Here is a 57,671-nt window from a genome sequence, read left to right on the forward strand (position 1 = left end):
TTAGAGAAGCGATGATTCATGAGCCAGGAGACCTGCCTTTGCGTGAGTGTTTACCAATTCTTCGGGAGGTGAGAATTGGAAGCGGAAGCTTGGCACATTGCTGTCAGCTTTATTTTGTTTGCGCTGCGTTCGATTAGCGCTTCTTCGCCGCCTGCATGTAAAGCCGCCCACTAGGGCGGCTTTTTTTGTCTTCTCCGATCGTCTCTGACGATTCGGGATCCGCGCTATATCAATTCGACTATTATGTTCAGGGAGAGTGAAGGTATGCAGGCATCAATATCCGAGCAGGCAATTCGCAGGAAAGGGATCAGGAAGCAGTTGCTCGTGCAACTGCGAGCACTGCTGCTGGCACTAGCAATGCTCGCAGCTTGTTTCGTGCAGCCGTTGGCAGCTTTTGCAGAGGATGCACCGTCGCAATCGCAGTTGGATTCGGATTCGGAATCTCAGTCTCAGACTCAGTCGCAGTCGCAGTCACAGGCAACTACAACAGATTCACTACTGCAGGACGTTGAAGCAGCAATCCAATCAGCGGCGCTGACGGTTCAGAGTCGCACAACAATTGACGATTGGCAAGCGGTTGGATTGTCGAAATTAAACAAACCACTTCCGAGCAGCTACATCCCAGCGCTCTACAAGAAGCTGATTGCGGCCAATGGGACGTTCACCCTCGTAACCGATTATGAGCGGACGGTCATTGGACTTACAGCTGCTCATCAGGATGCTACGAAGTTCGCGGGCTACAATCTGATCGAGGGCATCTACAACAGCCCAAGCATGTTGAATCAAGGGCTGAACGGGCCGCTCTACGCGCTCATTGCGCTGGACAGCGGAAGCTACCAAGTGCCAACGGATGCACTGTGGACGCGCGATATGCTCATCGCAGCAATCATCGCGAAACAGAAGGCTGACGGCGGCTTCGCGCTTGGCAATGGCGCCAGCGATCCGGATATAACAGGGATGACGCTCATTGCACTGGCGCCTTATGCCGAGCAGGATGCGGTAACAGTGGCTGTTGACGGAGCGGTCAATTGGCTGAATGAGCATCAGCAGGCGAATGGCGGCTACTTGTCCTATGGACAGGATGCGAGCGAAAGCGTCTCGCAAGCGATCATCGGACTTACGTCAAACGGGATTGATCCGACGGAGAGCCGGTTTACGAAGAACGGAGTCAATCTGATTCAGAAGCTGCTCTCTTTCCGACAAACAGACGGCAGTTTCTCGCATACGCCAACAGGCTCGGCGAACGGTATGGCGACAGAACAAGCGCTGCAGGCACTCATTGCCTATGATTCTTTTGCCAAAGCTGCGGACCGTCTCTATGACTTCGGCGCTCGGCAGGCGTATGGCTGGCCGACCGACTGGATTCTTGGCGTGGGCAACTGGTGGGACAGGGAATGGCAAGCGATTGCCGTTATTCGTGCCGGGCATGAAGTACCGTCCACCTACTTGACCGCAGTTGATAGTTTCCTAGATTTTATGAAGCAGTATCCTCAGTATTCACTTGTTACCGACTACGAGCGGATCGTTATGGCATTGTCTGCCTTGCATGTGGATGCAGCGGATTATGCGGGCATGAATGTGGTCGAACAGATCTATAACAGCAGTGTCATGGAGGCGCAAGGTCTGAACGGACCTATATTCGCGCTGCTTGCGCTCGATAGCGGCGAGTATAGCACGCCGTCTGATGCGGTGTGGAATCGGGATAGGCTGCTTACTGCCATACTCGCTAAGCAAAATGCCGACGGTGGCTTCGCTTTAACTGGAGATGTCAGCGATCCGGACATTACTGCAATGGCGCTGACGGCGCTAGCTCCATATCGAGGACAGGCGGTTGTCGAGACCGCGGGGCAGAAGGCCGTTAACTGGCTGTCGGCGAACCAGCAATCGAATGGCGGCTATTTGTCCTCCGGCGTAGATTCTAGCGAAGGTGTCGCGCAAGCGATCATTGCACTTGCTTCGAACGGAATCGACCCGACGAGTACAGCTTTTACGAAGAATGGCATTACACTGCTGGACAAGCTGTTCACCTATCTGCAGGCTGACGGTGGTTTCTTGCATGTTATTGATCCGCAAGCAGCTACAGATTTTATGGCAACCGAGCAAGCATCGCAAGCACTTAGCGCTTATGAAATGTTTGTCCACGACACAGGGAAGCTGTATCAGTTCGGCAAGCCGCAGCCGTTCGTTCAAGTTCAGGTAGAAGGGCCGGAAGGACCGATTGCTTCAGGCAGGCTAAGCGGAACGAAGGCTCTTGCTTCGCTAGAGGAGCTTTTGCAGCAAAATCAAATTCCGATCACTGTAACGGACTCTCAGTATGGGAAGTATGTCTCTTCAATTAACTTCGTTGCTGCCGGCAAGTATGGCGGCTACGACGGATGGCTGTTTGACGTGCTCCGTGATGGGAAGTGGAGCTTCCCGGCTGTTGGCATGGATGCTTCTGATCTGCAAAAGTCCGACAAGCTCGTCGTCTATTATGGCGGCGATGACACACAGCTCGTCGATTCCGTGCAAGTCACGCCTGCTGTGCCAAAAGCGGGCGGAGCTTTCCGAGTAACCGTGAAGAAAACCAAGCTCAATTGGAGTGATAGCGGCAGCGAGGTCGTTACTTCAGCAGCCGCTGGTATTCAAGTGAAGATCGGCAGCGTACAAGCGGAAACGGACGTGAATGGCGTAGCCGTGTTCAGCAGCGGCATTCAATCCGCAGGCACTTATTCGATGGAAATTACAGGCTATCAAGCGAATAAAGCGCCAAGCGTCGTTCGTACGGTACAATCGCTCACCATTGCCGAGCAGCCGGTCGTACAACCTCCGACGACCAAGTATGTCACCTTGTCGGTAACAGGCGATGATCAGAAAGGGACTATACTCGCGTCTAAGCAAGTTGCGCTGCAAACAGGCGATACGGCATATTCGGTGCTCACTCGCGAGCTGCCGGGCAAGGTGCGTTCGATTGGCACGGGGGCGACGCTCTATGTGCAAGGCATCGACGGGTTGAGCGAATTCGACCGCGGCTCGGGCAGCGGATGGATGTACTCGGTTAACGGAAGCTTTCCGAATTACAGCGCCGGGCTGTACAAGCTGAAGCAGAATGACGTTGTGGCTTGGCGTTATACGCTTGACCTTGGTGTTGATTTAGGTCAAGACCCGGGCGACTGGGATCCGCCGAGCGAAGGAACAGGCGGTTCCGGCGGTACTGGCGGAACTGGAGGAAATGGCGATAACGGAGCTGTCAAAGACAATGTCATCGACGTGCCAAGCGGCGAGCAGCAGAGCTATGTCGTTACATTAACCCATGCGCAGCAAGATACGGATCAGTTCACGCTCAACATTCCGGCGAATCAGCAGAAAGTTGTTCTCGATATCGCAGCGGCGCAGGACGGTCTTCCGCAAGTCACTGCTAACAAGGGCAAGCTGTCGCTAGCGATTGAGAAAGGAACGAAGCTGCTCGAAGGTGGCAGCTCGATGGAGCTGTTTACAAGCCTCGATGTGCAGGATGCGAAGCTGAACAGTCAAATTCAGCAGCAGCTCCAAGCAGGCGAGTCGCTTGGTTCAATTGAGCAAGCTTTTGTGATGGGGGCTGCAGATCAGTCGTATCGGTTCAGTTCGCCACTGAAGCTTACGATAAAAGGCGGCAAAGGGCAGCTCGCCGGTTACATCGAAGGAGATGTGTTCACGCCGATTCATATCTATGAATCCGAGGAGCAGGGAGCACAAGCGACGAATGGCGATGCCAAGGTCACTTATGCCTTTATTGCTGGGGATGATTTGATCATTAAGACGAACCATTTTACGTCTTATGTGACTTACACAACTCGAGACGATGAAGGGACAGCTGCCCCAGAGCCGGGCCTGTCCACGCTATTCAAAGACACGGATCAAATCGCAGCATGGGCTTATGAGGCGATTCAAACCGCTGTAACTAAAGGCTTCGTTCAGGGTAGCGGAGATAAGCTCGCACCGAAGTCTTCCGTCACGAGAGCGGAGTTTACGAAGCTGATGGTGAATGCTCTGGACTTGAAACCTACAGAGGCGAAATCGAGCAGCTTCAAGGATGTTCCGAAGCAAGCTTGGTTCGCGCCTTATGTGCATGCTGCCTATGAGGCGAACATCATTACCGGGTTTAACGATCAATTCAAGCCAAATGAGACGATTACTCGCGAACAAATGGCAGTTATGATTGCTCGTGCGCTCGGCATTGCGCCTGCCACGCAGACAACTGCGCTAAAGGACATCGCTAAGGTGTCGATATGGGCGCAAGCGGATGTGAAGACGATCGCGACACTGCAACTAATGACGGGAAACGAGGGCTTCTTTAACCCGAGCCAGCCGGTTACGCGCGAAATGTCGTTCGTCGTTGCGATGCGTGCATTTGATTACAAGAATAAGCACCCGGAAGAAGCGGAAGCCGGCAACAAGATCAACCGCCAGCTTGCTTTAACAGCGGCATATGTCCAGCAGACGGTAACAGATCCGATTGTTTCGACGCTCGGCGGTGAATGGTCGGTCATTGGGCTTGCACGTTCAGGCATTCAAGTGCCGGGGGCTTACTATGCGAAGTACTACAGCAATCTGGAGAAGAGGCTGAAAGAAAAATCAGGTGTTCTGCACAATGTGAAGTATACGGAGTATGATCGTGCCATTCTGGCATTGACAGCAATCGGACGAAGCGTCGATAACGTTGCTGGATATAACTTGCTCGAGCGGCTTGCCGACTTCGATACGGTTGTGAAGCAGGGAATCAACGGACCTATTTTTGCCCTTATCGCCCTGGATAGTAAGGCGTATAGCATTCCCGCAGCAGCAAGCGGGAAGACGCAGACGACGAGAGAGCTGCTCATCGAATATATTCTGAAGCGTCAACTCGCAGATGGCGGTTGGGCACTTGGGGAAAGCGCTGCAGAAGCGGATACCGATGTGACCGCAATGGCGCTGCAAAGCTTGGCGCCGTATGTGCAGTCGAATCCGGCTGTGCGGACGGCTGTCGATCGAGCGATTGTTTGGCTGTCCAGCTACCAACAGGCAGATGGTGGCTTCATTAGCAATAAAGCGGTGAATTTGGAGAGCAGTGCACAGGTGATCGTAGCGCTGACAAGTCTAGCAATCGATCCGGACAAAGATACAAGGTTCATTAAGAATGGGCATTCCGCGCTGGATGCACTGCTCAGCTATGCTGCTCCAAGCGGCGGATTCTATCATGTCAAATCCGGCGGCATAGGCAAAGGTGGCGCTACTCCGGGCGAGGTCGACCCGATGGCGACCGATCAGGCGCTGTACGCGCTCGTTGCATATGACCGATACGCGCAGGGCCAATCAAGGTTATACGATATGACGGACGCGAGAAACAATTTATGAGTATGAGGCAACGCAAATGGCTCGTAGCGCTCGGCATAATCGCGATCCTTGCCGCTGAGTTCTATTGGGGCGGAAGCGATCAGCCGCCGAAGGGCAGCGATGCGACTTCGGTGGCGCCTGCCGGGGCGGTTGAACAAACACCGGCTGCGGATGTGGCGGAAGCGTCATCGAATGCCGGTGCCGATGCCGGAGCGGCTGCGGATGCAGCCACGCCTGAGCAGCAGCCGGCAGTGCAGGCTCCCGCTGTCAGTCAATCGGCAGCTGGAGATGTGCAGCAGCACGATTCGCCAGATAAAACAGCGGACTCGAAGCAGCCGTTGCAATCTACGCAGCCATCGGAGCAGAAGCAGCCGACAAAGCCGGCCGCTGTCGCCGATTCGCAGACGAAGGGGGCGGGGAATGAAGGCTCTCCTTCGACGAGCTCGCCATCGGCGAACAAACCCGTGTCGAGCAAGCCAGCATCGAGCAAGTCATCGTCGAACCAACCTGCGTCAGACGCGCCTTCTACGTCTTCGCCAGCAGTTGTCTCCAAACCGCCAGCCAAATCCGTCGAAAAGGGCACGACCACTGGCAAGAAAGAGCCCTATCTCACAGATAAAGTGCCTGCTGGTAAGCCGGCTCCCGTTGAGTGGCAGGATGCCAAGGTGGATAAGAAGCAGCCGCTCACAGTGACATTGTCCGTCAGCTGCAAGACGATACTTGACCAGTTAGACAAGTTCAATTCGGATAAGCTGGAGGTGCTGCCTGAGGACGGCGTTATTTTTGCAGAGCAGAAGGTGTCCTTCTATGAGGGGGAATCGGTGTTCGACGTGTTACTGCGGGAAATGAAGAAGCATAAAATCCATATGGAGTTCGAGATGACTCCGCTCTACAACAGCAACTATGTTGAGGGCATCCATAATATTTATGAATTTGATTGCGGTGAGCTCAGCGGCTGGATGTATCGTGTGAACGGATGGTTCCCGAATTATGGCGCGAGCCGGTACAAGCTGGGGGATGGCGATGTTATCGAGTGGCTGTACACCTGTGACCTCGGAAGAGACTTAGGCGGCGCACAAACCACGGCAGGAGGGGACCGATGAGCAGGGATGCTTTTGCCTCATGCCATCCGGTTGTAAATGTAGTGTATTTTACAGCTGTTCTTGGCTTCAGCATGTTCTTCCTGCATCCCTTGCTCCAGCTGTTCGCGCTTGCCGCTGCAGTGACATACTCGCTGCTGTTAAGAGGCGCGAGAGCTGCGAAGTTCAATCTGCTTTATCTGCTGCCGCTGCTATTGGTAATGGCTGCTGCCAATCCTATCTTTAATCACGCTGGTGTTACGATACTGTTCTACTTGAAGAACGGCAATCCGATTACGCTCGAATCGGTGTTATACGGCATCGCGTCCGCATTCATGTACATCACTGTTATTATCTGGTTCTCTTGCTTTAATGCGGTAATGAGCTCGGATAAGCTTGTGTTTCTGCTAGGAAGGGCAGCTCCGGCGCTGTCGCTAGTGCTAGCCATGACGCTTCGCTTCGTGCCACGGTACGCGCACCAGATTAAAGTGATTTCGCAGGCGCAGCGATGCATCGGCAGAGACGTAACGCAGGGTAGTATGATCCAACGCGCGCGTAACGGGCTTCGCATCTTATCCATAATTACGTCGTGGGCGATGGAGTCTGCGATCGACACAAGCGACTCGATGAAGTCGCGCGGCTACGGGCTGCCGAACCGGACAAGCTTCACACTCGTTCGGTTTGACCGCAGAGATCAGCTACTGCTTGCGGTTATGCTGCTGTTAATCGGGCTTGTACTCGCAGGGGCAGCGACGGGAGCAAATTCGGTTCGCTACTTCCCCTCTATTCATGCATGCGCAGTATCGGCGCTTGGCATCGCGGGTTACATCGCATGCTTCCTGTTGTATATGCTGCCTATTATTCTAGCGATTGTGGAGGAAGTCAGATGGAACTCTATCGTATCCAGGATGTAAGCTTCGCTTTCCCGGAGCAGAGCCAAGAAGCACTGTCGCAACTCAACCTGTCGGTAAACAGCGGAGAGTTCGTCATTATCGCTGGGAAGTCAGGCTGTGGGAAGAGCACACTGCTTCGCCATCTGAAGACGGCGCTCACGCCGCACGGCACAAGAAGCGGGCATATTCGTTATAAAGGTCGGACAATCGCAGAAGTTAGCGATCGAGAGCAAGCTTCGGAGATCGGCTTCGTGCAGCAAAATCCAGACCATCAAATCGTAACTGACAAAGTGTGGCATGAGCTAGCGTTCGGCTTGGAGAGTCTTGGCTTTAATCAGCAGACGATCCGGCTTCGCGTCGCCGAGATGGCAAGCTTCTTCGGCATCCAGACCTGGTTTCACCATCCGGTAACAGAGCTATCAGGCGGGCAGAAGCAGCTGCTTAATCTCGCCTCTGTTATGGCGATGCACCCGTCAGTCCTCATACTCGATGAGCCAACTTCGCAGCTCGACCCGATTGCGGCAATTGAATTGTTGGACACGATTAGGCGCATCAATCAAGAGCTGGGCACAACGATCATCATGACGGAGCATCGGTTGGAGGAAGCGCTTCCTGCTGCAGATCGCCTCATTGTTCTGGATGCAGGGCGAATCATCGCGGACGATACTCCGCGTGCGGTCGGCAAGCTGCTGCATGCAGTGGCGCATCCGATGTTTGCCGCGATGCCTGCTGCAACACAGATCTATGCAGCTGCGCCTAGTTATTCCCATGCAGAAGCGATACCGCCGCTTACTGTTAAAGAAGGACGGCAATGGCTGGATAACTATATCAGCCATGCCAGCAATGCCAGCAATGCCAGCCATGTCTGCCTTGGAGCAGCCGCAGCTGTGGAATCTGCTTCTGGCGAGACTACCCCGCTATTCAAGCGACCGTCCGCATCACCGATTGCCGTACAATTCAAGGATGTCTGGTTCAAATACGAGAAGAACGGACCAGATATCATCAAGGATTTGTCCTTCTCTGTGAGAAAAGGGCAGTTCTATTGCTTGGTTGGCGGTAACGGTACAGGCAAGTCAACGACGATGTCTATGATCAGCGGGATCCATAAGCCTTATCGGGGCAAAGTGCTGATAGAAGGACGCTCCCTATCTTCGATGAACGCGCGCGAGCTGTTCACGAAACGACTAGGCGTACTCCCCCAGAGCCCGCAGGCATTGTTCGTGAAGAAGACGGTCGAGCTTGATCTCTACGAGATGCTGTCTGACTCGAAGCTTTCGAAGGAAGAGAGGAAGGAAGCGGTTGATGCAGTTGTAGCGTGGGCGGAGCTTACGGAGCTTGTGTCCAAGCATCCTTATGATTTAAGCGGGGGGGAGCAGCAGCGTGCGGCGCTTGCGAAGGTCATGCTGCTTGAGCCGACGATTCTTATACTGGATGAGCCGACGAAGGGCTTGGATGGATTTTTTAAAGTCAAGCTTGGCAAGTTCTTGAAGGACCTGCAGGCGAGAGGCATTACTATTATTATGGTCTCGCATGATATCGAGTTCTGTGCCCAGTATGGGGAAGTGTGCGCGATGTTCTTCGATGGCGGCGTCATCGCGTCAAGCGAGACGAGCGCTTTCTTCTCAGGCAACAGCTTCTATACGACGGCGGCAAACCGAATCTCGAGGCAGCACTGGCGGGATGCCATTACGATTGAAAGTGTGGTGCAGCGATGTCTGAGCATCAAGTAATGGAAAGGAGCCGGCGTAGTGAACGTCGTCTTAGTCTGCGGACGTGGTTGGCGGCATTCCTCATTCTACTCGTGATTCCGGCGACGTTTCTCCTTGGCATCCTCGTCTTTGATGACCGCAAATATTATTTCATAAGCCTGTTAATCATTCTGTACACGCTAATTCCGTTTGCGATGGTATTCGAGCGCCGCAAGCCGCAGGCAAGAGAACTGATTGTGATCGCGGTTCTGGCAGCTATTGCAGTTGCCGGCCGCTCGGCATTCTTCATGCTGCCGCAGTTCAAGCCGGTCGTTGCAATCGTCATCATCGCGGGGGTCACCTTCGGTGCGGAGGCGGGCTTCCTCGTAGGGGCTACAGCAGGTTTCGTCTCGAACTTCATGTTCGGGCAAGGACCGTGGACGCCTTGGCAAATGTTCAGCTTCGGCATTATCGGTTTCCTGGCGGGCATCTTGTTCCAGAAAGGCTGGCTGCGACGAAGCAGGCTGTCGCTCTGTGTGTTCGGCGGGCTAGTTACGCTCGTTATCTACGGCGGCATTATGAATATCGCCTCCGTCATGATGTTTATGCCGCTACTTACGAAGGAAGCGATTCTTGCTTCGTATGCTTCCGGGTTCTGGTTCGATCTCGTTCACGCAGCTGCATCGGTGTTCTTCCTCTTCGTCCTGTCGGGTCCGATGATCGAGAAGCTGGAGCGGGTGAAGCGCAAGTATGGCTTAATTGAGCCTTAGGTTGCATGGCGGAAGTGGACACGTATTTAAGTTTCGGTAAAGGTTCACATACTAAGATTCGGTTGTGGAATAGCTTAAGCATTATGGCTGACCATTTACCTTGTTGCAGTGAACTTTTGGGAGGAGCTTACTTACGGATGAAGACAACGACAAGTATCGCAGCTGAACGGAGTAGAAAGGAAAGGGTGCCGGAGCTGGGAATGCTGCGAGGAATGGCTATATTAGGCGTGCTTATGGTTCATGCGACTTCGACGGCTGTTGTTGAGGTACCCAATTCCATCCTGAGAGGGCTGTATATTTGTCTGAATACGTTCTCGCTGTTCTGCGTGCCAGCTTTCATATTTCTATCGGGCTTTGTATTGTTTTATCATTATTTTAATCAGACGTTTACATTCAGTATGCTCCAAACATTCTATAAGAAACGGTTCAAGCAGATGGTTATCCCATATCTATTCGTATCGCTCGGCTATGAGCTGGTGGAGCAGATATTGAATCATCGGTCGTGGCAGGCTGCCCCAATGCTGAAGCTGTTTGGCGAGCATTTGCTTACTGGCAAAGCATATCCGCATCTCTACTACATTTTGATTACACTGCAATTGTACGTGCTGTTTCCGTTACTCTTACTTCTGTTCCGAAAGCTGCGCTTGCCGGTGAAGCTAGCCGTTCCGCTTGGATTTGCGGTGCAATGGGCATTCTATCTGTTGAATCGGAATTACTGGCATATCGCGGCTAAAGGCAGCTGGTCTTTCACTTATTTCGCAGCTTTCCTAATCGGCGCCTATCTGGGTGTGCATTCGAGTACGTTTAAGCGTTGGTATCATGCTAACAAGTCTGATTCAAATGCAAAAGACGTGGCTCTTCTGTGGCTGCTGCCGATTCTTTGGGTGGCTGTTACGATTGGATTCCTGTGGATGTATGAGGCTTATTGGACCGGCGCCTCAACTCCGAAAGGGTATTGGTTTGAAATCGGATATAACCTGTTTACTGTGATGACGACACTTGTTTTGTTGCAGGCATGCGTATTGCTCGGAAGATGCAAGCTTACGCGTTGGCTGGCATTCGTTCTGTCTAAGCTAGGGATGCTGTCCTTCGGTATTTATCTCGTTCATCCTTTCTTTCTACTTGTGTATCATCGGTATCCACTTGGATCCGCACAGCCAGTTACCTATTTCTTATGGACAGCGGGCAGCTTCCTGTTTGCGCTCGGCGCGTCGACTGTCGTAACGCTGCTTGCCTATCGATTCATCCCATGGTCTTGGATCTTCTTAGGGACTTCCCCAATTGACCGAAGACGTGAAATGGCGCCACAAGTATAGTACTTGTGACGCCATTTCTTTCATTAGTTAGATTCATGCCTGCGGTAACCGCGAAACTAGATAACGCCTTGTGCAATCATCGCATCGGCAACCTTCGTAAAGCCGGCGATATTAGCGCCGATTACGAGGTTCCCCGGATGACCATACTCCTCAGCCGCCTGCATGCTGCGCACGAAAATATTCGTCATAATCGCATGCAGCTTCGCATCGACTTCCTCAAAGCTCCATGAGCCTCTCATGGAATTCTGCGACATTTCGAGTGCGGATACGGCGACGCCGCCAGCATTGGCTGCTTTGGCAGGTCCGAACAGGACGTTGCCCTTCAAGAACACTTCGATGGCTTCGAGCGTAGATGGCATGTTCGCGCCTTCTCCGATTGCCATGACGCCATTCTCGACTAGCAGCGCAGCTGCTTTCTCATCGATTTCATTCTGCGTCGCACAAGGTAGAGCGATGTCGCAAGGTAGCGTCCAGATGCCTCTGCAGTCTTCCACGTAAATCGCATTGCGATGCTCTTTCACATACTCGCTGATACGTTTGCGTTCTACTTCTTTCAACCGCTTGACCGTTCTCAGATCAATGCCGTCTTCGTCATAGATATAGCCGTTGGAATCGCTGCATGCGATGACCTTAGCCCCTAGCTGCTGCGCTTTCTCAATCGCATAGATCGAGACGTTGCCGCTTCCTGATACGACGACGGTTCGGCCTTCGAAGCTTTGACCCTTCCACTTTAGCATCTCATTCACGAAGTAAACACAGCCGTAGCCAGTCGCTTCCGTACGTGTGAGGCTACCGCCATAGAGCAGGCCTTTTCCCGTTAAGACGCCAGCTTCATTGCCGCCTCTGATCCGTTTGTACTGGCCGAACATATAGCCGATTTCTCTTCCGCCAACGCCGATATCTCCAGCGGGAACATCGATGTCAGGGCCGATATGCCGGTACAATTCTGTCATGAAGCTCTGCGTGAAGCGCATAATTTCCATATCGGATTTGCCTTTTGGATCAAAATCAGATCCGCCCTTACCTCCGCCGATCGGCTGGCCGGTCAAGGAGTTCTTGAAGATCTGCTCGAAGCCGAGAAACTTTATAATGCTCGCATCTACGGACGGATGGAAGCGTAGGCCGCCTTTGTATGGTCCGATTGCGCTGTTGAATTGGATGCGGAAGCCGCGGTTCACTTTGACATTACCGCTGTCATCGACCCATGGCACCCGGAAAATAACGGCACGTTCAGGCTCAACCATCCGTTCCAGGATATTATGCTTGATGTACTTCGGATGCTTCGCGATAACAGGGACAAGAGAGTCCAAAATTTCTTTTACAGCTTGATGGAAGATGTGTTCATTCGGGTTGCGACGTAGCACAGTTTCGTAGACGGAATCAACGTAAGCCTTCGCTTCTTTGTTGTTTACTTCAAGTGTTGTGGTCAGCATGATTTGGATCTCCCTTCAAGGTTTGTACTTTTTGGTTGATTGTTTGCACTTTGTAACCTATCTTAATGGAAATACTGCCATTTTTGTTAACAATATAATTTGTCAGCGTGATAAAAAACCTTTATTGTGTTAAAGCGGCAATTTAGTATAGAATTGGAACTGATGTCCGATATCTAACATGACGTGTTATACTATGAAGAAGCTTTTTCAATCATTCAAATACGAGTACTAAGGAGATCAGACACAATTATGGCAATTAAAGTTGGCATTGTAGGATACGGAAATCTAGGTAAAGGCGTTCAGCAAGCAATCGCGCAAAATCCGGATTTTGAACTCGTTGCAATCTTTACACGCAGAGAGCCGGAGCAAATGACTTCTCTTCTTGGCGAAGTGAAGTTTGAGCATATTTCCGCAGCAGACGCTTATATCGGCGTTATTGACGTCATGATTATGTGCGGCGGATCGGCTACTGATCTTCCGGAACAAACGCCTGTTATGGCGCGTATGTTTAGCACCGTGGACAGCTTCGATACCCATGCGAATATTCCGGCATTCTTCGATGTCGTAGATGCTGCTGCAAGAGAGAATGGCAAGGTGAGCGTCATCTCAACTGGCTGGGACCCGGGCTTGTTCTCCTTGAACCGTCTGCTTGCGCAGTCGATCCTTCCTGAAGGAACGGACTACACGTTCTGGGGCAAAGGCGTCAGCCAAGGGCATTCCGACGCGATTCGCCGCGTGCCTGGCGTGAAGGGCGGCGTGCAATATACAATTCCGGTAGCGGACGTTATTGAGCGTATTCGTTCAGGCGAGACGCCGGAGCTGTCTACTCGTGAGAAGCATCTGCGTGAGTGCTACATCGTTGCAGCAGAGAACGCGAATCAAGAAGAGATTCGCAACGCAATCGTATCGATGCCGAACTACTTCTCCGACTACGACACAACGGTAAACTTCATTACTGAAGAGCAATTGCGCGAGGAGCATGGAGAAATGCCACATGGCGGCTTCGTCATCCGCAGCGGAATTACAGGTCAGGGCAAACGCCAAATCATCGAATTCGGTTTGAAGCTGGATAGCAATCCGGAATTTACAGCGAGCGTGCTTGTCGCTTATGCAAGAGCGGTCGTTCGTATGAGCCGCGAAGGGCAAAAGGGTGCGAAGACGGTATTCGATGTACCATTCTCGTACTTGTCGCCGAAATCAGCTGAAGAACTGAGACGCGATCTCCTCTAAAATCAAACTCGAAGACCCGTTAGGAGAGCACTTTTAGCAGAGTGTTCTACTCGCGGGTCTTATTTGATTTTGTCATTCACGGAGCTGCATCGTATGTTATGATGGGTTGAAAAGTAAGCAAGAACGGAATTTTGGACAGGAAGCAAGGGAGATACGATGAATTCGATCACGATTGGCTTGTTCGCACATGTGGACGCCGGCAAAACGACGTTCGCCGAACAGCTGCTTTACCATACGAACAGCATCCGTGAGCGCGGCAGAGTCGATCACAAGGACACCTACCTCGACAGCCATGAGATCGAGCGGGCGCGAGGGATTACGGTGTTCGCAGATCAAGCAGTGATGACCTATAAAGGGATGACTTATTATCTGATCGATACGCCAGGTCACGTCGATTTCTCGCCGGAGATGGAGCGGGCGCTGCAGATTATGGATTACGCCATTCTTGTTGTAAGCGCAGTCGAAGGCGTCCAGGGTCATACGGAGACTGTGTGGCAGCTGCTGCACAAGCACCGCATACCAACGTTCTTCTTCGTGAACAAAATCGACCGGACCGGCGCAGATGTGAACCGGGTGCTCGAGGAAATTCATATGCATTTGACCCCGGACGCGTGCCTCATTACGGATCGCTTGGCGGATGGTTGCCTTGACGAGTCGTTAATCGAGATGATCGCGGAGCGGGATGATCAGCTCCTGGAGACGTTTCTGGCGACTGGAACGGATGCGCCTGATCATGCCTTCTGGCTGCTGGAGCTGCAAGCGATGATTCGCGGACATCGGCTGTTTCCGTGCGCGAGCGGGTCTGCCCTTCAGGACGTTGGCGTTATGCCTTTTCTCGAGCAGCTGCACGAATTGACTAGCTCGGCTTATAACGACACGGAAGCCCCTTTCGGCGGACGCGTCTATAAAATTCGCCACGATCAGAGCGGTATGCGGCTGACTTATATCAAAGCATTAAGCGGCACGCTGAAGGTGCGCGATGAGCTATGTTATGAGAGCGGGGACGAGCAGGTTTGTGAGAAAATCACGCGTCTGTTTCTTGTGAATGGCACGAAGACGCAGGCAGTGGATCAGGTCCGCGCAGGCGATCTGTTTGCGGCTGTCGGGCTGTCGGCCGCTCATGCGGGCCTTGGCTTAGGCAGCTTAACCGATCGGTTAGCGTACGATATGGTGCCGACGCTGACGTCGAAGGTTAATTTTGCAGCTGATAAGCTTAATGTGAAGGATGTGCTGAGGGCATTCCAGATGCTTGGTGCGGAGGATCCGTCCCTGAACGTTATCTGGGAGGAGAGTCTGCAGGAAATCCATATTCACGTCATGGGCCTCATTCAGCTTGAAGTGCTGCAGCAGCTCGTGAAAGAGCGGTTCCTGTTCGACATTACATTCGGCAATCCGGAAATTCTGTACAAAGAGACGATTGCTGAAGCTGTTCGCGGGTACGGACATTTCGAGCCGTTGCGGCATTATGCGGAGGTTCATCTGTTGCTGGAGCCGGCAGAGCGGGGGAGCGGCATTACATTCGATACCGTGTGCCATCCGAATGTGCTGAGCGTGGGCAACCAGAACCTAGTTAAGACGCATCTCTTTGAGCGTGAACATCACGGACTGCTGACTGGAATGCCGCTGACCGATGTACAGGTGACGCTGCTAATAGGAGCCGCGCACAATGAACATACGCATGGCGGCGATTTCCGCGAGGCGACCTTCCGCGCGCTGAGGCAGGGGCTGGAGAAAGCGGAGAACGTACTGCTGGAACCCTTTTACGAGTACAAAATAAAAGTGGAAATGGATTACCTCGGCAAAGTGCTCTCGGATATCCAGCGAGCCTCGGGGTATTTCGAAGCGCCGCACACGACTACGACGCACGCTGTCATTACGGGCAAAGTTCCGGTAGCAACATTCATGGACTACAGCACGGAGCTCGCTTCATATACGCATGGCAGAGGCATTCTTCATCTCGCCTTCGCTGGCTACGACCGATGCCACAACGAGCAGGAAGTCATTGAACGCAAGGCATATCGGAAGGACGCAGATCCGCTGTATACATCGTCTTCGATCTTCTGCGCGAAGGGAGCCGGTTATTCGGTTTCGTGGGAGGAAGCGGAAGCAAAGATGCATTTATTATAGAAATTATAGAGGGGAAATTAACGTGGCAAAAGCATTAGCGAAAGCATCAGTTCCAATTGGAGCAGCGACTGTATTTCCAATTTTATTCGCAATTAGTATCGTCCATTTGCTCAATGACACGATGCAGTCGACGGTATCGGCGCTCTTCCCGATTTTAAGAGATTCGATGCATCTCAGCTATAAACAGATCGGGTTCATTGCTTTCGCGATGAACGTTACAGCAGCCGTTATTCAGCCGCTTATTGGCTCGCTTGCGGATCGTCGTCCGCGGCCGTATATATTGCCGGTTGGGGTTGCTTTTACACTCGTCGGTGTCATAGCGCTCGCGCTTGCTCCTGCGTATGTGTACCTCGTTATGGCGGTCATGTTAATTGGGATCGGCTCGGCGATTTTCCATCCGGAATCGTCTCGTGTCGCTTATATGGCTGCTGGTGGAAAAAGAGGGCTGGCGCAGTCGATCTTCCAAGTCGGCGGTAATATTGGCGGTGCGCTCGGACCTATTATGAGTGCTGCGATCTTCGTACCGCTCGGGCAGATCAGCGTGTTATGGTTCACGATCGCTGCCGTCGCTGCGATGACTATTCAGTTCTATGTCGCCCGCTGGTATAGTGAGAATAAGCTGCAGCCTCGCCCTGCTTCGGCGAAGTCCAAAGCTGCTGCAGGCGTGAAGAAATCGGCGTTGTTATCGCGGAATCAAGTCATTGCAGCGATCTCGGTACTCGTGTTTCTCGTGTTCACGAAGCATATTTATATGTCGAGCATCTCGAGCTATTATAGCTTCTACTTAATTGATTATTTCGGAGTCAGTGTTCAGCATGCACAGCTGTTCCTGTTCGCCTTCCTCGCAGCATCGGCGGCAGGCACATTCTTCGGTGGACCGCTGGCAGACCGTTACGGACGCCGCAACATTATTTGGTTCTCGATACTCGGTACGGCGCCGTTCTCCATTTTGCTTCCTTACTGTAACTTGACTTGGTCCGCCGTGATGTGCGTCTGCGCAGGGTTCGTCCTGTCGTCGGCGTTCTCGATTATCGTTGTCTTCGCGCAAGAGCTGCTGCCAGGCAAAGTCGGCCTCGTATCCGGCTTGTTCTTCGGCCTTGCGTTCGGCATCGGCGGACTCGGTTCAGCCGTTCTCGGCTGGATTGCGGATTCGACGAGCATTGAGCATATGATGAAACTGACCGCATACTTGCCGCTGTTAGGGATATTTGCGATATTGCTGCCGAAGGATGAGCGAGTCCGGGCGGCGTAATGAGTGACTTTACAAGTCGAGTTCGTCCTTGAGACGTTCTCGGCTTTTTTTTTGGCGAGTATCGAGTTCCTATCCGCTGGATGATGGACGCTAACGGAGCTCAGAGAGTACGTTCCGTTAGAATTAAAACAGGCGCACAACAAAAACATCCATGACTCGACCGAGTCGCAGAATATGATGAAAACTTTATCCGCCAGTAGTTTGCTATGGCTGATTTTGAATAACTGGATAAGTCCAGTTGTTCATGTGTGTTTTCGGCTGATCGTTCGAAATAACTGGATTTATCCAGTTATTTTTGACCGATCCGCCATTATTGCAACGTTTCCTCCTTAAATAAATGGATTTATCCATTTATTCTCGTGCAATCCGGCAGAATCGACTCAAATAAATGGATTTATCCATTTATTTGTACATAGGCCAGCCGCGTCACAGCCTGCAAAGTTTGTTATATGCTAAATTCCAGTACGAGCTAATAGATTTTCATCAAAAAAAGCACCCCGATGGGGTGCCTAGTCTGTCGAGAAATAGCCTTCGCGGCAACCGTTAGCATACACGATGAGGCTTGCCAGTGCTAGCCGAACATCTGGACTAACGAATGGTCCTTATCACTTTTTAGGGCAGTCTGTGCACCCCAAGGCGAGGTGCCTTCTTTGTTATTCGCCTAGCGATACTTAACGACAGGCCATTTCTCTTTCCGTAGCGCATTCATAAGCTCTGGCCCTACATGCAGGTTCTCCTGCACGAGCTGTTTCGGTGTGAGCGCCATCCACTGATTGAGCGACACATCCTCGAAGCGGCTGCTCTTGAACATTTCCAGAAACCAGAGGCTTGTATTGCCGGTGTTCTGAATATAGTGCCCGAATGCAATAGGAACATAGCCAACATCACCTGCGCGGTAGTCGAATGTGCGAGCTGTACCTTCACCGCCAAATACGGTCATCCGGCCCGTGCCCGAGATGTAATATTGCCACTCGTCGTTGTTCGGATGCCAGTGCATCTCCCGCATGCCTCCAGGCTTGATCTCGACGAGCGCAGCGGCAATATTGGTCGCTGCCGGGAAGTTCGTGGAATCAACGATGCGCACAGTGCCTCCCGGCGTAACGATCGGCTTCTGGGCCAGCAGCCGGTAGGTGAGCGCATTCGGTACCGAGCCATTCGGATCCGGCACCTGTTGACTCTCGATGGAACCGGGCATACTGCCTTGGAAGATGTACACCTGTTCCTTCGGAATGTGGGAGAAGGCGGTCATAGGCACGCCGAAATTACATGACAAAACATCCTTCGGCGTATGTGCGAACCAGTCAGAGATGGATAGCGTGTTCAGGTCCGAGAAGCTCCCGTCGTCGAACACGAGCAGAAACTCGCAGCCGCTCTCAAGCCCTTGAATGGAATGTGGAATGCCTGGCGGGAAGAACCACAAGTCGCCAACGCCGATATCGGCTATGTAGTTTCGCCCGTTCTGGTCCACCACGGTTACGCGGGCACTGCCGACAAGTATAATCGCCCACTCCGTTTGCTGATGCCAGTGCAATTCGCGGACGCCGCCTGGTGTGAGAGCCATGTTGACCCCGGCCAATGTGGTCGCAATGGGCAGCTCCCTTACCGTTATCTCACGGGACCATCCACCGCGATTGAGCTGCATATGCGTATCGGAGAACGAGAATTTCAAATTTGGCATCATACCGGAATCGGTAGGAGGCGGCACGAGCATGTCGGGATTCTCCAAGTCCCGCATGACATCGCGCGGACCAAGATCCCACCAGCCGGTGCCGTCGTTGCGTATTGGCTGTGGAATATGCGTATGCCCCGATTGATTGCGCAAGTGTTGCAGGTATCGCGGATCGTATGCCATCAGATGGTTCTCTTCCTCTCATGAAAGAATCATCTTAAATGTATTCGCGAGGTTTAAATGTATGTCTCAATGAACAAGCCATCCCGCCGATTTGGCAGTAGCGCTTGTAAGGGGTGCGGCTTTGATAAACTGGTGCATGTATATTCATAAAAACCCGGGGAACCATTAAAGGGACAACTGACAGGTTGTTGTAAAGCAAGAAAGGGGAGGGTTCAGATGACATCTAGCCGTGGACATCAAGGTGCACATGGAATCGGTCAAGTGGAGAAGCAGCTAAATCGACAGGCTGAGGCTGCTACAGCCATACAAGGCGAGAATCATACCGATCAAGAGGTGCTCGCCGCAAGTCAGGAGCATTCATCCGAATTAGCGGCTATTATCGACGTTCACAATGAATAAGAGCGAATCCGCGGATTTTCCGCGGATTTTTGCTTCTTATAGAAGCTGCTGCCCTGTTTACCAATTGAACGCTAGGATGGAGCAGCTGTTTATCGGAGAAACCATAGGGGTACTTCCGCAATCATCACATCCATATGGAGGCTGACGATTTGAAAAAAACAATCGCAAGTGCAGTTGTGGGGTTATCCTTGTCGACACTGCTCGTTATTCCAGCAATGGCTGATACCGCAATGAACGGTACCGGCAGCGGCGTTAATGGCCAGCCAACAGTGACAAATAACAGTACGTACGGCAGCACGACCACGTATAACAGAGCGAACACATTCGGTACGCCAGGAGCAACCGGCACACCGGATGTTTATGGCATACCGGGAGTTCCTAAAACGTACAGCGATATGAACGGCAGTACCGGTAATTATGGAACAAACGCGTATTATCGATATGGAAACGGGAATTTGAACTCTAATTCCTACGGCGCAACAAGTTACGGAAGCATGAACCCTTACAGTACAACAGGGAACCGGTATTTGAACGGGGGTACGGGTTCGACTCGGGCTAACAGCCTTCGGGCAACAGCTGTGGATACGAATGACAACGGAACGAATTGGGGCTGGCTTGGCTTGCTTGGTCTAATCGGTTTGGCAGGCATGCGAAGCCGGAGTCGCGATAACGACCGCGAACGAACCTAATCGTTAGTGAGATAATGTTCCTTTGGGTGCAAGGGCAACGTGATTTAGATGCGATGACCTTACTCTTGCCCCAAAGGTTTTTTTTATGCGGCTCAAGCTTCATTCTCCGACAGCTCATCTAGCGTCTTGCTGAAGCTGTCCGCCATATGGGTCAGAAACCAGTCGACCTCCGGCATTTGGAGGCTCGCTAGCTTCTGCTCGATCTGCCCTTTGGCGACGGCGAATTCGCGATTGCCCGAGGACAGCTCGGACAAGCATTTCATATACGCATCGAGCAGGTCCGCCGCTTTGACCATCGCGAGCAGGTCCGCCTGTTCACTGCCTGCAGCTGGCGATCCCATTACAAGCGGTTCGTATGCAGCTTGCAGCGGCTCCGGCACCATGCTAAGCAGCCTCTCGGCTGCCAGCGCCTCGATCTCGCGGAAATTCGCGAGCATCTTCGGGTTGTGATGCTTGACCGGCGTCGGAATATCGCCGGTGAACACTTCGGTGGCGTCGTGGAACAACGACATCGTTACAGCGCGGTCGGCGTTCAGCGACCGGCCGAACACAGCGTTACCGATCTCGCATAGCATATGGGCGAGCAGGCCGACATGATAAGAGTGCTCAGCTACATTTTCGCGTGTCGTATTGCGCATGAGGCTCCAACGTTCAATATAGCGAAGCCGGTACATATAAGCGATGAAAGGACTGTCCATAATGTGCGTGTGCTCCTTTACACTTCTAGCAATAGTAGGATGCGATGCCTTCTGAAAGCGGGATGCCCGCCGGGAAAGGATATGGTATGATAGAAACTATAATTGTAATCATTATAAATCGAAAGTCGAAAAGCGACTAGAGAGAGGAGCCAATAAGGCGTTATGCAACATTTTGAACAAAGCGTTTATAAACTCATCGTTGAGACATCTACGAATCTACCAGGTGACGTCCGCAAAATCATTCAAGCGGCGCAGGAAGCAGAGGACCGCGCAACACGCGCTGGCCTATCGCTATCGACGATTGCTACCAATATTGAGATGGCGGAATGTAATGTATCGCCAATCTGCCAAGATACAGGGATGCCCACATTCGTCGTTCACACGCCGGTTGGCGCTAACCAAATTATTATGAAGCAGCAGATTCGCAGTGCTATTGCACGTGCGACAAAGGACGGCAAGCTGCGGACGAATTCCGTAGACTCGCTGACAGGCGCCAATACAGGCGATAACCTGGGTCCAGGGACGCCGGTTATTCACTTCGAGCAATGGGAGAAGGACGACATTGATGTTCGTCTGATTCTGAAGGGCGGCGGCTGTGAGAACAAGAACATTCAGTACAGTCTGCCGATGGAAGTTCCAGGGCTTGGTAAAGCAGGCCGTGATCTTGACGGCATCCGCAAATGTATTATGCATGCGATTTACCAAGCGCAAGGCCAAGGCTGCAGCGCAGGCTTTATTGGCGTTGGCATCGGTGGCGACCGCACGACAGGCTATGAGCTTGCGAAGCAGCAGCTGTTCCGTCATACGGACGACACAAATGACATTGCTGAGCTTGCGAAGCTCGAAGAGTATGTGATGGAGAATGCGAATAAGCTCGGAATCGGAACGATGGGCTTCGGCGGACAAGTTACGCTCCTAGGCTGCAAAGTCGGCGTTATGAACCGTTTGCCTGCAAGCTTCTTCGTATCCGTAGCTTATAACTGTTGGGCGTATCGCCGCCAAGGTGTCCTGCTCTCCGCAGATACAGGCGAGATCCAATCGTGGATCTACCCAAGCGGCTCAGACACTCCAATGAAGTCGCATGCGGCAGACGAAGCGGCTCAAGCCGTTACTGATAACGCTGAACGCCGTGAAGTTGTGCTGAATACGCCGCTCACTGAAGAGCAAGTACGCAGCTTGAAGGTTGGCGATATTGTCATCATTAACGGCGAAATTCATACAGGCCGCGATGCGATTCACCATCACCTGATGGACCATGACGCTCCTGTCGACTTGAACGGCGCTGTTATTTATCATTGCGGTCCGGTTATGCTGAAGGACGAGAACGGCTGGAAGGTCAAAGCAGCCGGCCCGACGACAAGCGCACGCGAGGAGCCTTACCAAGGCGACATCATGAAGAAATTCGGTATCCGCGCGGTCATCGGCAAAGGCGGTATGGGGCCGAAGACGCTTGCTGCATTGCAGGAGCATGGCGGCGTTTATCTGAATGCAATCGGCGGCGCAGCGCAGTACTACGCGGAATGCTTCAAGAACGTCAATAGCGTTGACTTCATGGAATTCGGTATTCCGGAAGCTATGTGGCACTTGCAGACAGAAGGCTTCGCAGCTGTCGTAACAATGGATTCCCATGGTAACAGCTTGCATGCGGACGTCGATAAAGACTCCTTCGCTAAGCTTACCCAGTTTAAGGAGCCTGTATTTAAATAAACAAAATGAGGGATGCGTTATACGCAGCTTCGGACTCGCCTTCAATCGAAGGTTTGAACAATGGATGTTTCTTATTATCCCTGGATTCCTTATCCTGGGATTCTTTTTTTCTGAGCAGCTGGGGCGGTTCGTTCCGGCTGTGCCTTATTGCTTCGCATTCGTGACGCTCACGATGGCGATCGGCTGCGGCCTGCAACAGCTGAAGTCGGTACTGAGGCGTCCTGGTGTCATGCTGTGGACGTTCGCGCTCGCGCATATCGTATCGCCGCTGCTTGCTTATGGGCTTGGAGGGCTGCTCTTTGGCTTCGACTCCCCTTATGTCGTCGGACTCGTGCTGTTTACAATCATACCGCTTGGCGTTTCTACAGTGCTGTGGGTCGGCATGTCCGAGGGCAGTGTGCCGCTTATGCTGGCGATGGTCGTCGTTGATTCGGCACTTAGTCCGATCGTCGTGCCGTCAGGTATTCAGCTGTTGTTCCATACTTCTGTGGAAGCCAATACAACAGCAATGATCGGCGATTTGCTCCTTATCATCGTTGCGCCAACAATTGTAGGCGTCCTTCTCCATGAATTGTCGAAGGGTCGCATTCAGAAAGCGGTGCAGCCGTATGCCGCGCCGATGTCGAAGCTCTGCTTCACTGCTGTGGTCATGTTGAACGCAGCAGCGATTGCACCGTCGACTGAAGCGCTGCGAGGCGATCTGTTCCGAGTAGTACCGTCGGCACTCGTGCTCGTGGGCATCTGTTATGCGGTTGGCTATTTTGGCACATCGCACTATCGCAATCGCGAAGTACAGGTGACAGTCTCCTATGCTACAGGCATGCGCAATATCTCGCTTGGCGTCGTGCTGGCGATGAGCTATTTCAGCCCGCTTGCCGCCGTTCCAGTCGTCCTGTCAATCTTAATTCAACAGCCTCTCGCTACGTTACATCACTATTTTTTACGAAATCGTAGAAAAGTTACGGAAAACCCTTCATAGTTGAGGGTTTTTTTTTATCTGTTCTTATATATCCAACAACTTCTTGAGGATATCGTTTGGTAGAGGTGGTACATTACTACTCGGAACAACCTTGTAACTGCTTTATAGCAGGCAACTTCTTATTACAACATTGTCTTTGACAAAGGAGAAACGACAAGATGAAAAAGATGATGATGGCTGTAGTTGTACTAGGTCTATTATTTAGCGTTGCAGGACAAGCATCCGCAAGCACGAGTGACTATGGTTATGGCGATTGTGCGTTTCTGACAAAGATGTCGGTTACTAGCGGTAAGGCATATATTAGCTATGATTTGTTTACGATTCGTGATGGCGAGTTTGGAACTGAATTTGTGAACAGTAATAAAAAGATTAGAACGGCTCCAGTTTCACCGCTTGTACAAATTTTTGTAGAGAATGAAGCGGATAATAGTAATCCAACAAAGCTAATTTCACTTGCTGATTTCAAGAAAATAATGAAGCCCAACAAGCCTTTTGAAATAGAAATGAAAAACGGTAAGCTTGTAAAAATCACTGAAATCATCGGCGGCTAATGAATAACAATGAAGCACTCCTAATTTGGGGTGCTTTTTTTGTTGCTTATGAAGTAGATCGTTTGACTGTTCTTTTCATCATATCCCAAGAATGATATAGGCTTAGTTAGCGTACTGAACGGTTTTACAAAAACTTAACAATAAGGCGACTGGCGCTAGAAGCTAAGGACAGGTACCATGTTAAGTGAACGATTCGGCTTGGAGGTAAGAAGATGAACAGCTTTCGCATGCGGCTTACGCTTATTCTGATCGCTATGATCGGACTGGCAGTATTAGCAGCCGGATTATTTATGGGCAAGACGTACCGGGTCAACCATCTCGATGCATTGCAAGATAATATGACGCGCGAGATGAAGATCATCCTGGACCAGATGGAATGGCGCTCAGGTGAACCTGATTCGCTATACAAGTACTACACAGGTAAAGCGCAGCGTCTGAAAACCATCACGGATACGCGCATCACCTTCATTCGGAGCGATGGTGTCGTGCTTGGCGATTCCGACCACGATCCGAAGACGATGGACAACCATCTCACGCGCGAAGAAGTCATTGAAGCGAAGCAGAGCGGCGTTGGATGGACGACTCGCCATAGCGAAACGATTAATGAGAATTTGCTTTATGTTGCGATGCTGGTTAATCCGAACAATCCGGAGCATTCCGATATTATTCGGATGGCGCTTAGCTTGCAGAAGGTTGACGAGAGCATCCAACACGTATGGGCGGCACTTATTGTTGGACTTGTCATTCTGTTCGTTGCCGCTGCGCTCATCAGCTTCCGTGTCGCGCAAGGTTTGACCCGGCCGCTTGAGCAGATTACGCGCGTATCCAAGCGGATTAAGAATCTTGATTACCGCGCGCGCGTCGAAGTGACGCGGCATGATGAGATCGGCGAACTCGGACTCGCTATTAATGCGATGGCGGACAGCTTGCAAGAGCAGATGTCGCGCATTCATACGAATGAGAGCCAACTCGCAAGCGTGCTTGATAACATGATCAACGGTGTTGTGAGCATTAACAGCAGCGGCAACATCCTGCTACTCAATCGCCGGGCTGAAGAATTCCTAGGCTTCTCTGCCAAAGAGCTGGTCGGGCATCACTTCGCTTCCGCGAAGCAGCAGTACGAGCTGACGCAGATTATTCAAGAGGCGCTGGAGCGGAGAGAGCATCTGCGGGATGAGATTACGTTTTATTTCCCAGAGGAGCGGTTGCTTGACTTGAACCTTGTGCCGATCTTCGATGAGGAAGAGGACAACAAGTTTGAAGGCGTGCTGCTCGTTCTGCAGGACGTGACCGCCATTCGCAGGCTGGAGCGGATGCGCAGTGAGTTCGTTGCGAATGTCTCCCATGAGTTGAAGACGCCGGTTACAGCGGTCAAAGGGTTCGCTGAGACGCTGTTGGGCGGTGCTGTGAACGATCCGGAGACGGCGCGTTCCTTCCTGCAAATCATCTATGATGAGAGCGACCGGCTGAACCGGCTGATCGGTGACATTCTGGAGCTGTCGAAGATCGAGTCACGCCGTGTTCCGCTGCTGTATTCGCCTGTTGAGCTGTCTTCGTTCATGGAGAAAACGATGGAGCTGATGAGCGCTGAAGCGGTGCGCAAAAATATTCGTTTGTCGACGAAAGTGGACCCTGGCGTCTATGTTGAGGTTGATGAGGATCGATTGCGGCAGATCATCATGAATTTGTTAGCCAATGGCATAAACTATACGTCAGATGGCGGCTCCGTATCCATTGCAGTGGAACCGGTTCTCGGACCAGGGCAGACGCTGGAAGATAATTATGAACATATTCGCATTCATATTTCGGATACGGGCATGGGCATTCCGAAGAAAGATTTGCCACGTATCTTTGAGCGATTTTACCGAGTGGATAAGGCAAGGTCGCGCAGCTCAGGCGGTACCGGACTTGGCCTATCCATCGTCAAGCATCTCGTGGAGCTTCATAAAGGAACGATTACCGTCGATAGTAAAGTCGGGATCGGCTCTACCTTTACCATTGAACTGCCAGTCATTCAATAAAGGAGGACGGGTAGTTCTGCAAGAGGGGTTTACCCCTCAATAGAAACAGTGCTATGATAAAAAGGAATTGTAGAACGTGAAACCATAGCCATGGTCATGTTGCGGGCATGGTAGTTTGGGGGTCAACATGTCACAGAAAGTGTTGGTCATCGAAGACGAGCCGACATTGGCAAGGTTGTTATCGTACAACCTGTCGCAGGAAGGTTATGATACGACGGTTATTGATCATGGGACTGAGGGCTTGCAGGTTGCGCTGCAGCGGTCTTTTGATCTTATTATTCTCGATATTATGCTGCCTGGAATGAATGGATTTGAAATTTTGTCACGGCTGCGCCAAAGCGGCAATCGGACGCCCGTTATCGTGCTGACTGCACGCAATGCGGAAGAAGAAGTTGTACAAGGCCTAAAGCGCGGCGCAGATGATTACATGACCAAGCCGTTCGGCGTTGCTGAGCTGCTGGCGCGTGTATCGGCTGTACTTCGCAGAACCGGACAGGATGAGGCGCAGCTGACGGAATCGAATGACAAAGTCATCACAGCAGGCGACTTGGCTATCTACCCGGAACGGTATGAAGTCATTCTGAATGGCGAGACGGTACCGCTTCGTCCGAAAGAGTTCGAGGTATTGCTCTATCTGGTGCAGCGTCCCGGAGTTGTCGTCACTCGCGATGATCTCATGAATGTTGTCTGGGGGTTTGATTATATCGGCGGGCAGCGAACCGTTGACGTGCATGTCAGCTCGCTGCGTAAGAAGCTGGAGCTCGGACAGCAGTCCGTTGAAATTGAATCTATCCGCGGCGTCGGCTACAAGCTTGTAATGCCAAGAAAGCTCGGATCACCCAAATAAGGTGATCGGGTTTTTTTTTTGCACACCAAATTGGCAGCAAATAATGGTAATATGACCTTAACTACGGTATGGAGGTGTAAGAGAGTGGTCGCTTTCGGTTGGTGCAAAGGAATTGAGGATGCAAAGCTGCTCGGTGAATATGGATTTGATTACATCGAGTGTGGACTGCAGCAGCTGCAATTAGAGAATGAGGCGTTGTTTCGTGAGACGCTGCCTGCTTATTTGAACAGTCCGCTGCCTGTACGGACGTTCAATCTGTTCTTTCCAGGTGATATGCGCATCGTAGGTGCAGAGCTGGACCCGGATCGGGTACGTCGGTACATCCACCGAGGGGCAGAGGCGATGAATCGAATCGGTGCGAGCATTGCGGTGCTTGGCAGCGGAAGGTCCCGCCACATCCCAGAGGGCTACGAGCGGGCAAGAGCAGAGGATCAGATGCTGAATGTGCTAAGCTGGATCGCCGAGGAATTCGCAGGCACCGGCGTGACACTGGCAATTGAACCGCTTAACAAGAAAGAGACGAATCTCATGAACAGTGTCGCTGAAGCCGTCAGCTTCGCCAAGCAGATCAACCACCCGTCGGTACAGGTGCTGGCTGATTTCTATCATATGGATGAAGAGAACGAACCGCTGGAAACGATAACGTTGCATAAGGATTGGCTCGCGCACATCCATATCGCGGATACAGGCCGATTGTCTCCAGGAACAGGGCAATATCCGTATGCGGCGTTTGCACAGCAGCTGAAGGATGCCGGCTACAGCGGCATGATCTCCGCGGAATGTACGGTCCATAAGCCGGAGGATGAGCTGCCGGCTAGCCTTGCTTTCATGAAGCAGATGTTCTTGTAATAAGCCGAACGAGCCAGCCAGTCATCCAGTCATCCAGTTGGCTAGGCGCGGTTCCACTCCAACATGCGCTTCTGGAACTGCTTCGGCGAGCAATCATTATACTTCTTGAACATCTTATAGAAATGCGCCATATTCGGCATCCCGATACAGTCTCCAACTTCCGAGACGCTAAGATCCTTCGTCAGCAGAATACGCTCCGCCCACTTGATCTTGCGGTAGTTCACATATTCAGTGAACGACAGGCCAATCGCCTTCTTGAAGAATTTCACGAAGTAGTAATAGCTCATATTGGCGAGCTTAGACACTTCATCGACTTGAATGCGGGCTTCAAGATGCTCCTCTACATAATCGATGACGCCGCGCAGCCGAGCCCGGTCGAAGTCTACATGATCGGCAAGGACCTTACGTGAATCGCCTCGAATAAGGATCAGCAGCAGCTTCTTTATCAGCATGCTGACAGCGAGCTCGTAGCCGTTCTGCTTCGACGTCACTTCCTGCAGCACGGTACGGACACAATCGGCAGCTTCCGCTCTGGCCAGTTCATTTTCTTGGAAAATATAATTCGCGCGGCTGAGCGGATTTTTCGTTTCTGAGAAAAATCGCATATATGGCATCGAGCTCTGGTCAATGAATTGCTCCAAGTCGAATTGCAGCACGATATAGTTGAGCGGGCCGGCTAAGCTGCGGTCGCGGTGAAGCTGTCTGGCTCCGATGAGAGCGATGTCGCCACTTTGAAGTTTTACACACTCATCCTCGATATTGACATCGAGCTCGCCGTTCAATATTAGCAGCAACTCAATCTCACGATGATAGTGCCAATCTATGAACAAATCGTTGTCACGGCTAGACTGATACACCTTTATAGACAATAGAGGGTTTTCATAAACAACCTTCTCATTATAGAATTCCACGGTTACCACCTTTCCAATAGCAATATCGCATAAAAGCATACCTATTTTCGGAACTATACTTTTGACGAAATAATGAACTATACTATTCCTAATGTGTGCCACTCTATCTGTGTGGACATGCATACACAAATTATATCATTTCATGGCTCATGGAGGTAGAAAATTAATGGCAAAGGCACGTATTGGTATTATTGGCTGCGGCGGTATCGCTAACGGCAAACATCTCCCAAGCTTGGCTCAAGTTAAAGAAGCGGAAATCGTAGCTTTCTGCGATATTATCGTAGAGAAAGCAGAGCAAGCGAAAGCGAAATACGGAACTGAAGAAGCAAAAGTATACACAGATTATAAAGAACTTCTCAAAGACGGTTCGATCGACGTCATCCACGTTTGTACGCCAAACGATTCCCACGCGGTCATCTCCATCGACGCTCTGGAAGCTGGCAAGCACGTGCTTTGCGAGAAGCCAATGGCTAAGACAGCAGCTGACGCTCGTCGTATGCTTGAAGTTGCACAACGTACTGGCAAGAAGCTTAGCATCGGTTACAACAACCGTTACCGTGCTGACAGCCGTTACCTGAAGCAAGTTTGCCAAGAAGGCGAGCTTGGTGAAATCTACTTCGCGAAAGCACACGCGATTCGTCGCCGTGCCGTTCCAACTTGGGGAGTATTCCTCGACGAAGAGAAACAAGGCGGCGGACCGCTTATCGATATCGGTACTCACGCGCTTGACCTCGTGCTGTGGATGATGGACAACTACAAGCCGAAAGTCGTTCTTGGCCGCACTTACCACAAGCTGTCGCAAACGGAGAACGCTGCTAACGCTTGGGGCCCTTGGGATCCAGCGAAATTCACTGTTGAAGATTCCGCTTTCGCGATGATCACAATGGAGAACGGTGCAACAGTTATCCTTGAGTCCAGCTGGGCACTCAACACGCTTGAAGTGGACGAAGCTAAAGTATCCCTCAGCGGTACTAAAGCAGGCGCTGACATGAAAGACGGTCTTCGCATCAACGGCGAGAAAAACAGCCGTCTCTATGTAAACAATGTAGAACTGAACAGTGGCGGCGTAGCTTTCTACGAAGGCGCATCCGAAGCTCCAGAGGTGCTTGAAGCATCGATGTGGATCGACGCTGTACTGAACGATAAAGAAACTTTCGTGAAACCAGAGCAAGCGCTTGTCGTTTCCGAAATTCTTGAAGCGATCTACGAGTCTTCCCGCACTGGTAAGGCTGTTTACTTCGAATAGTAGATTTATTGTAAGAAGTAAGAAGCCGAGGATGGTTCGCAATCCTCGGCTTCTTTTTGCATTCGCTCGACTCTTCAACTTCATTCGACAAAATGAGCCTACATTCTGCTTCTTTCGCTATATACAACAAATTTTAAAAAAGAATATAATGAAATTGAAGATATTGGAAGCGCTAGCAGATCAATTAAAACCTAATGCTCTTGACAAAGGCAAACTTCTGGAAACAGTAGGACGCAAAGCCGTGGCCTAAGGCATCATACGATGCTAAGGTAGACAAGGCTGCCAGGGTAATGGAATCCATCCATTATTCGGGGTGGATTTTTTTATTGTCTATTTTCCTTATTCATAATGTCACTGGCTCTGGAGGAACTATGGTCTCTCTCGTACTCGTCAGTATCGCGTTCTTTCTCGTGTTTGCCTCCACTGTAATTGTGACGCATCTTTATCAGCGGATGCATGCGGAAAGCCGAGGCCAGCTGTTCTGGCTCACCAGTGCAGCGTTCGTATTCGGCATCGGCGTATGGTCGATGCACTTTGTTGCCCTTTTGGCGTATCGGTTCCCTGTGAAGGTTATGTACCATTTTGGTTATGTGTACTTATCCATGGCAGCAATGATTATGATGACTTTCGTAGCTTTATGCCTGTTCCGCTATGCGGCGAATAGCAGGAGGCTGTTCTGGTATATCATCGCAAGCCTCGTACAAACGGCCGGTGTTGTGGTTATGCATTTCATCGGGATGCGAGCGATAAAGGCTGCTGCGAGCCAGCATTACCATTCACCATTCTCACTACTCTCCGTACTCGTAGTTGCTGCCATGTTTGTGTTTATTTTCTACCAAATTCGTTATTTTGGTGAAAATTGGAAACGTCAGCTACTATGTGCACTTCTAATCTCCTCGTCAATCGAATTTCTACACTACTGCAACATGCCCGTCATGCACAGCTTGTCAATCACACACCACAGCGCAGGGCTAGAACCAACACAGAATCAATTCTTTCTTGCGATTAGCATTAGCACGGTCGTGTTAATTATTTTCCTGTATTCTATTGTCGTTCTTCTGATCGATAACCGGCTCAAGCAGAGTGAAGAGCAGCTCCGCCGGATGAATATTACGTACTCGCTTATTCTCGATTCCGTTGCGGAAGGAATCTTTCGGCTTGATGAAGATAGCCATATTATATTCTGGAACGTCGCAGCTGAGCAACTAACTGGCTATAAGTCGATTGAAGTGCTCGGCACACCGATTCGCAAACGATTTGCACAAGGCGACATCTCCGAAAGCCCGATTGAGCAGTCGATTCGAAAAGGAGAATATATTTATGTAGCGGAAGAGCAGTTTCTGAAGAAGGATGGAACGGCGTTTCCGGTGGAGTACCATGTTACGCCGATGTACGAGAAGGGACATACGGCGGGAGCTGTCATTAACTTTACGGATATTTCGCAGCGCAAGAAGAATGAACGGTTTATTCTGGAATCGGAGAAGCTTTCACTCGCCGGCCAGCTTGCTGCTGGTATTGCACATGAAATTCGAAATCCGCTTACGGCGATTAAAGGATTTATGAAGCTGTTTCAGAACGGCGTCCATAAGACGGAGTACATCGCTATCATCACTTCGGAAATTAATCGGATGGAGGCGATCATTAATGAGCTTCTGCTGCTGGCGAAGCCGCAAGTGAACCGCAACCAGAGCATTAATTTATGCCAGCTTCTGAACGATGTCTATACTTTGCTCGAATCTCAGGCCATTCTGAGTAACGTTCGCATGGCGTTTCAACGGAAGGACGAGCCCTTATTTATAGAATGCGATGGTAGCGAAATAAAGCAAGTGTTCATCAATTTGATTAAAAATGCAATCGAAGCGAGTAATAAAGGTGGGGAGATTGTTATTAGTGCCGAGCAAAGAGGCAATAGCACAGTGACCACTATTAAAGATAATGGCTGCGGCATACCGAAGGAATTGCTCGATCAGATCGGCAGGCCATTCTTCTCGACCAAAGTACAAGGTACAGGGCTTGGGCTGATGATTAGCAACAAAATCATTACAAATCACGGTGGTAAGATCATTATAGAAAGCAGTGAGGGCGAGGGTACAACATTCCAGGTTATTCTTCCGGGAGGGAATGCTAGTGCATAATCACATTCATGGCAGCTACAACTGGTTCTTGGTCTGTTTGTCTTTCATTATCGCATTGTTTGCTTCGTATACAGCGCTCAATCTGGCAAGACGTGTGGTGTTATCCGAAGGCTGGAAGCGCAGAGGATGGCTCACAAGTGGAGCTTTCATTATGGGAGTCGGCATCTGGTCGATGCATTTCATTGCGATGCTGGCGTTCAAGCTGCCTGTCGGTGTGACCTATGAGCTGATTACCGTGCTCGTCTCAATCGGCGTTTCTTTTATCGGTTCGTTAGTTGGCTTCGGCTTTGCCAGCCAGGGTAGGAAGAAACCGGCGATGCTCATCGCAGGCGGCATCTTCATGGGGCTTGCGATTAGCGGGATGCATTATATCGGCATGTATGCGCTCACCGGTGTAGCCATTACCTATAATCCGCTGCTGTTCTCGCTCTCGATTATCATTGCGGTGCTAACGTCGATTACAGCGCTCTTGTTCGCTTTTCGCAACAATACCCGTTATTGGATGAGCGGCTTCATCATGGGCATCGCCATTACCGGAATGCACTACACGGGCATGTCTGCGGCGCATATGACGATGCCGATGGATATGATGGACATGGGCTCCGATCTCCAAGCGGTTAATTTTCTTGAAATTGCAATTTATGTGGCATTTGGGACGATTGTCATCTTCGCGGTCAGCTTGATCGGTTCGATGAACGCGGATAAGAAGCTGTCCGAGCAGATGATGCTGAAGGGCTCGATACTGGAGTCGGCGATCGATTGCCTCATTATGTTCGATCATAAGGGGCTGATCTTCGAGTTCAATCCTGCAGCTGAACGGATGTTTGAGGTCGAGCACAGTAAAGTCATCGGTAAGCCAATCAGCCAGTTTCTACTGCCGGCGCATATCGAAGTGCATGAGCCTGTGAATCGAATGCTTGCGAAGGGGGATAAGTCGGTGCTTGGCGCGCGGATTGAAACGACGCTCTCGCGTTGCGACCGAATCGAGTTTCCGGTGGAAATTACAGTGACACGGATTAAGAAGGACAAGCTGCCGGTATACACGATGTATCTGCGTGATCTGACCGCTCGCAAGATGGTGGAGGAGGCGCTGCGCGAGAGCGAGGAGCGCTACCGCAAGCTGATCGACTTCTCGCCGGAGCCGATTATCGTTCATATGGACGGGCTGATCACTTTCATTAATGATGCTGGGCTGCAGACGTTAGGCGGCGTAGATCAACAGTCGATGATCGGCAAGCCAATGATGGATCTGATTCAAGCCGATTATAAGCAGGTCGTGCGTCAGTGGATGGAAGAGATTGAGGCTGGTGTAGCGCGAATAGATTCCATGGAGCTCAAAATGGTTCAGTCGGACGGAAATCCGATAGATGTCGAAGCAAAATCCATTCTGGTGCAGTATGGCGGACAAACGTTGATACAGACGATTGCCCGGGACGTTACGGACAAGAAACGTAACGAGAACACCATTAAGAAGCTCGCTTATTATGATATGCTGACTGGACTGCCGAATCGAAACTGGTTCAATATGTTTTTCCCGGAGATCCTGCATGAAGCGAAGGAGGAGGGGCATTCAGTCGCGGTTATGTTCCTTGATCTGGACCGCTTCAAGCTCATTAATGATACGATGGGGCATCTGATGGGCGATCGGTTGCTGCAGCATTTCTCGAAGCTGCTCACTGCTTGTGGAGGCGGCGAGAACCGGCTTGTGTCGCGGTTAAGCGGCGATGAATTCGTTATTATTATGCCAAGCAGCTGCCGAAGTGAAGTGGTGAAGATTGCGGAGACGATCATCGGCCAGGCGGCGGCTCCGATCGACCTGGATGGTCAAACGATCTTCATTACGACAAGCATCGGTATTGCGCAGTTCCCAGGCGACGGCGAGACTCCCGAAGTGCTGCTGCAGCATGCGGACTCGGCAATGTATGCCGCGAAGGAGAACGGGAAGAATCAGTTCCAGTTCTTCGAATGGAAAATGACTCAAGCGAAGAGCCGCCGCCTGGCGATTGAACAGGCGCTGCCCGCTGCGCTTGAGGAGCGGCAGTTCCATCTTGTGTACCAGCCGATATATAAGGCGAGTTCGAAACAGATGCTTGGTCTCGAGGCGCTGGTGCGCTGGGTGCATCCGGCGATGGGGTTGATTGGACCGGATGAGTTTATTCCGATTGCGGAGAGCACGGGCCATATTATTCCGCTTGGCGAATGGATCTTGGAGAAGGCCTGCAGCCAGCTTCGTCAGTGGCACCGGGAGGGGATGGTTCAAGTGCCCGTTGCGGTCAACCTGTCTGCAGTGCAATTGAATCAAGAGTGCATCGTCGAGATGATTGGCCAGACGCTGGAAAAGACGAATCTCGCTCCGGAATATCTGGTCATTGAGATTACCGAGAGCATGGCAATGAACAACAATTACTCTATTATAGATAAGCTTCAGCGCCTGAAAGCGCTCGGAATCGGCATCTCCATTGATGATTTCGGCACAGGTTATTCATCGCTTAGCTATTTGCGGCGCTTCCCGGTGGATACGCTGAAGATCGACAAGTCATTCGTGCAGGACTTGTGCGTATCCAGCAATGATACGGCAATTGTGGAAGCGATCATCGCGCTGGCACAGAGCTTGAAGCTGCATGTGCTCGCCGAAGGCGTCGAGACGGAGCAGCAGCTGCAGATTCTATCGGAGAAGGGCTGCACCGACATGCAGGGCTACTGGCTGTCGCATCCGCTGACTGCGGAACAGATTGAGTCCATCTATATGGGGGAAATGAACCGTATCGGCTAGATTTTACTTTGAGAAGGGCGCTCCCGCTGCGAGTTCGGTATCGTTGTTTCGATCGCTGTTGTCCTCGTGATACTTTGATTATGTAGAATCAGACTAGGTAGTATCACGAGGACAAAGGCGCAAATGATAGGCGCAGTTTAAACAACGAATATCATTTCGCCTAGGCGACCACTGACGTTTCTCCACAATCGATACCGCCCTCTCCGCTTTTTGCCCTTCGGTTAAAGCAAAACACAGACAGACACGGTTCAAGAGAGAAAGCAGCAAAACGACCTTGCGCTTCACAGTGCAAGGTCGTTTTGCTGCTTCGCCTTCAAAACAATTGTTCATATAGCTCGCTATAGCTGGCTATCGCAACCGAAAAGACCTTGCACCCATAGGTGCAAGGTCTTCTTTTTGCCGACTCGCGGTTCGCGTCTAAGCTACCACTGCTCCGGCTTGCTATAGCCGGTTGAGCTCTGTCCGCCTTCTTGATCGAGTTCAGCGAGCGACTTTACTTCGCCGTGCGGCTTCTGGTTCTGCTTGCGGCTTTTCCAGGCGTTCTCACGGCGATTCTTCGAAGATGTCATCGGTAATTGCTCCTTTGCTAACAGGTGATAGTCAAATTGCTTGGGACTGCTTGGTTAGCGTGTGCGATTATGCCGATTGTTATGACTTTTTCCGAGGTGTCTTCGCGCCCCACCAGAACAGGAAGCCAACGGATAAAGCAACCACGAGCAGCGGTGCAACGAAGATCAGAAAATTTTCCATAAAGCATGCCTCCCTGGCGGATTATTTGCCCCGTTTACCCTGCACGTACTTCGTATCGAAGAGGAAGAGTCGGAGCAGCAGATAAAGTGACGGAATAAGCAGCAGCAAGCCGAGGATGAAGACCGACACAAGTGCGATTGCCATCGGCTGGCTAGTGAAATTATCATGAATCGTTAAATATGGGTACAGAATATACGGTAGATGCGCCGAGCCGTAACCGAAGAACGCAAAGCCGAACTGCAGGATGACAAAAATAAACGATAAGCCAAGCCGTTTGCGCGTCCATACGTGGTAGACAGCGACCAAGAAACAAGCGAACGAGATAACGAACATCGGTGCGTGCTCGGTCATTCGGTCAAAGTGCTCTGCGTTATGGCCGCGGATCGCGAAGAAGACGAGCAGGCTGCTTAGTATTGTCGGGCCGCTCCAAGCGAGCGCATATTTGCGCACGACCTCGAAGGCCCCGCGGTCATTCGCACGATCCGCATAGTAGCTGAGAAACATCGCGGAGATGTACAGCACGCTGACGAGCGCGAGCAGTACGACTGACCACGAGTACGTGCTTGTGAACAATTTTTGCACAAGGAACGTCACTTTGCCCGAATCGCTGACCTCAATATAGCCGCCTTCGGAAATGGTCATAACTGTCGATAGTGCAGCCGGGATGAGCAATCCGCTGGCGCCATAGAGCAGCATGTAGAAGCGGTTATTTTTGTTAACGCCATACGTATTGAACGCATAGTAGGAGCCCCGGATTGCTAGCAGAATAACAGCGATGCTGCCCGGTACGAGAAGGGCGGTGCCGTAATAGTAGGCGGTATCCGGGAAGAAACCGACTATGCCGACGAAGAAGAACACCAGGAAGACGTTCGTTACTTCCCATACCGGCGACAAGTAGCGTTCAATGATGTTGTTGATCAGATGGCGTTTGCCCGTAATCGTGCTGTAGTAGCTGAAGAATCCGGCGCCAAAATCTATCGAAGCGATAATCAAGTAACCGAATAAGAAGATCCATAATACGGTAATCCCAAGCACTTCATAGCTCATAGCTCGCTGCCTCCTTCGATGCCTTTGGCAGCAATTTCGTCCTCGGCACGATTGCTGCGGAACATCCGAATCAGCACCGTTACGGAAGAGAAGGCAAGTACAATGTAGAGCGCTGCGAATACATAGAGCATTGTATCAACATGTTCCGAGACCGTCGCGCCATCCTCGGTGCGCATAATGCCGCGGAGTAGCCAAGGCTGACGGCCGACCTCCGAGAAAATCCAGCCATGCTCGATCGTCATCATTGCGAGCGGAGCAGCTAGAATAATGCCGCGAAGCAGCCATTTGTTCTCGTAGACGCGTTCACGTTTTCGCCATAGCAGCACCATGAATGCACCTGCGATAATGACCATGAGCGAGACGAAGCCCATCTTGAGATCGAATAGATAGTGAATATAGAGCGGCGGCTGTTCGTCAGCGGGAATATCGTTCAGCCCAGTCACTTCCGCATTCGGCACGCCGTGAGCCAGGATACTGAGGGCAAAAGGGATTTTGAGCCCATACTTGATCTCATTGTTGTCCGTCAATATACCGCCAAGGACGAGCGGCGCTTGCTTCGTGGTATCGAAATGCCATTCCATCGCAGCGAGCTTCTCCGGCTGATATTTCGCCAGATATTTGCCTGACAAATCGCCGATAACAGCGCTTGAGATCAGGAAGACGAATGCTGCAACCATCGTCAGTTTGAGCGCTTTCTTATAGTACACATGATTCCGGCCCATCAAGAGCGACCAAGCGGCGATGGCAGCAAGAACGAACGCGCAAGTTAAGTAAGCGGTGACGAGAACATGCGATACTTTCGTCGGCATTGCAGGGCTGAGCATAGCGCCGAACGGCGAAATATCGGTGATTTTGCCATCCTTGACTGAAACGCCAGCCGGCGCATTCATGAACGCGTTCACGACTGTAATGAAGAAAGCCGATGCGGAGGAGCCGATGACGACGGGAATGAGCAGCCAGAAGTGCGTAAATTTGCTCTTAAACCGATCCCACGTGTACAGGTAGATCCCGAGGAAAATCGCTTCAAAGAAGAATGCGAATGTTTCCATAAACAGCGGCAGCGCGATCGACTGACCCGCGACCCTCATGAAGCTTGGCCAGAGTAGGCTAAGCTGTAGCCCAATCGCCGTTCCCGTCACGACGCCGACTGCAACCGTAATGACGAAGCCTCGCGCCCAGCGCCTTGCCATCAGCAAGTAATGCTCATCATTACGCCGAATGCCGATCCACTCTGCAAGTGCGATCATAAGCGGCACCCCAACGCCAATTGTTGCAAAAATAATGTGGAAAGCGAGCGTAAGCCCCGTCAATACGCGGCTGTACATAACTGGATCGTAACTGCTTAGCAGTGTGTGCATATGCTATCCCTCCCAGGATATTGGTGCTTAGATAATGTGCTTAGATAATGTGATGTGAAAATCTATTCGAAAACGTAGCGGGACAGCGACAGCAGCATAATAATGGCGACACCGATGCAAAGCAGGATGAGCCTTTTCTCTTGTTTGGCAATGCGTTTGCGACTTTGACTTTGGTCTATCGGATCGTGCAGGTCTTGATTACTGCTGCTCATTCGCGCATCCCTTCCTTCATTTCAAATGGTTATGCTTTCATTATAATCAATGTTTGTGATTATTTTCACAATATTTGTGACAACGGTTTGAATTGTTTATTTCTGAGTTGTGACAGATAAGAAGCTCCTTCATCAAAATAAAGTTTGTTAGTGGAAAATAGAGTGTGTTAGTAGAAAATAAAGTGTGTTAGTTGTCTGGAGAATTCACTTGAAAAGAACATATCGATGGAAAATAAAGTTTTAGTGATGAGAATTGGGAAAAGTAGTTGCTGTAGTAAAAATTCTGTATTACTGATAGGAGTAGGTTTTCAGCATGATTGTAGATGGTAAATTAGTACAAAATGGGTATACAATTTTCACGAAGATCGATCCATTCTCAGGAATGATTTTAGGCATTTGTATCAAGTATAACAATGGAATGAAGCTTAAATATAGACCAAAAGGTGACTTCTGATGAAGTCACCTTTTTAGACTGGTATCCGGCCGATCCCGCGGGTCTGCACTGGGAGGTATTGTTGGGACTGTACAGACGAATCGCCTGCTGTATTTACTATCATCCGCATGATTGGCACCGGTCATCATTCCATCTTCCGGGAGCCCGGTACGGATACGTCACAGGTTTGCTACGCCTCTAATCCGTTTTACTGAAGGAAGGGTTATCATCGCGAAGTCTGCATCGATCCGCTCACTTTCGGCAAGGAGGGGCTAGAGGTTATATGAGGTTTACAATTGAAATAACTCCGTTTCCCCTGTGTGGGAAACGGAGTTATTTCAGTCATCGAGTTATCCTGTCTATGCAAACTAAAATTATTGGTTCAATTGTGCAAGCCGCCGCATGCCCGCTGTCGTTCCGCCATCCACGAGAAGGTCCGTACCGGTAATGTAGGAAGCGCTGCTACTGCATAAGAATTGGACCGCTGAAGCGATTTCGTCTGCTTCTCCTTCCCGTCCAAGCGGAGTATTGGCTAATAACACCTTCATCGCTTCTTGTTTGGAAGCCTCTTGTCTTCCCATAGGAGTGTTGATCGTACCTGGTGAGAGAGACACAATCCGAGCGCCTTTCTGACCCCATTCCCATGCTTGGTCTTCCACAATTAGCAATACTCCTAGCTTAGAGAAAGCGTAAGCAGCTTCAGAATTACGTGCAATCTGCTCCATTTGAGTCAGGAACTCTGGTTCAAGTGGATGGGTGAGAATCGAGTTATACGCTGCATTTCGCGGAACCATGTGACCGCCATTTGACGCGATACATACTGCAACGGTTTCCTGCGTAGCGAGCGGAAGAAATGCTTTAAGGATAAGAGCTGTACCTATGGAATTAACCTCAAGAATTCGGCGCGGTTCGCCCATAGTTGGCGACAGCCCCGCGGTGTGGATTATGGCTCCCAGTTCTCCGATTTCCCCCGTTATTGTGGCCAGCTCATTCACCTGTTGTTCATCCGTGATATCTACTTTACGGGTTGTTACGGATGTGATTCCCTCTGAGGCTAGTTCATTGGTGGTTTGAATCAGACGTTCTTCGTTGACATCTACCAGCAATAAATGACCTTGATGGCCGAAACGACGAGCAATCGCTTTTCCCATGCCACCTGTACCGCCTGTAATCACATATACTTTATTCATGTGTTTTTGCCTCCAAAGATGATTTTGTGTAAACTAACACTGGAACTATTCTAAGCATAAGACCGTTTATAGACGTAATCAATTTACAATCGGTACGGTAATGTCCATTTTATCGGAACTGAATGGGAGGTACGGCTATCTTGGAGAAGAATGCAATTTCGGCTCGATGGCTTATTATGGAGGCATTAATGGAGCTTTTGCTCGGCAGCTCCTTCGACACGATAACTGTAGGAGCTATTGTTCGAAAAGCTGGGGTTAGCCGCTCGTCATTCTATGTACATTTTCTTGATAAATTTGATTTGATGGAGCAGCTTACAACTAAAATACTTCGTGAGCTAGAAGATCATTATGAGACGACGCAATGGAATGATGAAAATAAACAGATCCTAAGGACTAGTTTTAATAATAAGGTCCCGCTGCCAACTACGGTCGACCTCTTAGGACATATACGTAAATACGAATATTTCTATCGAGATCGCTACCGCGAACCTGCATTTGTTGTCCGCCTTTCCGAACTGCTCGGCTCACACTTGAAGATTTTTAAAGATGAGACTTTTGCGATTTTTTTAGCTTACGGTACGGTCGGGTATATTGGACGATGGTTAAGCGAGGGATTAAAAACCCCCGCCAACGAATTAGCGCTGCGACTGACTAACGTGGCCAGACTATCGCTGCAGCATATAATGCTGGAAGAGCCAATTGTCGAGACTGAATAAGGGATAAAGATGAGAACGGCAGCTCGCAGGATTACTCATTTTCCGTTCTCATCAGTTTCATTAGCGTACACTGCTTCAAAATTTGTAACTGTTGCTTTGCCCCAAAAATTGCAACGTTCTGCACAATCTTCTATTTCATTTGAGTTCCAGTGCTAAAGCCTCAGTTGTAGGATCAGTGATTTCTTCCGGTACCTTCACTTTTTTCAAACCGTAAATAACAGCGTTTATAAGAAGAGCACAAATTGCAATTAGTCCTAAACAAATGGCGAATTCAAATGTCTTCCCGCCACCGAACAACACATTATAGTCAAGATTGATCGAGTAATAAAGCGGTGAAAAGTAGCTAAACACTTTAAAGTATCCGAGCATCATTTCACGTGGCATTACTGATCCTCCTGCAATTGTTTGTGTCAATAGCAACGGGATATTTAAAATCATACCAGCTTGTCCTAAAAGCATGACCGGGATACTTGTGAACTCCATAGCTGTAAATAATTCCAATGCATGTACCCACCATGTTTTAAAATATGTTTGTGTGTCGTAGCTGTGCACAGCAAATATAATGGTAACACCGATTAGCGGAGCGATAACCGCAATAATAAGATTAACCCCTTGTAGAGAAAGAAACGCTTTCCACTTGCTTTGGGCCTCCCTTATTTGTGTTAGAGCTGCTATACTTTGCATCGAGTAAATCATGGCACCTACATACATACACATAGATAAAAACATTGGTACCATTTGGTTGCTCATTCCTGCTGGCTGAGGGTTGGTCGTTATCACATTCGATGATACTTTATTCATAATAGATTCGACGGACTGCTTTGCTTGATCTGCAGGAATGTTTAAACTTTGAAGTAAACCCTCAAAACTTTGAGTTTGTATTTGAGCACTAATCTGGTTCGAGATCCGTGTAGATACATTTGCCATTCCTGATGAAATGGATGATGGATTTGAGGCATTAATAAAAAACTCAAGTTTGGCTTGTTCTTGATTAGATGACATCTTTTTGGAAAAGTCCGAAGGAATATGGATAATCATATGTATATTTCGTTCCTCAAGGTCAGATTGAGCCCTCTCTAATGAATGGTTGGTTATAACATGAAAAGGCAGTTGAGCGGAAAATTGTTTGGTGAATTCTGCTCCCATTGGTTTATCATCATTAACAATAGATATGGTAAGGTTTGGCATATTATTGGGTATAGCACTATATCCTGTCATAAACAGGATTAACATTACAATCTGATAAAAAATAATCATGAATACAGCGCGGGCAGCTTTGGCTCCAAGGCAGGAAGCGGGCTTGGTGCAGCGATCGTTGGCTGGATGCTTGCATTTGGTGGTTATGTTGGCGGTCAAGAGCACATTACTAATTCAGCACGTTCTTCGATCCTCTTCATGTACATTTATTTGCCGATTATCCTAAGTGCACTCATGATCGTTATTCTATATTTCTATAGGCTAGATAAGCAGTTTCCACAGATTGTTAAGGAATTAGAAGAAACTAAAAACATGTAGTTTATACAAAAATAGTAGGGGGGTCATCATGAAAGCCTTGAAGATTACGATGCAAACGGATGGATTTCCAGTACTCTTTGCTAAACAGCTCAGTCACTCCGCTGCTGCGTATACTTCTGAAATTCGTATCATTTGGGAAGAACGCAACATTATTTCCGATGTCAAAAGCATCTTGGGACTGATGGCGCTAGAGGTGAAAAAGGGAATGATTCTAACCCTTACGGTTGATGGTCCAGACGAAGAACTGGCGATTGAACTTGGGAAGTTACTCGAATAAAAATAACGAGTAATTACATGAATATGCCCTTAGTCTTTCCCTAGGAAAGACTAAGGGCATATTCATGTTTCCGGTATCATTCACATTGCTCGATGGACTACCACTACGGAGGTTGGTCATGTAAGGATCCATTAGATTAAGAAGCATTTATGATCTTATTATTTCCTCTTCCAAACTGCATGTGTGCATGCAGTTTGGGCTTTTTTATGCCCATGCTTGCGTATTTTGAGAATTCATGTGCAAAATAATATACATTTAGCTCGGTTTGCTAGAGAGATATTTATACAAAGGAGGTCTAACACCCATGAAATGGCTGAAAAGCATTGCTGCCAGACGCACAGGTCAGTTTTTTCGCAGAATGGAGGGACGGCTTCTCATCGTCTTTCTGTTTCTTATCATCCTTCCGATCGGTGCGCTCAGCTATATATCCGCGCAGCGCTATTCGGATTCTATTGAAAAGAACACGATCACCTTCGTATCACAGATTTCTGACCGCATGATGGTGAAGCTAGATGATTACATGATGGATATGAAAAAAATATCGCTCATACCATCCTATTTACCCGAGATTAAAAATGCCTTGAAGGCCTCCAACCAGTTTTATGAGCGCGCTGCAAGAGAAGAAGCGAAGGACGCAGGGAGTATCATTCCTAATGAACAAATGATTCGATTAGATATTCAGCGCAGAGTCGAGGGCAGCATTTATTTTATTAACAATATTAAAGAAGGTACGAATTCGGTCTATCTCTTCGACAACGCAGGCCATCCTTTTTACTCCATGAAAAATGCAGTTGTCCGCCCAGATATAAACCAAGTACTTCCCCAATGGCAAAAAATTGCTAATGCGGCGCATGGCACGCCTGTTCTACTCAGTACGCAGCAGATCATCGGACAAGCGAATAGTAAGAAATATGTATTCTCAGTCGTAAGGCAAATTGTCGATCCAATGACCTTTTCTCCGATAGGCATGATAGCAATCGATACGAATATTCGGATCATTAATGATATCGTGCAGGATATGGACCAGGCCACTCATGGGACAACTATCATTGTTGACGATGATGCCAGAGTTATTTTTGACAGCAAGAAGAGTCTGATCGGCCAAAATTTGAAAAACAACGACATTTATCGTCAGGCTACCGATTCAGCGGGCAACTACAAGGCTACGATTAACGGCGAGTCTGCATTGATTATTTATAAAAAATCGCCAGAAACCGGATGGAAGGTTTTCATTATCGTTCCTGAAAAGGATCTTAAAGCGGATTCGACGAAGACCCGCAACTTCACTCTGCTTACGGCAATCGCTATTATGTGCTTCGCGCTAGTGATTTCGATTGTGCTTATATTTACTGTGACCAAGCCTCTTCGGCTCCTGGTCCGCATGATGAAGGATGTCCAAACAGGCAATCTTGACGTTGTCTTCCCCCCCGTCAGACAGGTTGAGGTGAATTTGGTGGGGAGTGCATTTAATCGAATGATTGATCGGATAAAAATTCTGATCGAGGATATTTACAGAGTCGAGCAGCGTAAAAAGAAAGTGGAGTTGCAATCCCTGCAGCATCAAATCAATCCTCACTTTATATACAATTCTCTCGAATCAATCAGGATGACCGCTTTGATCCATGATGACCCTGAACTGGAAGAAATGACTGAGCTGCTTGGCCGATTGATCCGATACAGCATTCACGGTGATTTAAATACGGTTCCACTGCAGCAGGAATGGGATCATCTGAAGATGTTCATTCAATTGCTTAATTATCGCTTCGGAAACAGATTTAATTTACAGCTTCCATCCTCGGAGGTTACCGGCAATATGGAGATCATTAAATTGCTGTTTCAGCCGATCGTCGAAAATGCGATTAATCATGGTATTGATGAGTACAAAGATAGCTTGACTATTACCATTACGTATTGCGCTGAAGAGATGAACCATGTGTTTATTATTCACGATAATGGCTGCGGAATCGAAAGGAGTAAATTAGTGGATCTTAATTTAAGACTGCAAGGCAGACGCCAGCAGCACGATACGTCCGGTATCGGACTTTACAACGTACAAGAACGCATTATGCTCCAGTATGGGGAAAATTACGGCATAACCATTGAAAGCATACTCGGAGAGGGCACGAAGGTATACGTGAAATTTCCAAGAAAAGGGACCGGGGAGAGTGAACGATCATGATACAAGTCGTAGTTGTTGATGATGAAGAGCGCATCCGATTGGGGCTAGTGAAATTAATAGAACGCTTAGACCCAGACTATAAAGTCGTTGGAGCCTATGGCAGTGGTCAGGAGCTGCTATCCGTACTTGGAACATTTCCAATCGATGTCATTTTGACCGATATAAAAATGCCGAAGATAGACGGTCTGCAATTAATAGACCTTGTCCAACAACGCATGCCCAAAATCAAGTTCGCGATCCTAAGCGGCTTCAGCGACTTTGCCTTTGCCAAGAAAGCGTTGCGCCAAGGCGTTGAGGATTATCTGCTTAAGCCTGTCAACAAAGCGGAATTGACCGAGCTGCTCACGCGACTAAAAAATACAATTGAGCTTGAACGCTTACGCAAAACGATCGCGGTCTCAGAGCATATCCGTTTCTTGATGAGTAACGATTCGGAGCAACTGCCGGATCTCATGGTGCAAAGCGCTATCCGAGAGCTGGGACAAACTCTACTGTTTAGTCATAACTATACGGTTATGGTACTTCATACCGATCCTGAACTTAAAACGGAGCGTCTTGAATACTTTCTCTCAAACTGGACGGAACCATGGCGAATTGTCACTTGGGAGCCGCGCCAATTTATCATTGTACTGGCCGTTAAAGATGATTCTTTACAGACCTCTATCGAACATGCCCGTAGGCTGGCAGAGCGTGTTCCGCATCTTCTTGGAATGAGGATTGGCATTAGCTGTGTTCATCTTGGGGTTCTGTCTTTGCGAAAAGCTTACCTTGAAGCAATGATGGCGATGCAGCAGGCTTGGTATGAGAATGGTGATAAAGCCATACAGGATGCTGAACATCTCGTGAATCATGAGACCGAGATGCTCTCCATTGAGCAACTACGCCATCTGGATAAGGAGTTCCGTCCGGCTCTGCAGCTGCTGGATGCTACCAAAGGACAAGAGGCTTTAATCAAGTGGATGGAGAAAGTCGGTGCCTCAATGACGCCATGGGACTCGCTCTACAGCAGCTGTGCAGCAGTCATCGGTTTTATTCTGAGCGAACGAGGCGGCATTCCCCAAGTAGAGGTTGAGCAGGAGCATGAAGCAATGAACCTCGAACCGAAACGCTTCACCACTTGGAAGGCCTTCAAAACCTTCTTCCTGGAGATGACAGAGCAGCAGCTGTATCTGTCCAAGAAAACCAGACAAGGCAGCCGTGCCATTGAAGTTATTAGGAGCTACATTCAACAGCATTTTACAGAGGATCTCGACCTGAGTCGATTAGCGGAGATTGTTTACCTTACCCCCAGCTATCTGAGTAAGCTGTTCAAGCTAGAATGCGGTGAAACCATTACGGACTATATCATTTCCTTTCGCATGGAGAAGGCTAAGATGATGCTGCAAACGGAAGTCGACTTGAAGACCTACCAAATCGGGGAGCAAGTCGGCTACCCAGATCCGGCCTATTTCAATAAATTATTCAAAAAAGTCGTCAGTGTCACACCTAAAGAATATCGGGAACGGGTTCGTTTATAGCAGCAATAAAAGTGCGTACGTATACCAAGATACGATAAGAGAAGACAAGGAAAACAAACTGAGCACCTAAACGCGATAGCCGCGATCCGTTATACTACCAAATAGAATTCAAACTTTTCGTAATTCATATCATGACGGAAGTGGGTAAGCCGATGTTCAACTTAAGCTACAACAAGCAAAGATTGCTTATTCTTTTCGGGTTTCTAACGGTGCCGGTGCTGTTCTCATTGACCTTCTCGTACTACCCGGCTCTATCACTGATCTATTATAGCTTCACGGATTGGTCGGGACTTGGATGGGACATGAACTGGGTAGGATTTGATAATTACAAAGAAGTATTTACACGGCCGGAGATCTTCGGAGTCTTCAAAAATAATGCTTACTATTTTGTCGGTGGATTGTTGCAGACAGTGATAGCGCTTTATTTCGCTGTCATCTTGACGAGCAAGCTGCGCGGAAGAAACATGTTCCGGTCCATGTTCTTCCTTCCTTACGTTTTGCACAGCGTTGCAATCGTTATTATGTTTAAGAACGTATATCACTTTGAATATGGTGCGCTTAATATTTTCCTAAGTGCGATCGGCCTAGAGTCATGGCAGCAGCAGTGGCTCGGCAATCCTCATATCGTTAACTTCGCGTTGGCGTTCATCTCTATGTGGAAGTACTTTGGTCTCAGTATGGTCATCTTTATCGGCGCGCTTCAGTCAATTCCTGCTGACCTCTATGAAGCTTCAAAAATCGATGGCGCTTCAGGCTGGCAAGCATTCCGCTTTATTACGATTCCAAGCATTCGCAGCGTCATAGAACTAATGATGATTCTGACTTTGACCGGCGCGCTAGAAGCCTTCGAAATTCCATATATCATGATGCTTGGGGCGAATGATACCAACACATTCGTATCCAAAACCGTGGATATCGCTTTTACGTTCCATAAGGCGGGGCTCGCATCAGCCATGGCGGTTGTCTTGCTTCTCATTGTCATTCTATTCATTATCATTCAGCGCAAATTGCTGTTCAGAGGGGAGAACTAATCCATGGAAAACCAAAACAAACTATGGACAGCGGTAAAATATGTGTCTCTGCTGCTCGGGGTGTTCGTTGTTTTCTTCCCCCTTTATTCCGTATTTGTCAGCGCCTTCAAAACACAGGTCGAGTATTATCAGTCTGGTATGAAGCTGCCGGATAACTGGCTTAATTTTGATAATTTCCGTAAAGTTTTTAAGGTGGGTAAGCTTGGATTGGGCTTTAAAAACATCTTCATCATTCTCATTGTGTCCGTTGCCGGCAACATTATGTTCGGAACGATGGTTGCATTCGCGCTCGGACGGTTTGAGTTCAAGTTGAAGAAACCAATTATGGGCATGTACCTGGTAGCTCAAGTTATTCCTATGATTACAACGCAGGTGGCAACGTTTTCTGTTATTAAGTATCTGGGTGCATTTAACCACATTTATGCACCGATTCTGCTCTATCTAGGCGCAGATGTGCTGCAGATTGTCATCTACCTGCAATTTGTCAAAAACATTCCGAAGGATCTAGATGAGAGCGCAATGATCGAAGGGGCTTCCTTGTTCAAAATTTATCGATCCATTATCTTCCCGTTGCTTGCTCCGGCTACAGCAACATTAATTATTTTGAAAACCATTTCGATCTATAACGATTTCTATACGCCATATTTGTATATGCCGAGCCAGAAGCTTCGCGTTGTTTCCACTGCGATTTATTCCTTTGTTGGACCGAATGCGGCGCAAGTCAACGTGATCTCTGCCGGTGTATTGCTTATCTTCATTCCGACTATCATCTTGTTCTTGTTCTTGCAGCGTTATATATTCGCCGGCGTTACTAATGGAGCGGTAAAATAAATAAAACTTACAGATGTAGGGGAGTGGATTCTTAATGCAAATATGGGATGAAACGGTTAGCGGTATGACGTGGGGTTGGGTCGGTGTACGCGGAACATGGACGGGCTCAGAAGCCGATCAATCGATGGAAGAAATGGCTAAGCTCGGTGTTAATTGGGTTGGACTGGCGTTATCCGTCCTGCAGGAGACCGCATTCTCGACAGAGATCCCCTACTGGGAGTCGCCAACCGTAACGGACGATGAAGTCCGCGCAGCCATTCGCAAAGCGAAATCGTTAGGCATGAAAGTATGCTTAAAACCTGTCGTGAACTGTAAAGACGGCACATGGCGTGCCCATATCGGCTTCTTTGATAATGAAGTGCCGGGTGAGCCAAGTTGGCGGGAGTGGTTTTGGTCTTACGGCAATTTTATGAAGCATTACGCGGTAATCGCGGAAGAAGAAGGGTGTGAAATGCTGTGCATCGGCTGCGAAATGGTGCAAACCGATAAGCGGGAATCGGAGTGGAGAACATTGATCAGCGAAATTCGTCCGCTCTATTCCGGCCCGATTACTTACAATTGTGACAAATATCAAGAGAACTATGTGACCTGGTGGGATGCTGTCGATATCATTTCCTCAAGTGGCTATTATCCGGTTGACCAATGGGAAGTTCAGTTGGACCGCATCGAAGCTGTAGTGAAGAAGTGGAATAAGCCGTTCTTCTTTATGGAAGCGGGTTGCCCAAGTCGTGTAGGATCCCCGATGCAGCCGAATGTTTGGTCCTTGGATGGAAAGCCATCTGAATCGGAACAGAAGCGCTATTATGAAGCAATGTTCGGTGCTTGCATGAAGCGCGATTGGGTTAAAGGCTTCATGCTTTGGGATTGGCCGGCTCAGCTATATGCGCTGGAAGAAGCGGCAGCTAATGATGATTACTGCATGTTTGGTAAATCAGCGGCCGAAGTCGTAAAACAGTACTACGAATCTGGACAGCAGCGCCTGTAATTGTGCTGCGTAATTTCATGATAGGACAGGTGGCAGAATAGTGACAATCGCGCAGCTGACAATCGAGAGTTGGTGCAAAGAGCTCTCTTACGAATTGAATGAACAAATCCTCGGATATTGGATGAAGCATACCGTCGACGAGAAATATTTCGGTTTTATCGGTGAAATCAGCCATGACGGCATACCGCTCCCTGAGGCGGATAAAGGACTTGTGCTGCATGCCCGCATTTTGTGGACCTTTGCTGCTTCTTACCGCAATGAACCGAGGGTGGAATATTTGACGATTGCGCGCCGTGCATATGACACCTTAATAGAGAAGTTTGTCGATCCCGAGCATGGCGGGCTCTATTGGATGATTGATATCCAAGGCAAGCCTGTCTCTGACAAGAAGCAGATTTACGGTCAAGCATTCGTCATTTACGCCTTGGCAGAATATGTTCGTGCGACGCAAGATAAAGAGGCACTTGATTGGGCAAAACGCTTGTACGGTTTGATTGAGAAGCATGCTTATGATTGTGTAAATCTCGGTTATGTCGAAGCTCTGGCAAGGGATTGGTCTGAAACGTCCGACCTTAGCCTAAGCGGCAAGGATCTTAACGAGCGCAAATCAATGAATACACATCTTCATGTGCTTGAAGCATATACGAATCTCTATCGCATTTGGAAACCAGCAGGTCTGAAGGCTAAGCTTAAAGAACTCATTGAAGTTCATCTTGATCTCATTCTTGACAGTAAAAGTGAGCATTTCCTTCTATTCTTTGACGATGAATGGCAATCTAAGTCAGAAGAAGTTTCCTACGGTCATGATATAGAGGGCAGTTGGCTGCTGTACGAAGCAGCTGAAGTTTTAGGAGATGCCGCGCTTATTGAGCGCGTCAAGTCTGCAGCTTTGAATATGGCTGAAGCAACGCTAAAAGAGGGTGTTGATAAGGACGGCGGCGTATTCAATGAATTCGATGGCGAGCATTTAGACGATACAAAAGATTGGTGGCCGCAGGCCGAAGCTATGGTGGGTTTCTACAATGCCTACCAGTTATCCGGTGACCAGCGTTATCTGGATGCCGCCCACGCAAGCTGGTCCTTTATTACACGCTTTGTCAGTGACCGTGAACAAGGCGAATGGCACTGGCAATTGACTAGAGAAGGTAAACCGTTTTTTGCAGATGATAAGCCTAAGGTCGGTGCATGGAAATGTCCTTACCATAACAGCAGAGCTTGTCTCGAAGTCTTGGAAAGAATAGAGAGGTCAAACCTTGGAGTAAAAGAGTCCGCAGGGGAAAAACATCATAAATGATGACAAGAAAACGTATTTTGTCACCTATTTTCGATCGACGAAGTGGAGCATAATTAGTCCATGAAAGCGATCTCATCCGGCAGCAAACGTCATGAGATATTACTAACTATGTGGGGGTAAAATCAATGAAAAAAGGTTTAGTTCTTCTATCTGTTCTGGCAACAGCTGTAGCACTTTCCGCTTGCGGGAATAATAATTCCGGCAGCAATGCAGGCGAAACGAACACGGCAGCTACGGACACGAACACAGCTGCTACGGACACGAATACGGGAGCAGCTAATAACGAATTAAGCGGCACCATCAAAGTCCTATTGCATCGTACAGACTTGATCAACGATGGGACAATGGATAAATACGCAGCCAAATTCAAAGAGAAATACCCTAACGCGAACGTTGAATTCGAAGGCTTGACGAACTACGCTAGCGACATAACTGTTCGTTTGACAACAGGTGAAGCCGGCGACGTTAACATGATATCTACAGGAATTCCGGTAAGCGAGCTGCCGAAATATTATGCTCCATTGCCAGATGATATGTTCAATAATGTGTACTTTAAAGACTACATGGCTGTTGGTGGCAAACGATACGGAATCGTAACAGGTGTTAACACGCAAGGTATCGTTTATAACAAGAAAGCTTTTGCAGCGGCGGGTATCGACAAAGCCCCAGCAACGCTCGATGAGTTGTATGCAGATGCTCAAAAGCTGAAAGACAAAGGCATCGTTCCGCTGTACATGAACTACGGCGCACAATGGCCAATGGGCAGTTGGGGTGAAAATACCTATACGTACATCAGTGGTAATGCCAAATGGACAGATACGCTGATTAAGGAGGATGCCCCATTCAAAGTCGACGGTCCGTGGGGTGAAATTTTGAACATCGGCCGTAAATTCGTAGAAAACGGCTGGGTTGAGAAGGACCTGTCCACGAACAACTGGGAAATGTCCAAAGGAGAAGTGGCTTCTGGCAAAGCGGCAATGCTCTTCCTTGGAAACTGGGTTATCCCGCAGCTGGTTGGTGCTGGTGCAGCCTCCGAAGACATCGGATTCGTTCCGTTTCCGTACGACAACACAGGCAAATACAACGCACCGCTCGGCGGCGACTACTATATTGGTGTAAGCAAAGATAGCAAAAACATCCCGCTTGCTACGGCTTGGGTAAACTTCTTCGTAAAAGAATCCGGCTATGACACGGATTCCGGCTTCATGCCAATCGATCAGACTGTTGAACCGAAAGTAACTCAAATGGCTGAATTCAAGGGAACTAACCCTACTTTCATTCCATCTGAAGCTACTGATCCGAAATTCTTGGAAATTGCAAACAAAGCTGAAATCTCCCTCGGTACTGGCGCAGTTGACCAAGAGCTAATCGTGGCGAAAGACCTGCAAAAAGCATTCAATGACTTAAACGCGAAATGGGCAAAAGCGAAAAAAGAGCTAGGCTATTAAAATAAAGTAATCTTATTGAATAGCACCCCGGATGTCGACTATCGACGGGGGTGCTTTTTTCGTTAGGCATGCAAGCCACTGAAGGCAACTGGCAATGAAATTTGTCGTAGGCTTGTTGTAAGTTTGATTAACAAACTTTAATTTCCACATTTTCTTACGATATCAACTCACCACGTAAATCACTAACAAACTTAACAGGTGTTTTACCACATATAAGGAAACCTAATGAGCCGCGCCATTACTGATGTTTCGTTAACAAACTATAATTTCCTTCATCAGAAGCGAAGCAGATGATGATGGAAAATAAAGATCGTTAGCGGAAAATAGAGTGTGTTAGTGGGCAATAAACGAATTGGATTTCTAAGTGCACACCAAGTATCTATCTGTTGTCGTCACTCAAAAATATACAGGATTGATAAGGCAAAACTCACACAACTGCATCAATGCGAGATCTATATGCATGTGGAACCAGTTAAGAAAAAGTTAAGGATCAATTTATGGCTCGTTTAGAATTTAGGACTACACTGAGCCATGACCAATAAAATGCTCAAATCCAGAAAGGAGCGTATCAGTTGTAATTTAAAAGCTATTCTCCTTTATGTACTCATTAATGATGAAGATGAAAGAAGGTTAAAGAATGTCAAAGAAAAAGATACCATTAATCAATTTGACGAAGACTGTACTGGCAAAGGTTCCGGAAATAACGGTGTTTTTCTGGATTACAAAACTTCTGACAACGGGAATGGGAGAGGTTGCATCGGACTTTCTGTTTGAACGCCTTAACCCAATCTTCTCCGTACCGGTCAGTTTGATTATCTTCGTCGTCGCGATGATTATGCAGTTCAAAGTACGCCGCTATGTCGCAGGTATTTACTGGCTAGTTGTAATCATGGTGAGCATTTTTGGTACGACAGCGGCCGACGCGGTGCGAGTAGGCTTAGGCATTCCATATATAGCATCAACGTTATTCTTTGTCGCGGCACTCGCTGCTATATTAATTACATGGTATGTCAAAGAAGGAACATTATCAGTTCATAGCATCCATACGCGTCGGCGGGAAATTTTCTACTGGCTAACGGTTGTGACTACATTTGCGCTTGGCACAGCGGCCGGGGATATGACTGCAACGAATATGCACCTAGGCTATCTGTCTTCGGGTATTATGTTCTCGGTTATATTGCTTCTCCCGGCAATTGGTTATTGGTTGTTTGGGCTTAAAGAAATCGCAGCTTTCTGGTTCGCTTACATTATGACACGCCCTGTCGGCGCTTCATTCGCTGACTGGCTATCGGCTGCGCATAGCAGCGGCGGTCTAGGATATAGTAAGGGTACAGTTACTCTCATACTGACTATCATTATTGTCCTTCTGGTTATTATTAAGGGCGGATCGCCAGCGGAAAGCACGGAGCTTGAGACAAAACTGGCAAGTTAAAGTGGATAATAATCTTATCAGAGAACGGCAACGAAACAATCAAGTTCAAAAGAAACACAAGGGCAATCGGACATATGTTCGATTGCTTTCTTATCGAACTAAGTAATTGATCTATTGAATAATCTGTTCCTTTCTTTTGGAACGTACATCTACGTGTTTGGCTTAAAATGCAAAATTATCGACGATCCGGTTTCAATGTTTCTATTTTGCTCGGGAAAGATATAGTAACGATCGTTCCTTTACCGATTTCACTGCTTAGCTGTATTGTTCCGAGGCACTCCTCCGTTATTCGCTTAGCAATGGCAAGTCCAAGGCCAGTTCCTCCGCGTTTCCTTTCACGGGAGGTGTCTACACGATAGAACCGTTCAAATAGAAAAGGAAGGCTTTCTTGCGGGATACCCATACCGTGGTCTTCCACTTGAATAACAATCGAATTTACAGTAGCATGCAAGTCTAATCGGACAAGTTTCTTCTGTTCTGAATAATGAATGGCATTGTCCATTAGTATAATTAAGATTTGCTCCAAATGGTGAGGATCCATCCTTAAAGATAGCCCTTCGACTAATGTAGTTTCGAAGGTGAAACCCGTATATAGTAACCGATAATTTCGTACTAAGGTTTGTATTACTGTAGACGGATCAATTAGATTGACGTCATTTATAAGTTCAACTTTAGGGTCACCGGACAGATCTAGCAGTTGATTGGCAAGCTTTCGCAGGCGAATTGTTTCTTGTAGTGCGGCGGCGATTGATTCCTCGCGGACATTAGGGTCATCCTTGCCCCAGCGGTCTAGAAGTTTCAAGTGCCCTTCAATAATTGCAATCGGTGTTCGGAACTCGTGAGACGCATCCTCCACGAATTGGCTCTGCCGGCGAAAAGAACGTTCAAGTTCATTCATCATCTCGTTAAAAATAGCCGATAAACGTGACAACTCATCGCCATTGTTACGGTATACAACACGTTCACTTAGCCCGTTCTTCTGAATCGCCGTCATCGTAATAGCCAAGCGGTTCAGCGGCCGAAGTAACCGCCATGCCACGATAAACCCACCTATTGCACTAACTGCAATACCAACTAAACCAAGAGAGAGCATGAGTTGTTTCAACCGATACTTCATATCGTCGATATTTTCTAGATTATTTGCGAACTCAATGTAACCTGTGAATGCTTCCGTTGTAATGGGGGCACGAATAACGAGTAAATGATCTTGACCATGTCTGTAACTTGAGAGCGATTCATCGCTTGAAGTGTGAGTAGGGACCCATTCGGCCGGAAGTCCGTTTGAAAGCACCATGACAACGTGCCCGCCGTTATCGAGCAGCCTAAACATTTGGTCGGTTTGAACAAATCGTTCCATGAATCGCTTGCTTTCCTCGATTCGCTCGGCATCTAGAGGTTCTTCCTGTTCGGCATAATAGGTTGTGATTTGAGCGGCAGTCTTCCGCAGCGTATCTTTCTGGGCATCAATCATCCAATTAGAAACTACATTGTATTGTACCAAGCTGTATCCAATGAATAGCGCTAAGATCAGTAAAGAGGTGAGTGTGGCGAGCTTATATTTGACATGCATGTGTGCATAATCACCCCTTCATGATATAGCCGACCCCTCGAACAGTCTGTATGTATTTGTCACCGTCTCCTAGTTTTTGCCTAACGTAGCGAATATAGACATCGACGATGTTCGTTTCAACGCCGGTTTCGAACCCCCAAACAAGGTCAAGCAATTGGTCACGGGATAAAATGTTATTAGCGTTACGGATAAGGACGAGGAGCAGATCAAACTCACGCTTGGTGAGGGGGATTTCAACACCATCACGGGATACGGTCCGGGAGGGGAGCTCTACTTGAAGGTCTTGTAACCGGACTATACCATCAGTCGATTCCTCAGTATCATCTATTCGACGAAATATCGCCCTCATGCGTGCTAGAAGTTCTTCTATCTCGAATGGCTTAGGTAAATAATCATCTGCGCCACTATCTAGTCCCGTGACTCTATCCATGACACTATTGCGTGCGGTGAGCATAATAATCGGGGTCTTATTCTTCTGGCTGCGCAGTCTTCTACATATTTCAATTCCGCTTAAGCCTGGCAACATTAAATCAAGAAGCAGCATGTCCCATTCGCGTTCAGTCGCAAACGCAAAGCCTTCTCTACCGTCATGGCAAACTGTAACGTCGAAACCTTCATGTTTCAGTTCCAGTTCAAGAAAACGAGCGAAGTTCGGTTCATCTTCAATTAATAGTATCTGACGCAACGATCATACCCCTCCTGGTTCAAATCCAAAAAGGGCAAGAACCCTTCAAGTAGTAGGATTCCTGCCCCAATGAGATTTATTCTTACTTAGTCATCATTTGTCTCTGTATCGTTATCTTGAGCATTGCTGCTGCCGTTGTCAACTTGTTCTTGATCGTCAGCTTGCTCGCCGTCACCATCCGACTGCTCTTGACCATCAGCGTATTCGCCATCACCGTCGGATTGCTCTTGATCATCGGCATACTCGCCATCACCATCAGAAGCTTCCTTGACACTTGTTACTGCCGAATTCGTCGTCGATGCATTATTAGTCGCAGCGTACGCGTGCAGCCAAGTTCCCGTTCCTGCAGCTACAAAGGCGAGCAGTGCAGCAGCTATTAGCCATTTTCTATTCATCATATATTCCTCCTAATTGGTTTCTCGAAGACACTTTTTACTATAGCACCAGCACATGAGAAGGTTTTGTGAGTTAGATTAGAATTCAATGAGAAATTGTAGACTGATGTATGAAGGTCTCTAACGAAACTTCATCCCATGATAAAATTTATGCTAATATTTGTATACCATTTAAATGGAGTTAATAAATCTTAATAGATAGCCCAGACGATTACTGTTAAACCGAAAGGGACGATGCTATGCTCGACATCAAACAAGTTGCTAAAAGGTCGTTTCATATGAAGAACGCTAATGCTCCGTATCTTTTATCGAACATTAGCGCAACCGTAGATAAAGGAGAACGCATCTCTTTACTAGGTGCTTCCGGCCAAGGGAAGAGCACATTACTCCGTTTACTTTCTATCCTACATACGCCGGACGAAGGTGATATTTGTTTAGACGGAGTGTCATTTCGCCAAATGAGTCCAAGCTTATGGCGAAAACAAGTATGCTATGTGGCACAGCAAGCTGTTATGCTTCCAGGAAGTGTAGAGGATAATCTTAAAGTGCCTTCACAATTGCACCAGCTCCCATATGACCAGAAGCTAGCTAAACGATTATTAGAAGCTGCAAGGCTCTCAAGTCTCGATCTAAAAAAAGATGCTCGTGAGCTTTCAGGTGGTGAGATGCAGCGGATAGCACTGATACGTTCTTTACTCTTGCGCTCGGATATTATTTTGCTTGATGAAGTTTCATCGTCTTTAGATGCGCCGAATACGCTTGCAGTGGAGCAATTGCTCGATGAATGGCATCGCAGTGAAGGTACGATTATGATTGGGGTTACACATGAACTTAAGCAAGCTGAAAGAGTGAGCTCGAGAATATGGTTCATGGCAGGCGGGACGATAGTGGAAGATACTTCGACGCAACAGTTTTTTGAAAATCCAAGTACCGAAACCGCGAGGCAATTTATCGGGAGAGGGCAGACTGAGGTGCATTAGATATGTCACTTTTTTCTCTAAGTTTCACATTGCTTTTTGTATTTGCCACGATGCTCATTTCCTATTGGCAGAAGCTTGGGCTTGAGAAAGAAATCGCAATAGGAACAGTTAGATCAGCCTTACAGCTATTGTTTATCGGATATGTACTCCAGTATATTTTTAAAACAGAAAATTTTCTTTTATTGGTACTCATCATAATCGTAATGATTGGGGTTGCCTCATGGAACGCATCTAAACGAGGCGATGAAATGAGGGGAATCATCTGGAGAATTGCATTCTCAATCTCTGTTATGGAGTTAATAATGATGGGGATGCTAATTGGGCTTCATCTCATAAAATCAACTCCGCAGTATATTATTCCGCTCAGTGGAATGACAATTGGTAATGCTATGATTGTTTCAGGCTTGTTTGTGAATCAGCTTAAACGAGAAGCCCAATCCACAAGAGGAGAAATTGAAGCGCTGTTATCATTAGGAGCTACTGCCAAACAAGCTTTACACCAAGTCAGGAAGCGTGCGGTGAAATTCAGTATGATTCCGACCATCGACGGAATGAAAACCGTTGGTCTTGTTCAACTGCCAGGCATGATGACTGGTATGATCATAGCCGGGGCTGAACCGGTGGAAGCTGTACGTTATCAAATTCTAATTGTATTTTCGTTTACAGGTTCCGCGGCGATAACAAGTATTCTACTAAGCATGCTTTGCTACAAGCTTGTATTTACCACGGATCTGCAATTGAAAGTGTTTTCTAATAATTGAACAGGACAGCATGCTATTCTGTAAAAAGAGCACGCCAAATAGCCATCCTTTGGAGGGTGGTAAGGTTTCCTTGGAAGGATAGTATTTCTCCACGCAAAATGAGGTCGACCAGTAAGTTCTGGTGACCTCATAATACGAACGGGCAGGACCTTGTGGCTGCCGGATGATTCGAATATGATGGAAGGAGGACGTTTCATGTAGAGAGACCTAAGGAGGCGAAGATGAACGATTCCGCTTTTGATATGAAGTTATTTGAGAGCTACAAGCCGGGGTTAACCTCGTATTGTTA

At 48.8% G+C, this 57,671-nt stretch carries 47 protein-coding genes, 1 pseudogene and 2 riboswitches (2 of these 50 cut by a window edge); of the genes and pseudogenes, 34 read left to right on the top strand and 14 right to left on the bottom strand.

All coding sequences use genetic code 11. The annotated features are described in order from the left end of the window. A riboswitch (cobalamin riboswitch) is annotated at positions 1 to 55 on the top strand (it extends 148 nt beyond the left edge of the window). Between the two features lie 209 nt (positions 56 to 264). The 6 genes from BMY11_RS00215 (at position 265) to BMY11_RS00240 (ending at position 11,077) form a co-directional block, all read left to right on the top strand. Beyond that, entirely contained in the window at positions 265 to 5,352 is a 5,088-nt protein-coding gene (locus BMY11_RS00215) for an S-layer homology domain-containing protein (RefSeq protein ID WP_256217243.1), read from the top strand. Beyond that, positions 5,349 to 6,434, top strand: coding sequence for a DUF4430 domain-containing protein (locus BMY11_RS00220; RefSeq protein ID WP_256217244.1), 1,086 nt, complete (start codon positions 5,349 to 5,351; stop codon positions 6,432 to 6,434). Before BMY11_RS00215 ends, BMY11_RS00220 begins: the two co-directional genes overlap by 4 nt. Beyond that, positions 6,431 to 7,324 carry an energy-coupling factor transporter transmembrane component T gene (locus BMY11_RS00225; protein ID WP_090572468.1) on the top strand — a complete coding sequence of 298 codons (894 nt, stop codon included), beginning with the start codon at positions 6,431 to 6,433 and terminating at the stop codon, positions 7,322 to 7,324. The genes BMY11_RS00220 and BMY11_RS00225 overlap by 4 nt, the downstream gene beginning before the upstream one ends. Next, on the top strand, positions 7,297 to 9,033 hold the full coding sequence (locus tag BMY11_RS00230; protein WP_090572469.1) for an ABC transporter ATP-binding protein: 1,737 nt from the start codon (positions 7,297 to 7,299) through the stop codon (positions 9,031 to 9,033). The genes BMY11_RS00225 and BMY11_RS00230 overlap by 28 nt, the downstream gene beginning before the upstream one ends. Further along, entirely contained in the window at positions 9,015 to 9,761 is a 747-nt protein-coding gene (locus tag BMY11_RS00235; protein ID WP_256217245.1) for an ECF transporter S component, read from the top strand. The genes BMY11_RS00230 and BMY11_RS00235 overlap by 19 nt, the downstream gene beginning before the upstream one ends. 137 nt (positions 9,762 to 9,898) lie before the next feature. Further along, positions 9,899 to 11,077, top strand: coding sequence for an acyltransferase (locus tag BMY11_RS00240; protein ID WP_177182419.1), 1,179 nt, complete (start codon positions 9,899 to 9,901; stop codon positions 11,075 to 11,077). A gap of 56 nt (positions 11,078 to 11,133) precedes the next feature. Here the strand turns inward: BMY11_RS00240 and gdhA are convergent, their stop codons facing one another. Next, on the bottom strand, positions 11,134 to 12,510 hold the full coding sequence (gene gdhA, locus BMY11_RS00245) for an NADP-specific glutamate dehydrogenase (RefSeq protein WP_090572472.1): 1,377 nt from the start codon (positions 12,508 to 12,510) through the stop codon (positions 11,134 to 11,136). Between the two features lie 249 nt (positions 12,511 to 12,759). Here gdhA and BMY11_RS00250 point away from each other — a divergent pair, with 249 nt between their 5' ends. The 3 genes from BMY11_RS00250 (at position 12,760) to BMY11_RS00260 (ending at position 17,119) form a co-directional block, all read left to right on the top strand. Continuing rightward, positions 12,760 to 13,740, top strand: coding sequence for a diaminopimelate dehydrogenase (locus tag BMY11_RS00250; protein WP_090572473.1), 981 nt, complete (start codon positions 12,760 to 12,762; stop codon positions 13,738 to 13,740). Between the two features lie 156 nt (positions 13,741 to 13,896). Next, complete coding sequence (locus BMY11_RS00255) at positions 13,897 to 15,867, top strand: GTP-binding protein (RefSeq protein WP_090572474.1); 1,971 nt, start codon at positions 13,897 to 13,899, stop codon at positions 15,865 to 15,867. Between the two features lie 22 nt (positions 15,868 to 15,889). Then, positions 15,890 to 17,119, top strand: a complete 1,230-nt coding sequence (locus tag BMY11_RS00260; protein WP_218150157.1) for an MFS transporter — start codon at positions 15,890 to 15,892, stop codon at positions 17,117 to 17,119. A gap of 661 nt (positions 17,120 to 17,780) precedes the next feature. On the opposite strand, the gene BMY11_RS00265 is transcribed toward BMY11_RS00260, so the two are convergent. Next, positions 17,781 to 18,971, bottom strand: coding sequence for an oxalate decarboxylase family bicupin (locus BMY11_RS00265; RefSeq protein ID WP_090572475.1), 1,191 nt, complete (start codon positions 18,969 to 18,971; stop codon positions 17,781 to 17,783). A 216-nt stretch (positions 18,972 to 19,187) separates the two neighbouring features. On the opposite strand from BMY11_RS00265, the gene BMY11_RS00270 reads away from it, so the two are divergent. Together BMY11_RS00270 and BMY11_RS29145 are read left to right on the top strand one after the other, a co-directional pair. Then, positions 19,188 to 19,370, top strand: coding sequence for a hypothetical protein (locus tag BMY11_RS00270; RefSeq protein WP_090572476.1), 183 nt, complete (start codon positions 19,188 to 19,190; stop codon positions 19,368 to 19,370). Between the two features lie 149 nt (positions 19,371 to 19,519). Continuing rightward, entirely contained in the window at positions 19,520 to 20,059 is a 540-nt protein-coding gene (locus BMY11_RS29145) for a WGxxGxxG family protein (protein ID WP_090572477.1), read from the top strand. Positions 20,060 to 20,151: 92 nt separating this feature from the next. Here the strand turns inward: BMY11_RS29145 and yfbR are convergent, their stop codons facing one another. Then, positions 20,152 to 20,757 carry a 5'-deoxynucleotidase gene (yfbR, locus tag BMY11_RS00280; RefSeq protein ID WP_090572478.1) on the bottom strand — a complete coding sequence of 202 codons (606 nt, stop codon included), beginning with the start codon at positions 20,755 to 20,757 and terminating at the stop codon, positions 20,152 to 20,154. Between the two features lie 162 nt (positions 20,758 to 20,919). Here yfbR and BMY11_RS00285 point away from each other — a divergent pair, with 162 nt between their 5' ends. The 6 genes from BMY11_RS00285 (at position 20,920) to BMY11_RS00310 (ending at position 27,711) form a co-directional block, all read left to right on the top strand. Further along, a complete protein-coding gene (locus BMY11_RS00285) occupies positions 20,920 to 22,464 on the top strand; it encodes a fumarate hydratase (RefSeq protein ID WP_090572479.1) in 1,545 nt (514 codons plus the stop codon). Positions 22,465 to 22,528: 64 nt separating this feature from the next. Next, positions 22,529 to 23,443, top strand: a complete 915-nt coding sequence (locus tag BMY11_RS00290) for a bile acid:sodium symporter family protein (RefSeq protein ID WP_177182420.1) — start codon at positions 22,529 to 22,531, stop codon at positions 23,441 to 23,443. Between the two features lie 158 nt (positions 23,444 to 23,601). Then, positions 23,602 to 23,994, top strand: coding sequence for a hypothetical protein (locus BMY11_RS00295; RefSeq protein ID WP_090572480.1), 393 nt, complete (start codon positions 23,602 to 23,604; stop codon positions 23,992 to 23,994). Positions 23,995 to 24,206: 212 nt separating this feature from the next. After that, positions 24,207 to 26,015, top strand: a complete 1,809-nt coding sequence (pnpS, locus tag BMY11_RS00300; RefSeq protein WP_090572481.1) for a two-component system histidine kinase PnpS — start codon at positions 24,207 to 24,209, stop codon at positions 26,013 to 26,015. 127 nt (positions 26,016 to 26,142) lie between these two features. After that, positions 26,143 to 26,862, top strand: a complete 720-nt coding sequence (locus BMY11_RS00305) for a response regulator transcription factor (protein ID WP_090572482.1) — start codon at positions 26,143 to 26,145, stop codon at positions 26,860 to 26,862. 84 nt (positions 26,863 to 26,946) lie between these two features. Then, positions 26,947 to 27,711, top strand: a complete 765-nt coding sequence (locus tag BMY11_RS00310) for a sugar phosphate isomerase/epimerase family protein (protein ID WP_177182421.1) — start codon at positions 26,947 to 26,949, stop codon at positions 27,709 to 27,711. A 41-nt stretch (positions 27,712 to 27,752) separates the two neighbouring features. Here BMY11_RS00310 and BMY11_RS00315 read toward each other — a convergent pair whose 3' ends face one another. Beyond that, positions 27,753 to 28,622, bottom strand: a complete 870-nt coding sequence (locus tag BMY11_RS00315; protein ID WP_090572484.1) for an AraC family transcriptional regulator — start codon at positions 28,620 to 28,622, stop codon at positions 27,753 to 27,755. Between the two features lie 166 nt (positions 28,623 to 28,788). On the opposite strand from BMY11_RS00315, the gene BMY11_RS00320 reads away from it, so the two are divergent. From BMY11_RS00320 to BMY11_RS00330, 3 genes are all read left to right on the top strand, one after another. Beyond that, positions 28,789 to 29,868 carry a Gfo/Idh/MocA family protein gene (locus BMY11_RS00320; RefSeq protein ID WP_090572485.1) on the top strand — a complete coding sequence of 360 codons (1,080 nt, stop codon included), beginning with the start codon at positions 28,789 to 28,791 and terminating at the stop codon, positions 29,866 to 29,868. A gap of 198 nt (positions 29,869 to 30,066) precedes the next feature. After that, positions 30,067 to 30,155, top strand: a riboswitch (cyclic di-GMP riboswitch). Positions 30,156 to 30,194: 39 nt separating this feature from the next. Continuing rightward, entirely contained in the window at positions 30,195 to 32,003 is a 1,809-nt protein-coding gene (locus tag BMY11_RS00325) for an ATP-binding protein (protein ID WP_177182422.1), read from the top strand. Beyond that, on the top strand, positions 31,996 to 34,776 hold the full coding sequence (locus BMY11_RS00330) for a bifunctional diguanylate cyclase/phosphodiesterase (RefSeq protein ID WP_177182423.1): 2,781 nt from the start codon (positions 31,996 to 31,998) through the stop codon (positions 34,774 to 34,776). Before BMY11_RS00325 ends, BMY11_RS00330 begins: the two co-directional genes overlap by 8 nt. A 422-nt stretch (positions 34,777 to 35,198) precedes the next feature. Here the strand turns inward: BMY11_RS00330 and BMY11_RS28665 are convergent, their stop codons facing one another. The 6 genes from BMY11_RS28665 to BMY11_RS00345 form a co-directional block, all read right to left on the bottom strand. Beyond that, complete coding sequence (locus BMY11_RS28665; RefSeq protein WP_177182424.1) at positions 35,199 to 35,345, bottom strand: DUF6254 family protein; 147 nt, start codon at positions 35,343 to 35,345, stop codon at positions 35,199 to 35,201. A 79-nt stretch (positions 35,346 to 35,424) separates the two neighbouring features. Continuing rightward, the gene (locus BMY11_RS29615; RefSeq protein ID WP_371262742.1) at positions 35,425 to 35,526 is read right to left on the bottom strand and encodes a cytochrome bd oxidase small subunit CydS family protein; all 102 of its coding nucleotides are present in this window, start codon (positions 35,524 to 35,526) and stop codon (positions 35,425 to 35,427) included. Positions 35,527 to 35,547: 21 nt separating this feature from the next. Beyond that, complete coding sequence (locus BMY11_RS00335) at positions 35,548 to 36,573, bottom strand: cytochrome d ubiquinol oxidase subunit II (protein WP_090572488.1); 1,026 nt, start codon at positions 36,571 to 36,573, stop codon at positions 35,548 to 35,550. After that, entirely contained in the window at positions 36,570 to 37,931 is a 1,362-nt protein-coding gene (locus tag BMY11_RS00340) for a cytochrome ubiquinol oxidase subunit I (protein ID WP_090572489.1), read from the bottom strand. Before BMY11_RS00340 ends, BMY11_RS00335 begins: the two co-directional genes overlap by 4 nt. A gap of 62 nt (positions 37,932 to 37,993) precedes the next feature. Then, positions 37,994 to 38,143, bottom strand: coding sequence for a hypothetical protein (locus tag BMY11_RS28670; RefSeq protein WP_177182425.1), 150 nt, complete (start codon positions 38,141 to 38,143; stop codon positions 37,994 to 37,996). Between the two features lie 807 nt (positions 38,144 to 38,950). Then, entirely contained in the window at positions 38,951 to 39,766 is an 816-nt protein-coding gene (locus BMY11_RS00345) for an SDR family oxidoreductase (protein WP_090572490.1), read from the bottom strand. A gap of 140 nt (positions 39,767 to 39,906) precedes the next feature. On the opposite strand from BMY11_RS00345, the gene BMY11_RS00350 reads away from it, so the two are divergent. After that, positions 39,907 to 40,482 carry a TetR/AcrR family transcriptional regulator gene (locus BMY11_RS00350; protein WP_177182426.1) on the top strand — a complete coding sequence of 192 codons (576 nt, stop codon included), beginning with the start codon at positions 39,907 to 39,909 and terminating at the stop codon, positions 40,480 to 40,482. A 135-nt stretch (positions 40,483 to 40,617) separates the two neighbouring features. Here the strand turns inward: BMY11_RS00350 and BMY11_RS00355 are convergent, their stop codons facing one another. Then, complete coding sequence (locus tag BMY11_RS00355; RefSeq protein WP_256217246.1) at positions 40,618 to 41,838, bottom strand: YhgE/Pip domain-containing protein; 1,221 nt, start codon at positions 41,836 to 41,838, stop codon at positions 40,618 to 40,620. Between BMY11_RS00355 and BMY11_RS00360 the strand changes: the two genes are divergently transcribed. The 10 genes from BMY11_RS00360 to BMY11_RS00405 all read left to right on the top strand — a co-directional run bounded on the left by BMY11_RS00360 (position 41,794) and on the right by BMY11_RS00405 (position 52,991). After that, positions 41,794 to 41,997 carry an MFS transporter gene (locus BMY11_RS00360; protein WP_371262758.1) on the top strand — a complete coding sequence of 68 codons (204 nt, stop codon included), beginning with the start codon at positions 41,794 to 41,796 and terminating at the stop codon, positions 41,995 to 41,997. The two genes, BMY11_RS00355 and BMY11_RS00360, sit on opposite strands and share 45 nt — an antisense overlap. Before the next feature lie 28 nt (positions 41,998 to 42,025). After that, complete coding sequence (locus BMY11_RS00365) at positions 42,026 to 42,274, top strand: HPr family phosphocarrier protein (RefSeq protein WP_090572494.1); 249 nt, start codon at positions 42,026 to 42,028, stop codon at positions 42,272 to 42,274. Between the two features lie 304 nt (positions 42,275 to 42,578). Then, positions 42,579 to 44,453: a cache domain-containing sensor histidine kinase gene (locus BMY11_RS00370; protein ID WP_090572495.1), complete on the top strand. Its 1,875-nt coding sequence runs from the start codon at positions 42,579 to 42,581 to the stop codon at positions 44,451 to 44,453. Further along, a complete protein-coding gene (locus BMY11_RS00375; protein WP_090572496.1) occupies positions 44,450 to 45,970 on the top strand; it encodes a response regulator in 1,521 nt (506 codons plus the stop codon). The genes BMY11_RS00370 and BMY11_RS00375 overlap by 4 nt, the downstream gene beginning before the upstream one ends. A gap of 152 nt (positions 45,971 to 46,122) precedes the next feature. Then, on the top strand, positions 46,123 to 47,001 hold the full coding sequence (locus BMY11_RS00380) for a carbohydrate ABC transporter permease (protein ID WP_090572497.1): 879 nt from the start codon (positions 46,123 to 46,125) through the stop codon (positions 46,999 to 47,001). Between the two features lie 3 nt (positions 47,002 to 47,004). Beyond that, positions 47,005 to 47,832 carry a carbohydrate ABC transporter permease gene (locus tag BMY11_RS00385; RefSeq protein WP_090572498.1) on the top strand — a complete coding sequence of 276 codons (828 nt, stop codon included), beginning with the start codon at positions 47,005 to 47,007 and terminating at the stop codon, positions 47,830 to 47,832. A 34-nt stretch (positions 47,833 to 47,866) separates the two neighbouring features. After that, on the top strand, positions 47,867 to 48,817 hold the full coding sequence (locus BMY11_RS00390; protein WP_090572499.1) for a glycoside hydrolase family 113: 951 nt from the start codon (positions 47,867 to 47,869) through the stop codon (positions 48,815 to 48,817). Positions 48,818 to 48,857: 40 nt separating this feature from the next. Beyond that, entirely contained in the window at positions 48,858 to 50,111 is a 1,254-nt protein-coding gene (locus tag BMY11_RS00395) for an AGE family epimerase/isomerase (RefSeq protein WP_090572500.1), read from the top strand. A gap of 125 nt (positions 50,112 to 50,236) precedes the next feature. Continuing rightward, on the top strand, positions 50,237 to 51,559 hold the full coding sequence (locus BMY11_RS00400) for an ABC transporter substrate-binding protein (protein WP_090572501.1): 1,323 nt from the start codon (positions 50,237 to 50,239) through the stop codon (positions 51,557 to 51,559). Between the two features lie 637 nt (positions 51,560 to 52,196). Beyond that, positions 52,197 to 52,991: a COG4705 family protein gene (locus tag BMY11_RS00405; RefSeq protein WP_090572502.1), complete on the top strand. Its 795-nt coding sequence runs from the start codon at positions 52,197 to 52,199 to the stop codon at positions 52,989 to 52,991. 175 nt (positions 52,992 to 53,166) lie between these two features. Here BMY11_RS00405 and BMY11_RS00410 read toward each other — a convergent pair whose 3' ends face one another. The 3 genes from BMY11_RS00410 to BMY11_RS00420 form a co-directional block, all read right to left on the bottom strand. Beyond that, entirely contained in the window at positions 53,167 to 54,561 is a 1,395-nt protein-coding gene (locus BMY11_RS00410; RefSeq protein ID WP_090572503.1) for a HAMP domain-containing sensor histidine kinase, read from the bottom strand. A gap of 10 nt (positions 54,562 to 54,571) precedes the next feature. Continuing rightward, positions 54,572 to 55,246 (bottom strand): response regulator transcription factor, encoded by a 675-nt coding sequence (locus BMY11_RS00415; protein ID WP_090572504.1) that lies wholly within the window; start codon positions 55,244 to 55,246, stop codon positions 54,572 to 54,574. Positions 55,247 to 55,332: 86 nt separating this feature from the next. Then, complete coding sequence (locus BMY11_RS00420; RefSeq protein WP_143069182.1) at positions 55,333 to 55,644, bottom strand: hypothetical protein; 312 nt, start codon at positions 55,642 to 55,644, stop codon at positions 55,333 to 55,335. 236 nt (positions 55,645 to 55,880) lie between these two features. Here BMY11_RS00420 and BMY11_RS00425 point away from each other — a divergent pair, with 236 nt between their 5' ends. From BMY11_RS00425 to BMY11_RS00435, 3 genes and pseudogenes are all read left to right on the top strand, one after another. Next, positions 55,881 to 56,621, top strand: a complete 741-nt coding sequence (locus BMY11_RS00425) for an ABC transporter ATP-binding protein (RefSeq protein WP_090572506.1) — start codon at positions 55,881 to 55,883, stop codon at positions 56,619 to 56,621. Between the two features lie 2 nt (positions 56,622 to 56,623). Beyond that, positions 56,624 to 57,382 (top strand): ABC transporter permease, encoded by a 759-nt coding sequence (gene fetB / locus BMY11_RS00430; protein ID WP_090572507.1) that lies wholly within the window; start codon positions 56,624 to 56,626, stop codon positions 57,380 to 57,382. Positions 57,383 to 57,591: 209 nt separating this feature from the next. After that, a pseudogene (locus BMY11_RS00435) lies at positions 57,592 to 57,671 on the top strand (sigma-70 family RNA polymerase sigma factor); its annotated part runs 889 nt beyond the window's last position; the annotation flags it as partial.

Origin of the sequence: Paenibacillus sp. OV219 (assembly GCF_900110075.1) — a bacterium.
Taxonomy (GTDB): Bacteria; Bacillota; Bacilli; order Paenibacillales; family Paenibacillaceae; genus Paenibacillus_Z.

Bases quoted from the DNA above. Each gene is read 5' to 3' on its own strand.
- BMY11_RS00215 (WP_256217243.1), top strand. From the start codon at position 265: ATGCAGGCATCAATATCCGAGCAGGCAATTCGCAGGAAAGGGATCAGG.
- BMY11_RS00220 (WP_256217244.1), top strand. From the start codon at position 5,349: ATGAGTATGAGGCAACGCAAATGGCTCGTAGCGCTCGGCATAATCGCG.
- BMY11_RS00225 (WP_090572468.1), top strand. From the start codon at position 6,431: ATGAGCAGGGATGCTTTTGCCTCATGCCATCCGGTTGTAAATGTAGTG.
- BMY11_RS00230 (WP_090572469.1), top strand. From the start codon at position 7,297: ATGGAACTCTATCGTATCCAGGATGTAAGCTTCGCTTTCCCGGAGCAG.
- BMY11_RS00235 (WP_256217245.1), top strand. From the start codon at position 9,015: ATGTCTGAGCATCAAGTAATGGAAAGGAGCCGGCGTAGTGAACGTCGT.
- BMY11_RS00240 (WP_177182419.1), top strand. From the start codon at position 9,899: ATGAAGACAACGACAAGTATCGCAGCTGAACGGAGTAGAAAGGAAAGG.
- gdhA (WP_090572472.1), bottom strand. From the start codon at position 12,510: ATGCTGACCACAACACTTGAAGTAAACAACAAAGAAGCGAAGGCTTAC.
- BMY11_RS00250 (WP_090572473.1), top strand. From the start codon at position 12,760: ATGGCAATTAAAGTTGGCATTGTAGGATACGGAAATCTAGGTAAAGGC.
- BMY11_RS00255 (WP_090572474.1), top strand. From the start codon at position 13,897: ATGAATTCGATCACGATTGGCTTGTTCGCACATGTGGACGCCGGCAAA.
- BMY11_RS00265 (WP_090572475.1), bottom strand. From the start codon at position 18,971: ATGGCATACGATCCGCGATACCTGCAACACTTGCGCAATCAATCGGGG.
- BMY11_RS00270 (WP_090572476.1), top strand. From the start codon at position 19,188: ATGACATCTAGCCGTGGACATCAAGGTGCACATGGAATCGGTCAAGTG.
- yfbR (WP_090572478.1), bottom strand. From the start codon at position 20,757: ATGGACAGTCCTTTCATCGCTTATATGTACCGGCTTCGCTATATTGAA.
- BMY11_RS00285 (WP_090572479.1), top strand. From the start codon at position 20,920: ATGCAACATTTTGAACAAAGCGTTTATAAACTCATCGTTGAGACATCT.
- BMY11_RS00290 (WP_177182420.1), top strand. From the start codon at position 22,529: ATGTTTCTTATTATCCCTGGATTCCTTATCCTGGGATTCTTTTTTTCT.
- BMY11_RS00295 (WP_090572480.1), top strand. From the start codon at position 23,602: ATGAAAAAGATGATGATGGCTGTAGTTGTACTAGGTCTATTATTTAGC.
- pnpS (WP_090572481.1), top strand. From the start codon at position 24,207: ATGAACAGCTTTCGCATGCGGCTTACGCTTATTCTGATCGCTATGATC.
- BMY11_RS00305 (WP_090572482.1), top strand. From the start codon at position 26,143: ATGTCACAGAAAGTGTTGGTCATCGAAGACGAGCCGACATTGGCAAGG.
- BMY11_RS00320 (WP_090572485.1), top strand. From the start codon at position 28,789: ATGGCAAAGGCACGTATTGGTATTATTGGCTGCGGCGGTATCGCTAAC.
- BMY11_RS28665 (WP_177182424.1), bottom strand. From the start codon at position 35,345: ATGACATCTTCGAAGAATCGCCGTGAGAACGCCTGGAAAAGCCGCAAG.
- BMY11_RS29615 (WP_371262742.1), bottom strand. From the start codon at position 35,526: ATGGAAAATTTTCTGATCTTCGTTGCACCGCTGCTCGTGGTTGCTTTA.
- BMY11_RS00335 (WP_090572488.1), bottom strand. From the start codon at position 36,573: ATGAGCTATGAAGTGCTTGGGATTACCGTATTATGGATCTTCTTATTC.
- BMY11_RS00340 (WP_090572489.1), bottom strand. From the start codon at position 37,931: ATGCACACACTGCTAAGCAGTTACGATCCAGTTATGTACAGCCGCGTA.
- BMY11_RS28670 (WP_177182425.1), bottom strand. From the start codon at position 38,143: ATGAGCAGCAGTAATCAAGACCTGCACGATCCGATAGACCAAAGTCAA.
- BMY11_RS00345 (WP_090572490.1), bottom strand. From the start codon at position 39,766: ATGAATAAAGTATATGTGATTACAGGCGGTACAGGTGGCATGGGAAAA.
- BMY11_RS00365 (WP_090572494.1), top strand. From the start codon at position 42,026: ATGAAAGCCTTGAAGATTACGATGCAAACGGATGGATTTCCAGTACTC.
- BMY11_RS00370 (WP_090572495.1), top strand. From the start codon at position 42,579: ATGAAATGGCTGAAAAGCATTGCTGCCAGACGCACAGGTCAGTTTTTT.
- BMY11_RS00375 (WP_090572496.1), top strand. From the start codon at position 44,450: ATGATACAAGTCGTAGTTGTTGATGATGAAGAGCGCATCCGATTGGGG.
- BMY11_RS00380 (WP_090572497.1), top strand. From the start codon at position 46,123: ATGTTCAACTTAAGCTACAACAAGCAAAGATTGCTTATTCTTTTCGGG.
- BMY11_RS00385 (WP_090572498.1), top strand. From the start codon at position 47,005: ATGGAAAACCAAAACAAACTATGGACAGCGGTAAAATATGTGTCTCTG.
- BMY11_RS00390 (WP_090572499.1), top strand. From the start codon at position 47,867: ATGCAAATATGGGATGAAACGGTTAGCGGTATGACGTGGGGTTGGGTC.
- BMY11_RS00400 (WP_090572501.1), top strand. From the start codon at position 50,237: ATGAAAAAAGGTTTAGTTCTTCTATCTGTTCTGGCAACAGCTGTAGCA.
- BMY11_RS00405 (WP_090572502.1), top strand. From the start codon at position 52,197: ATGTCAAAGAAAAAGATACCATTAATCAATTTGACGAAGACTGTACTG.
- BMY11_RS00410 (WP_090572503.1), bottom strand. From the start codon at position 54,561: ATGCATGTCAAATATAAGCTCGCCACACTCACCTCTTTACTGATCTTA.
- BMY11_RS00420 (WP_143069182.1), bottom strand. From the start codon at position 55,644: ATGATGAATAGAAAATGGCTAATAGCTGCTGCACTGCTCGCCTTTGTA.
- BMY11_RS00425 (WP_090572506.1), top strand. From the start codon at position 55,881: ATGCTCGACATCAAACAAGTTGCTAAAAGGTCGTTTCATATGAAGAAC.
- fetB (WP_090572507.1), top strand. From the start codon at position 56,624: ATGTCACTTTTTTCTCTAAGTTTCACATTGCTTTTTGTATTTGCCACG.